47 protein-coding genes, 2 tRNA genes and 1 pseudogene (1 of these 50 running past the window's edge) are annotated in these 57,671 nt (G+C 73.0%); 37 read left to right on the top strand and 13 right to left on the bottom strand.

The window, feature by feature from the left end; all coding sequences use genetic code 11:
• The 6 genes in view from HPT28_RS15720 to HPT28_RS15695 are tightly spaced (at most 57 nt apart) and all read left to right on the top strand, a layout consistent with a single transcriptional unit that may run on beyond the window.
• Positions 1-1,378 carry the 3' portion of a type I polyketide synthase gene (locus tag HPT28_RS15720; protein ID WP_219091709.1) on the top strand. Its footprint begins 3,905 nt before the window's first position, so the window shows 1,378 of its 5,283 coding nt (coding positions 3,906-5,283); its start codon lies off the left edge, out of view; it ends in the stop codon at positions 1,376-1,378.
• Positions 1,375-4,857, top strand: coding sequence for a bifunctional LLM class flavin-dependent oxidoreductase/SDR family oxidoreductase (locus HPT28_RS15715; protein ID WP_219091708.1), 3,483 nt, complete (start codon positions 1,375-1,377; stop codon positions 4,855-4,857). Before HPT28_RS15720 ends, HPT28_RS15715 begins: the two co-directional genes overlap by 4 nt.
• 17 nt (positions 4,858-4,874) lie before the next feature.
• Positions 4,875-8,354 carry a non-ribosomal peptide synthetase gene (locus HPT28_RS15710; RefSeq protein ID WP_219091707.1) on the top strand — a complete coding sequence of 1,160 codons (3,480 nt, stop codon included), beginning with the start codon at positions 4,875-4,877 and terminating at the stop codon, positions 8,352-8,354.
• Complete coding sequence (locus tag HPT28_RS15705; RefSeq protein WP_219091706.1) at positions 8,351-13,654, top strand: MupA/Atu3671 family FMN-dependent luciferase-like monooxygenase; 5,304 nt, start codon at positions 8,351-8,353, stop codon at positions 13,652-13,654. Before HPT28_RS15710 ends, HPT28_RS15705 begins: the two co-directional genes overlap by 4 nt.
• A gap of 18 nt (positions 13,655-13,672) precedes the next feature.
• Entirely contained in the window at positions 13,673-14,479 is an 807-nt protein-coding gene (locus HPT28_RS15700) for a class I SAM-dependent methyltransferase (protein WP_219091705.1), read from the top strand.
• Between the two features lie 57 nt (positions 14,480-14,536).
• A complete protein-coding gene (locus HPT28_RS15695) occupies positions 14,537-16,753 on the top strand; it encodes an MMPL family transporter (RefSeq protein WP_219091704.1) in 2,217 nt (738 codons plus the stop codon).
• A gap of 133 nt (positions 16,754-16,886) precedes the next feature.
• Here HPT28_RS15695 and HPT28_RS15690 read toward each other — a convergent pair whose 3' ends face one another.
• Positions 16,887-18,233 carry a nicotinate phosphoribosyltransferase gene (locus HPT28_RS15690; RefSeq protein ID WP_219091703.1) on the bottom strand — a complete coding sequence of 449 codons (1,347 nt, stop codon included), beginning with the start codon at positions 18,231-18,233 and terminating at the stop codon, positions 16,887-16,889.
• A 128-nt stretch (positions 18,234-18,361) separates the two neighbouring features.
• Between HPT28_RS15690 and clpS the strand changes: the two genes are divergently transcribed.
• The 8 genes and pseudogenes from clpS to HPT28_RS15655 all read left to right on the top strand — a co-directional run bounded on the left by clpS (position 18,362) and on the right by HPT28_RS15655 (position 24,554).
• Positions 18,362-18,670, top strand: coding sequence for an ATP-dependent Clp protease adapter ClpS (gene clpS, locus HPT28_RS15685; RefSeq protein WP_219091702.1), 309 nt, complete (start codon positions 18,362-18,364; stop codon positions 18,668-18,670).
• Positions 18,670-19,263 carry a DUF2017 domain-containing protein gene (locus HPT28_RS15680; protein WP_219091701.1) on the top strand — a complete coding sequence of 198 codons (594 nt, stop codon included), beginning with the start codon at positions 18,670-18,672 and terminating at the stop codon, positions 19,261-19,263. Before clpS ends, HPT28_RS15680 begins: the two co-directional genes overlap by 1 nt.
• Before the next feature lie 406 nt (positions 19,264-19,669).
• The gene (locus tag HPT28_RS15675; protein ID WP_219091700.1) at positions 19,670-21,250 is read left to right on the top strand and encodes a sodium:alanine symporter family protein; all 1,581 of its coding nucleotides are present in this window, start codon (positions 19,670-19,672) and stop codon (positions 21,248-21,250) included.
• Between the two features lie 342 nt (positions 21,251-21,592).
• Positions 21,593-22,015, top strand: a pseudogene (locus HPT28_RS15670) (Mov34/MPN/PAD-1 family protein); the annotation flags it as partial.
• Positions 22,016-22,179: 164 nt separating this feature from the next.
• The gene (locus tag HPT28_RS27755) at positions 22,180-22,275 is read left to right on the top strand and encodes a putative leader peptide (RefSeq protein WP_374226972.1); all 96 of its coding nucleotides are present in this window, start codon (positions 22,180-22,182) and stop codon (positions 22,273-22,275) included.
• An 86-nt stretch (positions 22,276-22,361) separates the two neighbouring features.
• Positions 22,362-22,640 carry a MoaD/ThiS family protein gene (locus tag HPT28_RS15665; RefSeq protein WP_219091699.1) on the top strand — a complete coding sequence of 93 codons (279 nt, stop codon included), beginning with the start codon at positions 22,362-22,364 and terminating at the stop codon, positions 22,638-22,640.
• Positions 22,640-23,590: a PLP-dependent cysteine synthase family protein gene (locus HPT28_RS15660; RefSeq protein ID WP_219091698.1), complete on the top strand. Its 951-nt coding sequence runs from the start codon at positions 22,640-22,642 to the stop codon at positions 23,588-23,590. The genes HPT28_RS15665 and HPT28_RS15660 overlap by 1 nt, the downstream gene beginning before the upstream one ends.
• A gap of 208 nt (positions 23,591-23,798) precedes the next feature.
• On the top strand, positions 23,799-24,554 hold the full coding sequence (locus HPT28_RS15655) for an MBL fold metallo-hydrolase (protein WP_219091697.1): 756 nt from the start codon (positions 23,799-23,801) through the stop codon (positions 24,552-24,554).
• A 51-nt stretch (positions 24,555-24,605) separates the two neighbouring features.
• Here the strand turns inward: HPT28_RS15655 and HPT28_RS15650 are convergent, their stop codons facing one another.
• Positions 24,606-25,850 carry a PTS transporter subunit EIIC gene (locus HPT28_RS15650; RefSeq protein WP_219091696.1) on the bottom strand — a complete coding sequence of 415 codons (1,245 nt, stop codon included), beginning with the start codon at positions 25,848-25,850 and terminating at the stop codon, positions 24,606-24,608.
• Between the two features lie 202 nt (positions 25,851-26,052).
• Here HPT28_RS15650 and HPT28_RS15645 point away from each other — a divergent pair, with 202 nt between their 5' ends.
• The 4 genes from HPT28_RS15645 to rdgB all read left to right on the top strand — a co-directional run bounded on the left by HPT28_RS15645 (position 26,053) and on the right by rdgB (position 28,215).
• Positions 26,053-26,286, top strand: coding sequence for a glucose PTS transporter subunit EIIB (locus HPT28_RS15645; protein WP_219091695.1), 234 nt, complete (start codon positions 26,053-26,055; stop codon positions 26,284-26,286).
• Positions 26,287-26,357: 71 nt separating this feature from the next.
• A complete protein-coding gene (rph, locus tag HPT28_RS15640) occupies positions 26,358-27,086 on the top strand; it encodes a ribonuclease PH (RefSeq protein ID WP_219091694.1) in 729 nt (242 codons plus the stop codon).
• A gap of 124 nt (positions 27,087-27,210) precedes the next feature.
• Positions 27,211-27,585, top strand: a complete 375-nt coding sequence (locus HPT28_RS15635; protein WP_219091693.1) for a hypothetical protein — start codon at positions 27,211-27,213, stop codon at positions 27,583-27,585.
• A 6-nt stretch (positions 27,586-27,591) separates the two neighbouring features.
• Complete coding sequence (gene rdgB / locus HPT28_RS15630; RefSeq protein WP_219091692.1) at positions 27,592-28,215, top strand: RdgB/HAM1 family non-canonical purine NTP pyrophosphatase; 624 nt, start codon at positions 27,592-27,594, stop codon at positions 28,213-28,215.
• Positions 28,216-28,273: 58 nt separating this feature from the next.
• On the opposite strand, the gene HPT28_RS15625 is transcribed toward rdgB, so the two are convergent.
• From HPT28_RS15625 to bcp, 4 genes are all read right to left on the bottom strand, one after another.
• Positions 28,274-28,349 (bottom strand) — tRNA-Leu (locus HPT28_RS15625).
• 22 nt (positions 28,350-28,371) lie between these two features.
• Positions 28,372-28,998 carry an HNH endonuclease signature motif containing protein gene (locus HPT28_RS27750; protein WP_374226971.1) on the bottom strand — a complete coding sequence of 209 codons (627 nt, stop codon included), beginning with the start codon at positions 28,996-28,998 and terminating at the stop codon, positions 28,372-28,374.
• Between the two features lie 23 nt (positions 28,999-29,021).
• Complete coding sequence (locus tag HPT28_RS15615; RefSeq protein ID WP_219091690.1) at positions 29,022-29,684, bottom strand: HNH endonuclease; 663 nt, start codon at positions 29,682-29,684, stop codon at positions 29,022-29,024.
• 119 nt (positions 29,685-29,803) lie between these two features.
• On the bottom strand, positions 29,804-30,280 hold the full coding sequence (gene bcp / locus HPT28_RS15610) for a thioredoxin-dependent thiol peroxidase (RefSeq protein ID WP_219091689.1): 477 nt from the start codon (positions 30,278-30,280) through the stop codon (positions 29,804-29,806).
• Positions 30,281-30,416: 136 nt separating this feature from the next.
• Here bcp and HPT28_RS15605 point away from each other — a divergent pair, with 136 nt between their 5' ends.
• From HPT28_RS15605 to HPT28_RS15595, 3 genes are all read left to right on the top strand, one after another.
• Complete coding sequence (locus HPT28_RS15605; protein WP_219091688.1) at positions 30,417-30,734, top strand: DUF3618 domain-containing protein; 318 nt, start codon at positions 30,417-30,419, stop codon at positions 30,732-30,734.
• A gap of 74 nt (positions 30,735-30,808) precedes the next feature.
• The gene (locus HPT28_RS15600) at positions 30,809-31,111 is read left to right on the top strand and encodes a co-chaperone GroES (protein ID WP_219091724.1); all 303 of its coding nucleotides are present in this window, start codon (positions 30,809-30,811) and stop codon (positions 31,109-31,111) included.
• A 141-nt stretch (positions 31,112-31,252) separates the two neighbouring features.
• Positions 31,253-31,573: a multidrug efflux SMR transporter gene (locus tag HPT28_RS15595; RefSeq protein WP_219091687.1), complete on the top strand. Its 321-nt coding sequence runs from the start codon at positions 31,253-31,255 to the stop codon at positions 31,571-31,573.
• Here the strand turns inward: HPT28_RS15595 and HPT28_RS15590 are convergent.
• A complete protein-coding gene (locus tag HPT28_RS15590; RefSeq protein WP_257578688.1) occupies positions 31,551-34,076 on the bottom strand; it encodes a transglycosylase domain-containing protein in 2,526 nt (841 codons plus the stop codon). The genes HPT28_RS15595 and HPT28_RS15590 overlap by 23 nt on opposite strands.
• A gap of 216 nt (positions 34,077-34,292) precedes the next feature.
• Here HPT28_RS15590 and HPT28_RS15585 point away from each other — a divergent pair, with 216 nt between their 5' ends.
• The 14 genes from HPT28_RS15585 (at position 34,293) to HPT28_RS15520 (ending at position 48,437) form a co-directional block, all read left to right on the top strand.
• Positions 34,293-35,651: a DUF445 domain-containing protein gene (locus HPT28_RS15585; protein WP_219091686.1), complete on the top strand. Its 1,359-nt coding sequence runs from the start codon at positions 34,293-34,295 to the stop codon at positions 35,649-35,651.
• A gap of 152 nt (positions 35,652-35,803) precedes the next feature.
• Positions 35,804-36,661, top strand: coding sequence for a fumarylacetoacetate hydrolase family protein (locus HPT28_RS15580; protein ID WP_219091685.1), 858 nt, complete (start codon positions 35,804-35,806; stop codon positions 36,659-36,661).
• Positions 36,662-36,785: 124 nt separating this feature from the next.
• Positions 36,786-37,538, top strand: coding sequence for a GntR family transcriptional regulator (locus tag HPT28_RS15575; protein WP_308119288.1), 753 nt, complete (start codon positions 36,786-36,788; stop codon positions 37,536-37,538).
• A gap of 151 nt (positions 37,539-37,689) precedes the next feature.
• Positions 37,690-38,808, top strand: a complete 1,119-nt coding sequence (locus HPT28_RS15570) for a TIGR03364 family FAD-dependent oxidoreductase (RefSeq protein ID WP_219091683.1) — start codon at positions 37,690-37,692, stop codon at positions 38,806-38,808.
• Positions 38,809-38,813: 5 nt separating this feature from the next.
• Complete coding sequence (locus HPT28_RS15565; protein ID WP_374226973.1) at positions 38,814-39,497, top strand: phosphonatase-like hydrolase; 684 nt, start codon at positions 38,814-38,816, stop codon at positions 39,495-39,497.
• Between the two features lies 1 nt (position 39,498).
• A complete protein-coding gene (locus HPT28_RS15560) occupies positions 39,499-40,560 on the top strand; it encodes an ABC transporter ATP-binding protein (protein ID WP_219091682.1) in 1,062 nt (353 codons plus the stop codon).
• The gene (locus tag HPT28_RS15555) at positions 40,550-41,476 is read left to right on the top strand and encodes a 2-aminoethylphosphonate ABC transporter permease subunit (protein ID WP_219091681.1); all 927 of its coding nucleotides are present in this window, start codon (positions 40,550-40,552) and stop codon (positions 41,474-41,476) included. Before HPT28_RS15560 ends, HPT28_RS15555 begins: the two co-directional genes overlap by 11 nt.
• The gene (locus HPT28_RS15550; protein ID WP_219091680.1) at positions 41,463-42,260 is read left to right on the top strand and encodes an ABC transporter permease; all 798 of its coding nucleotides are present in this window, start codon (positions 41,463-41,465) and stop codon (positions 42,258-42,260) included. Before HPT28_RS15555 ends, HPT28_RS15550 begins: the two co-directional genes overlap by 14 nt.
• Positions 42,261-42,317: 57 nt before the next feature.
• On the top strand, positions 42,318-43,361 hold the full coding sequence (locus HPT28_RS15545; RefSeq protein WP_219091679.1) for a 2-aminoethylphosphonate ABC transporter substrate-binding protein: 1,044 nt from the start codon (positions 42,318-42,320) through the stop codon (positions 43,359-43,361).
• A 38-nt stretch (positions 43,362-43,399) separates the two neighbouring features.
• On the top strand, positions 43,400-44,950 hold the full coding sequence (locus HPT28_RS15540; protein ID WP_219091678.1) for an alkaline phosphatase family protein: 1,551 nt from the start codon (positions 43,400-43,402) through the stop codon (positions 44,948-44,950).
• Between the two features lie 163 nt (positions 44,951-45,113).
• Positions 45,114-45,893 carry an HAD-IIA family hydrolase gene (locus tag HPT28_RS15535; RefSeq protein ID WP_219091677.1) on the top strand — a complete coding sequence of 260 codons (780 nt, stop codon included), beginning with the start codon at positions 45,114-45,116 and terminating at the stop codon, positions 45,891-45,893.
• Between the two features lie 120 nt (positions 45,894-46,013).
• Positions 46,014-46,631, top strand: coding sequence for a hypothetical protein (locus HPT28_RS15530; protein WP_219091676.1), 618 nt, complete (start codon positions 46,014-46,016; stop codon positions 46,629-46,631).
• A gap of 4 nt (positions 46,632-46,635) precedes the next feature.
• Complete coding sequence (locus tag HPT28_RS15525; protein ID WP_219091675.1) at positions 46,636-47,310, top strand: class F sortase; 675 nt, start codon at positions 46,636-46,638, stop codon at positions 47,308-47,310.
• A 77-nt stretch (positions 47,311-47,387) separates the two neighbouring features.
• Entirely contained in the window at positions 47,388-48,437 is a 1,050-nt protein-coding gene (locus tag HPT28_RS15520) for a glycoside hydrolase family 6 protein (RefSeq protein ID WP_219091674.1), read from the top strand.
• 51 nt (positions 48,438-48,488) lie between these two features.
• Here the strand turns inward: HPT28_RS15520 and HPT28_RS15515 are convergent, their stop codons facing one another.
• From HPT28_RS15515 to HPT28_RS15505, 3 genes are all read right to left on the bottom strand, one after another.
• Positions 48,489-50,444, bottom strand: a complete 1,956-nt coding sequence (locus HPT28_RS15515; RefSeq protein ID WP_219091673.1) for a galactose oxidase-like domain-containing protein — start codon at positions 50,442-50,444, stop codon at positions 48,489-48,491.
• A gap of 82 nt (positions 50,445-50,526) precedes the next feature.
• A complete protein-coding gene (locus HPT28_RS15510) occupies positions 50,527-52,566 on the bottom strand; it encodes a glycosyltransferase family 2 protein (RefSeq protein ID WP_219091672.1) in 2,040 nt (679 codons plus the stop codon).
• Between the two features lie 437 nt (positions 52,567-53,003).
• A complete protein-coding gene (locus HPT28_RS15505; RefSeq protein WP_219091671.1) occupies positions 53,004-53,219 on the bottom strand; it encodes a hypothetical protein in 216 nt (71 codons plus the stop codon).
• 339 nt (positions 53,220-53,558) lie between these two features.
• Here HPT28_RS15505 and HPT28_RS27640 point away from each other — a divergent pair, with 339 nt between their 5' ends.
• Together HPT28_RS27640 and HPT28_RS15495 are read left to right on the top strand one after the other, a co-directional pair.
• Entirely contained in the window at positions 53,559-53,912 is a 354-nt protein-coding gene (locus HPT28_RS27640) for an SRPBCC family protein (RefSeq protein WP_219091670.1), read from the top strand.
• Positions 53,909-55,180 (top strand): acyltransferase domain-containing protein, encoded by a 1,272-nt coding sequence (locus tag HPT28_RS15495; protein ID WP_219091669.1) that lies wholly within the window; start codon positions 53,909-53,911, stop codon positions 55,178-55,180. Before HPT28_RS27640 ends, HPT28_RS15495 begins: the two co-directional genes overlap by 4 nt.
• A gap of 95 nt (positions 55,181-55,275) precedes the next feature.
• Here the strand turns inward: HPT28_RS15495 and HPT28_RS15490 are convergent.
• The 3 genes from HPT28_RS15490 to HPT28_RS15480 all read right to left on the bottom strand — a co-directional run.
• Positions 55,276-55,349 (bottom strand) — tRNA-Lys (locus HPT28_RS15490).
• A gap of 91 nt (positions 55,350-55,440) precedes the next feature.
• Positions 55,441-56,199: an IclR family transcriptional regulator gene (locus HPT28_RS15485; RefSeq protein WP_219091722.1), complete on the bottom strand. Its 759-nt coding sequence runs from the start codon at positions 56,197-56,199 to the stop codon at positions 55,441-55,443.
• A gap of 185 nt (positions 56,200-56,384) precedes the next feature.
• On the bottom strand, positions 56,385-57,671 hold a 1,287-nt coding region (locus HPT28_RS15480), incomplete at its 5' end, for an MFS transporter (RefSeq protein ID WP_257578685.1).

The following is a 57,671-nucleotide window of genomic DNA, read 5'->3' as shown; positions in this document are numbered from 1 at the left end:
GGGCGTGGAGCCCACCTACCTCTTCGGACACAGCGTGGGCGAGTACGTCGCCGCCTGCCTGGCCGGCGTCTTCGAGTTGCCGGACGCGCTGACACTGCTGGGCACCCGCGCCCGGCTGATGCAGCAACTCCCCTCCGGCGGTGCCATGCTGGCCGTCCGCACCGGGGAGGCCCCCGCCCGGGAGGCGATCGCTCCGTTCGCGGACCGGGTCGCGGTCGCGGCCGTCAACGGCCCCGAGGAGGTGGTCCTGTCCGGAGCCGCCGAGCAGCTCGCGGCCATCGCCGCGAACCTGCGCGAACAGGGCGTGCTCTCCAAGGAGATCCGCACCTCGCACGGCTTCCACTCGCCGCTGATGGACCCGGTTCTGGAGGCCTTCGCCGAGGCCGCCGGGCGGGTGCGGATGAGCCCGCCCAGCCGGCCCCTGGTCTCCTCGGTGACCGGTCAGCTCGCCGGGCCGCGCATGGCGACTCCCGAGTACTGGGTCGACCAGCTGCGCCGCGAGGTCCGCTACGCCGACGGCGTCGCCACCCTCGTGCGCGAGGGCTGCGTCCTGGGCGTCGAGCTCGGCCCGGACGCCGTCCTCGCCCCGCTCGCCCGCCGCCTGGCCAGGTCCGAGGGCGGCAGCGGCCCGTGGGTCTCCTCGCTGCGGGCCGGACGCGGCGAGGGCCGGGCCCTGTCCGAGGCTCTGGCCGCCGCCTGGGCCGCCGGAGCGCCCGTGGACTGGACGCGGCTGCCCGCCGACCGCCCGGGCCGCCGGTGCGCCCTGCCCACCTACCCGTTCCAGCGGCGCCGGTTCTGGCTGCCCGACGAGCTGCCCGCACCGTCCGCCGCGCCGGGAGCCGCGCCGTCCGCCGTGCCGCGGGCCGCGGAGGACGACGGCGGGGGAGCACCACGCCACCGGCTTCTGGGAAGCAGGCTGCCGCAGCTCGCCACCGAGCCCGAACACAACGTCTGGCAGCGCACGCTGGCCCGCGAGCAGGTCGCCGTCCTGGACGACCACCGCATCCAGGGCCAGGTCGTCGCCCCCGGTACGTCCTACGTCGAGATGGCCCTGGCCGCGGCCCGGGAGTTCGCCCCGGACGTGGCCTACGCGCTGCGCGACGTGCGGTACCACAGCGTCCTGGCCGTGCCCGCGGACGGCGGCCGCGTCGTCCAGGTGGGGCTGCGCGGACGCCCGGGCGAGCCGCTGGCCTTCAGCGTCCACAGCCGCGGCGAGGCCGACACCTCGGGCTGGACGCAGCACGCCAGCGCCCGACTCGTCCGCCTCGACCCGCCCGGCGCGACGGGCACGGCCGACGCCTCCGGCACGGCCTCGGACGGGACGCCGGCGCACGCCGTGGCAGGGAAGGCCGCAAGCAACGGGGAGGGCACCTCATGAAATTCAGCCTCATGTTCTTCGCCAGTGACGAGAACTCCCTGAGTGGGAGCGAGCGTTACGACCTGCTCGTCCGCAGCGCGCGGTACGGCGACGAGCACGACTTCCTCAACATCTGGGTTCCCGAACGGCACTTCACCCGTCTCGGCTCGCTGTACCCCAACCCGGCGGTGCTGCACGCCGCGCTGGCCCGGGAGACCAGCCGCATCGGCCTGCGGGCGGGCAGCGTCGTGCTGCCCCTGCACAACCCGCTGCGCGTCGCCGAGGAGTGGGCGGTCGTCGACAACCTCTCCGGCGGCCGGGCCGGGCTTTCCCTGGCCACGGGCTGGAACCCGGACGACTTCGCCCTCTTCCCCGACCGCTACAGCGAGCGCGCCGCCCACCTCGACGAGGCGTTGCCCACGCTGCGCGCCCTGTGGCGCGGTGAGCCCACCTCCGCCACCAGCGGAACCGGCGCCCCGATCCGCATCCGCAGCTACCCGCGCCCCGTCCAGCCGGAGCTGCCGCTGTGGCTGACGGCGGCCAGCTCCCCGGCCAGCTTCGCCAAGGCGGGCTCGGTCGGCGCCAACCTGCTCACGCACCTGCTCGACCAGGGCGTCGACGGACTCGCCGAGAACATCGCCCGGTACCGCAAGGCGCGGGCCGACGCCGGCTTCGACCCGGCCGAGGGCCAGGTCACCGTCATGCTCCACAGCTTCGTCGGCGAGGACCACGAGGCCACCGTCGAGCTCGCCCGCGACCCGTACTGCCGGTACCTCAAGGGCAACATGGGGCTGCTCAAGGGCCTCGCCCGCAGCCGTGGCCGGGACGCCGACACGGATGTGGACGCGCTGCCGGAGGAGGAGCTCTCGGAGTTCGTGGGCTTCCTCTACGACCGCTTCGCCGCCTCCCGCTCGCTGATCGGCTCCCCCGGGACGTGTCTGCCCCTGGTGCGGCGGCTGGCGGCCGTCGGCGTCGACGAGGTCGCCTGCCTGCTGGACTTCGGGCCGCCCGCCGACCAGGTGCTGGACGGCCTCCCGCAGCTGAACCGGCTGCGCGAACTCGCCGAGGCGGACCCGGAGGTGCGCGACCCGGGCACGGCGGACCGGAGCCCACAGGCCGCGTTCCCCGTGCCGTCCGTGGAGCCGGGGCCGCGCTGGGCGGACGACCCCGAGGTCATCCGGGCCCGGTGCGCCACCGAGGTGGACGCCGGGAAGTTCTTCACCGACGTCGAGGCGGCGGGCGCCGCCTACGGGCCGCGGATGCGCTGCCTGGAGACCCTGTGGGTGGGTGAGGACGAGGTCCTCGGTCGGCTGCGGCTCCCGCCCGGCGGGGAGGGCGACGGCTACGAGTTCCACCCTGCCCTGCTGGACAACGCGTTCCTGCTGCTCGGCGTGCTGGCCCCCGGAGCCCTGGACGGCACGGGCGCGCTCAACCTGCCGGTGGGCGTCGGCACCCTGGAGGTGCACCGCAAGCCCGAGGGCACCGTGTACTCCCACGTCGTCCGCACCCGCGCCGCCGAGGCCACCGACGAACTCGTCGCCGACGTCCGGGTGTTCGACGAGGCTGGGGTGCTGGTGCGGGCGCACGGCCTGCGCATGCGGGTGGTGGACGACGCGTCCGGCTCCGGTGATCCGGGCGCCGAGCTGTGCTACCGCACCGACTGGACCGAGGTCGCCGCACCCGAGGCCGACCCCGCTGCCGGTCCCGGACGCTGGCTCGTCTTCGCCGACGCGGCGGGCGCCGGGGAGGCGCTCGCGGCGGAGCTGACCGCCGCCGGGCACCGCACCGAACTCGTTCACGCCGAGGGCGAACCCGACCCCGTCCGGGTGCGCCGCGCGCTCTACCGGGCCGTCGCCGCCGAACGGCTCAGCGGCGTCGCCATGTTCTGGCCGATGGACGCGCCCGACGACGCCGACGCCGCCACCGAGGACGTCACCGCGGCCCAGCGGGGCTGCGGTGAGGCCGCCCTGGCCCTGATCCGCAGCTGCCTCGAGCTGGACGACCCGACCCGGGCCGGGCGGCTGTGGTTCCTCACGCGAGGCGCCCAGCCCGCCGCCGGATCTCCGGTCACCGCCTCCGGCGTGCACCAGGCCCCCGTCTGGGGCATGGGCCGCGTCCTCGCGGCCGAACAGCCCGAGGTGTGGGGCGGCGTCATCGACTACGCCCCGGCCGGGACCGGGACCGAACCGTCGGACGGCGGCGGCGCGCCGGACGGCGGCGCGGCCGTCCTCGTGGCGGCGGCCCTCGTCTCCGGTGGCGAGGCCGGAGCCGACGCCGGGGACCGGGGCGCCTTCGAGGACCAACTCGCCGTGCGCGGCGGCAGGCTGTTCGGCCCGCGCCTGGTCCGTGACGAGCGGCTGGCCCGCCCCGCGGACCCGTCGCCCCGCCTCGACCCCGCCGGCACCTACCTCGTCACCGGCGGCCTCGGCGACCTCGGCCTGGCCCTGGCCCGGCACCTCGTGCGCCGCGGCGCCCGGTTCCTGGCCCTGACCGGCCGGAGCGGCGTGCGCACCGAGGAGCAGCGGGCCGCGGTCGAGGAGCTGACGGCCCTGGGGGCCCGGGTCCACGTCGCCCGCGCCGACATCGCCTCCGCCGCCGAGGTGGCCGCCCTGCGCGACGGGCTCACCGAGGCCGGCCTCCCGCCCGTGGCCGGCGTCCTGCACCTGGCCGGTGTGGTGAGCGGCGCGATGCTGGCCGACCTGGAGACCGAACGGCTCCGCGAGGTGGCCGCGCCCAAGATCGCCGGAAGCTGGAACCTGCACCGCGTCTTCGACGACGCCCGGATGTTCCTCATGGTCTCCGCCTTGCCCGCCGTGTTCGGGCCGGTCGGCGTCGGCGCCGCCAACTACGCGGCCGCCAACGCCTTCGTCGACGCCCTCGCCCACCACCGCCGCGCCAGCGGCCGGGCGGGCGTCGGGCTCGGCTACGGCCCGTGGAACGAGATCGGCCTGGCCGTCCGTGAGGACGGGCTCGACCAGCTCTCGCGCATGGGCGTGGGCAGCATGAGCCCCGCCGAGGGGCTGACGGTCCTCGACCGGGTGCTGCACGTCGACCCGCAGCAGGTCACCGTCGCCCGGCTCGCCTGGCCGGACGTCTTCGGAGCCGTCCCCACCGCCCGGGTCACCCGGCAGTTCGCGGGCTTCCTCGACGAGTCCGGCGACACCGGCTCGCCCGAGCTGCTGCGTCGCTACGCCGAGGCCGGCCCCGCGGCGCGGGCGGCCCTCGTCGGCGACTACCTGACGGAGCGGCTGGCCGCCGTCCTGCGCGGCGACGCCGCCGACATCGACCGCCAGCAGCCCGTCAACGAGATGGGCATGGACTCGCTGATGTCGCTCGACCTGCGCAACCGCGTCAAGGCGGACCTCGGCGTCGTCGTCCCGATGGTGCGGCTCCTGCAGGGCACGAGCGTGGAGGAGCTGACCGCCTTCGTGCTGGAACTCCTCGCCGGCGCGGTGGACGCGACGGACGAGGCCGAGGAACGAGAGGAGTTCACGCTGTGAACGGGGGAGAGGACACGATGAGCCACCCGAACGATACGACGACGGTCGACGGCGCCGCGCTCGCCGCCCTGCTCGACGAACTGGCCGCCGCCCGCGTACGCTTGAGCCTCGACGGCGAGGAGCTGCGGGTCTCCGCCGCGAAGGGCGCCCTCACACCCGCGCTGCGGGACCGGCTGCGGGAGCACAAGCCCGGCCTCCTCGCCCACCTGCGCGCCGAGGCCGCGGCCGACGCCCCCATCCGGCCGCTGCCCCGCGACGGCCGGGCCTTCCCGCTCTCCGCCGGGCAGGAGGCGCTGTGGCTCCTCGACCACGTCGAGGGCCACCAGCCGACCTACGTGCTCAGCGGCGGCGTCCGGCTGACCGGGCCCCTGCGCACCGAGTTGCTGCTGGAGTGCCTGAACCACATGGCGGGCCGGCACGAGGCCCTGCGCACCGCCTTCCGGGCCGGTCCCGACGGCACACCCGAGCAGCTCGTGCTGCCCGAGGGCCCGCTGCCCGTCCAGCGGGTGGACCTCACCCACCTGCCCGAGGGGGAGCGCGACGCCGCCTGGGAGGAGCTGGCCCGCACCTGCGCCCGCGAGCCCTTCGACCTCGCCGAGGGGCGGCTCCTGCGCGCCGTCCTGGCCACCACCGGACCGCGGGAGGCCCGGCTGGCCATCGCCGTGCACCACATCGCCGCCGACGCCTCCGCGCTCTCGGTGTTCTTCCGGGAGCTGTTCCGGCTCTACGAGGCCGAGGCCGAGCCCACCAGCCTGCCGCCGCTGTCCGTGCACCACGTCGACGTCGCCGAGTGGCAGCGCCGTTCCCTCTCGCCCGCCACGGCCCACCGGCAGCTCGCCTACTGGCGCGAGCGGCTCTCCGGCGCCGCCCCGCTGCTCGACCTCCCCGGCGACCGGAGCCGCCCGGCCCGCCAGTCCTACCGCGGCGCGGTGGTCCCCTTCACCTTGGACGCCGAGGCCACGACGCGGCTCGGCGAGGTCGCGGCGGCGGCCCGCGTCACCCCCTACGTCCTGCTGATCACCTGCTGGGCGGCGGTCCTGGCCCGGCACGCGGCCGTCGAGGACATCGTCGTCGGCACCCCGGTGAGTAACCGGGAGCGCCCCGAGGCCGCGTCCGTCGTCGGCTTCTCCGTCGGCACCCTCCCGCTGCGCGTCGACCTGTCCGGCGACCCGAGCTTCACCGGGCTGCTCCAGCAGGTGCAGAGCACGTTCCTGGAGGGCTTCGAGAACCGCGGCGTGCCCTTCCAGCAGGTCGTGGCGGCGCTGAGCCCGGACCGCTCGCTCAGCCACGCCCCCGTCTTCCAGAACATGCTGACGTACTACGAGTCGCCGTTCCGGGAGCTGCGGACCGGCGAACTCACCGCCGTGCGCGAGGACGTGCACAACGGCACGGCCAAGTTCGACCTCACGCTCTTCGCCGAGGACCAGGGCGACCGCCTCGTCTGCTCCCTGGAGTACGCGGAGGACCTCTTCGACGCCGCGACCGCCGAGCGACTCGCCGAGTCCTTCCGGACGTTCACCGACGCGGCCCTGTCGGACCCCGGCCGCCCGGTCTCCACGCTCCCGCTCCTCGGTGCCGAGCGCCGCGAGGAGGTCCTGCGCGCCGGGACCGGCGCGGCCCGCCCGGTGGACCTCGACCGCCCCGTGCACCGGTACGTCACCGAGCAGGCCGCGCGCAGGCCGGAGGCCACCGCGCTCGTCCACGGCGACCAGGCGCTGACCTACGCCGAGCTGGACGCCGAGAGCGACCGGCTCGCCGCGCTGCTGCGCCGCCACGAGGTCACCCGGGGCACGCTCGTCGGGCTCTACGCCCGGCGCTCGGTGCGGCAGATCGTCGCCATGCTGGCCGTCCTCAAGGCGGGCGGCGCCTTCCTGCCCCTCGACCCGGACCACCCCGTCGAACGCACGGCGGAGATGCTCGACGAGGCCCGCTGCCCGCTGGTGCTCGCCGACACCGAGCTCGCGGTACCGGCCACGGCCCGCCTGCTGCGGCTCGACACCCTGCCCACGGAGGCCGAGGCCGACGCCGCCGCCGTCGAGGCCGACGCCGCCGGGGCCCCTGGCGGCCCGGAGCCGCAGGCGCAGACCACCACCGACCGCGACGACCTCATGTACGTCATCTACACCTCGGGCTCCACCGGCCGCCCCAAGGGCATCGCCATGCGCCACGGCGCCCTCGCCAACCTGCTGGCCTGGCAGACCGCCACGTTCCCCTTCGCGGAGGACGACCGCGTCCTGCAGTTCAGCCCGCTGCACTTCGACGTGTGCATGCAGGAGGCCTTCGGAGCCTGGGCGGCCGGGGCGACTCTCGTCCTCGTCGACCAGGACACGCGCCGCGACGCCCTGCGCCTGCTGCCGTTCCTCCACGAACAGGGCGTCACCCGGCTGTTCCTGCCCTTCGTGGCCCTCCAGCAGCTCGCCGAGGTCGCCGAGGCCCGCGGCCTGTGGCCCGTGTCCCTGCGCGACGTCTTCACCGCGGGGGAGCAGCTCCACGTCACCGGGGAGCTGCGCGCCTTCTTCCGCCACACCGGGGCGCGGCTGCACAACCAGTACGGCCCCTCCGAGGCGCACGTCATCACCTCGCACACCCTCACCGGCGGCCCGGACACCTGGGAGGCCCTGCCGCCCATCGGGCGCCCCGTCGACAACACGCGCATCCAGCTCCTGGACCGGCACGACGTCCCCGTGCCCCAGGGCGTCGCCGGTGAGGTCTGCGTCGCGGGCGACTGCCTCGCGCTCGGCTACCTGCACCGGGACGACCTCACCGCCGAGCGCTTCGTCGACGACCCCAACCGGCCCGGGGAGCGGATGTACCGCACCGGGGACCTCGCCCGCCACCGCGCCGACGGCACGCTGGAGTACCTCGGCCGCATCGACCACCAGGTCAAGGTGCGCGGCTACCGCGTCGAACTCGGCGAGATCGAGGCCGCCCTGCTCGCCCACCCGGGTGTCCGCGAAACCGTCGTGGAGACCCGTGGCGCCGGGGCCGGCCAGGCGCTCGTCGCCTGGTTCGTCCCCGCCGACGCCGAGGGGGCCGCCGGTCCCGCGGTGGCGGAGCTGCGGCAGCACTGCGCCGAGCGGCTGCCGGAGTACATGGTGCCCACGGTCCTCGTCCGGCTCGACGCCCTGCCGCTCACCGCCGCCGGCAAGGTAGCGCGCAGGGAACTGCCCGTTCCGGCCGCCCAGGAGCGGGCCGGACGGGAGCCCGGAACGCCGACCGAGAAGTCCGTGGCCGCCGTCTTCGCCGAGGTCCTCGGCCTCCCACAGGTCACGGCCGAGGACAACTTCTTCCACCTCGGCGGCCATTCGCTGGCCGTCACGCGGGCCGCGCTGCGGCTCAGCCAGGAGCACGGCGTGGACCTCACCGTGCAGGTCCTCTTCGCCGACCCGACCGTCGCCGGGGTCGCCCGCAACCTGGACACGCTCCTGTGGGCCGCCGCCGGGCCCGCACCCGCCGACACGAACCACGACGAGGACCGGGAAGAGGGAGAGCTGTGAGCGCCCACATCGAACTCCTCGCGGAGCTGCGCGGCCGCGACATCAACCTCTGGGAGGACGAGGGGCGGCTGCGGTTCAGCGCACCGCCGGGCGCCCTCGACGACGCGCTGCGCGAACGGATCAAGGAGCACCGGCCCGCCCTCGTCGAGCTGCTGCGGTCGGTGCGCGGCGGCCGCGCGGGCGAGCGCCCGCCGGTCCGGCCCACCGACCGCACCGGGGACCGGCTGCCGCTGTCCCACGGCCAGCGGCGCATGTGGGTCATGGCCCAGATGCTCCCGGAGAGCGGCGCCGCCGCCTACAACCTCTCCGGCCGGGTGACGCTGAACGGGACCGTGGACACCGGGACCGCCGCCGCCCTGCGCCGGGCCGTGACCGAACTGGTCCGGCGGCACGAGGCCCTGCGCACCGTGGTGCGCGTCGAGGGCGAGCAGCCCACGGCCGCGGTGGTGCCGCCCGCCGAGGTGCCGCTGCCCGAGCGGCACCTCGCCCCGGGCGAGACCGTCGACGAGCTGGCCCGCGAGGAGGCGTCCCGCCCCTTCGACCTGGGCGCCGCGCCGCTGCTGCGCACCACCCTCGTCCACGAGGGCCCCGGACGTGCCCACCTGCTGTTGTCGGTGCACCACATCGCCGCCGACGCCTGGTCGCTGGGCATCCTCTTCCGGGAGCTGTTCGCGCTCTACGACGTCTACGCCGGGGGCGGCACGGAGGCCGGGCTGCCCGAACTGGGTGTCCAGTACGCCGACTACGCGGCCTGGCAGCACGAGCACCTCACCGAGGAGAGCCTCGCCGAGGACATCGCCCACTGGCGGCGGCAGCTCGACGGCCTCCCCGCCCTGCTGGACCTGCCCTCCGACCGGCCCCGGGCGGCCGCCCAGTCCTACCGCGGCGCCGCCGTGCCCTACACCCTGCCACGCGAACTCCTCGACCGCGTCGAGGCGTTGGCGCGCGCCCACGGCTGCACGACGTACATGGTCCTGCTCGCCGCCTGGTCGGTGGTCCTGGCCCGGCTGTCGGGCAGCACCGACGTCCCGGTGGGCACACCGGTGGCCGGCCGGCCGCGTCCCGAGGTGGAGCCCCTGATCGGCTTCTTCGTCAACACCCTCGTCATGCGCGTGGACGCCGCGGGCGACCCGACCTTCGAGGAGCTGCTGGAGCGGGTGCGGACCACGTCGCTGGCCGCCTTCGACCACCAGGACCTGCCCTTCGAGCAGCTCGTGGACCTCCAGCAGCCGGAGCGCACGCTCAGCTACAGCCCGTTGTTCCAGCACATGTTCATCCTCCAGAACGCCAACGCCGAGACGTTCCGGCTGCCGGGCCTGGAGTGCGAGCTGCGCGAGGTCCACACCGGCACCGCCAAGTTCGACACGACGCTCATCGCCGAGGAGGGCCCCGAGGGGCTGCACGGCTCGCTGGAGTACGCCACCGACCTGTTCGACGCCGCCACCGCCGAGCGCTATGTCGGCCACTGGCGCGCCGTGCTGGAGCACGCCGTCGCCGAGCCCGGCACCCCGCTCGCCCGGCTCGCCCTCCTGAGCGCCGAGGAGCGCCGGCAGCTCCTCACCGACTGGAACGCCACCGAGGGGGAGATCCCCGAGGCCACCGTGCACGAGCTCGTCGAACGCCAGGCGGCGGCCACCCCGGAGGCCCCCGCCGTGGTGCAGGGCGACACCCTCCTCAGCTACGCCGAACTGGACGCCGAGGCCGAGCGGCTGGCCGCGCGGCTGCGGGCGCACGGCGCGGGCCCCGGCGTCCTGGTGGGCCTGTGCCTGCCGCGCACGCCCGCCCTCGTCACCGCGCTGCTCGCGGTGCTCAAGTCCGGCGCGGCCTACCTCCCGCTGGACCCGGCGGCGCCTCCCGAGCGCAACGACTACATCCTCCAGGACGCCGGTGCGCCGCTCCTGCTCACCGTCTCCGCCCTCCGCTCGACGCTGCGCCGCCCCGAGTCCACCCGGCTCGTGTGCCTGGACGAGCCCGAGGACACCGGGGCTTCGGCCCCGAACGCGGCCCCCGCCGCCACGCCCTCGGACCTCGCCTACACCATCTACACCTCCGGTTCGACCGGCCGTCCCAAGGGCGTGATGGTCGAGCACCGCAACGTCGTCAACTTCTTCGCCGCCATGACCCGGGAGTTCGCGGAGGAGGGCGTCGGCACCTGGCTCGGCGTCACCACGGCCTCCTTCGACATCTCGGTGCTCGAACTGCTGTGGACCCTCACCCAGGGGTCGAGCGTCGTCGTCCAGCCGGACGCCGCCCGGCTGCCCGACCGCACGCCCGGCGGCACGGCCAGCCTCAGCCTGTTCTACTTCGCCAGCGCCTCCGCGACCGAGGGCCGGTCGGCCGCCGGCGGCTACCGGCTGCTGACGGAGGGCGCCCGGTTCGCCGACGCCCACGGCTTCGAGGCGGTGTGGACCCCCGAGCGGCACTTCCACGCCTTCGGCGGCATCTATCCCAACCCCTCGGTGGTCAGCGCCGCGCTCGCCGCCGTCACCGAGCGCGTCGCCATCCGCGCGGGCAGCGTCGTCCTGCCGCTGCACAACCCGCTGCGCGTGGTGGAGGAGTGGTCGGTCGTCGACAACCTCTCCGGCGGCCGGGTGGGCCTGTCCGTCGCCTCCGGCTGGCAGGCCGACGACTTCGTCCTCGCCCCCGACCACTACGCCGACCGCAAGCAGGTCATGCTCGACGGGATCGAGACGATCCGCTCGCTGTGGGCCGGAGGCGCCGTCGAACTGCCCAACGGCTACGGGAAGCCGACCAGCGTGCGGCCCCTCCCGCGGCCCGTCCAGCCCGAACTGCCGCTGTGGGTGACGGCCGCCGGGAGCCCGGAGACGTTCCGCGCCGCCGGTGAGTCCGGCACCAACGTCCTCACCCACCTCCTCGGCCAGGACCTCGACCAGCTCGCCGAGAAGATCGACGTCTACCGCGCGGCCCGCGCGGCGGCCGGACACGAGGGCCCCGGCCAGGTGACGCTCATGGTCCACACCTACGTGGGCCGCGACGCCGACACCGTCCGGGAGACCGTCCGCGGACCCTTCCGCGACTACCTGGCCTCCTCGCTCGGGCTCATCGGCAACCTCGCCCGCACCATGGGGCTCGGCGACGACCTCGACGCACTCTCCGAGGAGGACCTGAACGCCCTTCTCGACCACGCCTTCGACCGCTTCTACGACACCGCCGCCCTCTTCGGCACCAGCGAGCAGGTCACCCGGCGGCTGGACGCCATCGCGGACACCGGCGTCGACGAGATCGCCTGCCTCATCGACTTCGGCCTCGACGACGACGCCGTCCTCGACTCGCTGCCGCTGCTCGCCGAGGCCCGCGAACTGCACGCGCGGCGCGAGGCGGACAGCGCATCCGGAGACCACTCGGTGCCCGCGCTCATCGAGCGCCACGGCGTCACCCACCTCCAGTGCACGCCCTCCCAGGCGGCCATGGTCCTCGCCGAACCCGGCGGGCCCGAGGCGCTCGGACGGCTGAGGCTGCTGCTGCTCGGCGGCGAGGAGCTGCCCGCGACACTGGCCGCCCGGCTCACCGAACTCACCGACGCCCGCGTCCAGAACATGTACGGGCCCACCGAGACCACCATCTGGTCCAGCACCCACCGGGTGGACCCGGACGGCTCCGCGTACATCGGGCGGCCCGTCCTCAACACCGCGCTGTACGTCCTGGACGCCGCGGGCGAGCCGGTGCCGGTCGGCGTTCCCGGGGAGCTGTACATCGCCGGGGACGGCGTCACCCGCGGCTACCTGGACCGGCCCGAGCTGACCGAGGAGCGCTTCGTCCCCGACCCGTTCAGGGCCGTCGGGGGCCGCATGTACCGCACCGGCGACCTGGTGCGCTACCGGCCCGACGGCACCCTGGAGTTCATCGGCCGCACCGACCACCAGGTCAAGGTCCGCGGCTACCGCGTCGAACTGGGCGAGATCGAGGCGGCCCTCCAGTCCCACCCGGACGTCGCCGAGGCCGCCGCCACCGTCCACGGAACCGGGGTCGACCGCCGCATCGCCGGCTACGTCGTCGCCCGCCCCGGGGCAGGGCTCTCCGTCCCGGCCGTACGCGCCCACATCGCCGACCGGCTGCCCGCCTACATGCTCCCGGCCGCGCTGCTGGAGCTGGCCGAACTCCCGCACACCCCCAACGGCAAGGTGGACCGCCGCGCCCTGCCCGAGCCCGCGGGCGGCACCCGGGCGGCCGAGCACACGGCACCGCGCGGCCTGACCGAGATGCGGCTGGCGGTGCTGTGGGAGGAGGTGCTCGGCGAGCGGTCGCTCGGCGTGCACGACGACTTCTTCCGGCTCGGCGGCAACTCGGTGCTCGCCGTGATGCTGCTGGCCGAGGTCGAGCGCCGGTTCGGCCGCCGGCTCCCGCTGGCCACCCTGTTCCAGGGGCCGACGATCGCGGCGATGGCCGAGACGCTCGACCGGGGCACGGAGGCGGTCCGGGAACGGCTCGTCACCCTGCGGCCGGGCGGGGAGGTCCCGCTGTTCCTCCTGCCGGGCGCCGGCGGCAACCTCGTCTACTTCCACGAGCTGGTCGGCCGTCTCCCCGAGCGGTTCTCCCCGTACGGGCTGCAGCCGCTGTTCACCGACTCCGTCTCCACCGACACCCTCGTGCCCGATCTGGCCGACCAGTACCTGGACCTGGTGCTCGACGTGCAGCCCGAGGGCCCGTACCACTTCGTCGGCCACTCCTTCGGCGGGCACGTGGCCATGGAGCTCGCCGCCCGGCTGCGGGAGCGCGGCAAGGAGGTGGGGCTCGTCGGCCTGCTGGACACCGCGGCCCCGCTGCCCGAGCGGCAGCGGCACTTCGCGACCTGGGAGCGCGCGGACTGGCTGGAGTCGCTCGTCAGCGTCTTCGGCCGGATCTTCCAGCGCGACCTGACCGTCGACCGTGCCGAGGTCGCCGCGCTGGACGAGGCGGGTCAGCACGCCTACCTGCGCGAGCTGCTCGCCGAACACGGCGTTCTGCCGCCCGAGTTCGACGACGCGTTCCAGCTGCGCGGCTTCATCCAGGCCTACATCGCCGACCAGCTCAGCCGCTACGTTCCCGAGCGGCCCTACGAGGGGACGCTCACCCTCTTCCGCGCCGCCGACCTGCACCCCGACAACGTGCCCCCCGAGGTCATCGCCTGGACGCTGGACGACCCGGCGCGCGGCTGGGGCCGCTTCACCAGCAACCCCGTCGAGGTGCACGAGACCCCCGGCGACCACCTGACCATGCTCGCCGCCCCGCACGTCGAGCAGCTCGCCAAGCTGCTCGACGCCGTCGTCGGCGGCCCCGCGAACACCCCCAACGGAAACTGAGAGAAGAGGGATCACGACATGCAGCCTCAGGTACTGGACCTCCTCGCCTGCCCGGTGTGCTCGGGCGAGATCAAGCAGAGCTCCGGGCGCAGGCTGGAGTGCGCCTCCTGCGGCCGGGCCTCCCTCGTCCACGAGGAGTTCGCCGACCTCGTGCAGGAGGCCGGCAAGCCCGACCCGGCCGCCCCCACGACCGCCCAGCAGCTCATGGAGAGCAAGGCGTTCGTGCGGCTGTACGAGGTGGCCATGCGGCCGTTCTTCGCCCGCCTCTTCGCCGGCTTCGGCAGCCACGTCCCCAGCTACCGGGAGGAGTTCGACGTCTACCGCTCCTGGCTGAAGCTGGAGGAGTCGCGCAAGGGCGCCTGGCTCGACCTCTCCTGCGGCGCCGGCTGGTTCACCGACCAGCTCGCCGCCGAGCTCCCGGACGCCACGATCGTCGGCCTGGACATCTCCGTGGCCATGCTGAAGAAGGCCTACGAGGAGACCGTCGGCCGCCGCAACGTGGAGTTCGTCCGTGGCGACGTGCGCGGCCTGCCCTTCAAGGACGAGTCCTTCGACGGCGTCAACAACCCGGGGTCGCTGCACCTGTACGCGGACCCGGAGGCGGCCTACCGCGAGGTGTACCGGCTGCTGAAGCCCGGCGGCGTCTACACGGCCAGCACCTTCGCCCTCAACGACCGCGTCAGCAGCCGGCTCGGCGTGCGCCTCACCGGCATCCGCCGCACCGATCTGCGCACGCTGCCGGAACACCTGGAAAAGGTAGGGTTCACGGACTACCGGCTGGTCAAGTTCGGGTCGGCGTTCGTCTTCGCGGTCACCAAGCCCTGAGGTTCCGCCGCCCGTCCCCCGACCGAAACCCCTCGCTGATTCGGTGGTCACACCCTCATGAACCTCTTCCTCAGGATCTCCTCACGCCCCAGGCTGTTGCTCTTAGTCACCACGCTGTTGCTGGCGGGAGCCGTCGTCGTCGGCGGGCAGCTCACCGACCGGCTCCAGCTGGGCGGCACGGAGGACCCGGCCGCGGAGTCGAGCCGGGCCGCCGAGGTGATGAACGACAAGTTCCCGGCCAGCCGCCCCAACCTGGTGCTGCTGGTGGACAGCCCGGACGGCAGTTCGGTGGACGACCCGGAGGTCGCGCGACAGGGCACGCGACTGGCCGAGCGGCTCGCCGGCGAGGAGGGCATCACCGGCGTCGTCGGCTACTGGCAGACGAAGGACCCGGCGCTGCGCGCGGAGAACGGTGAACACGCCCTCGTCATCGCCCACATCAAGGGCGACGAGACGGCGGCGGGTGAGGTCTTCGAGCGGATCGAGGACGACTACCGCGGTGAGATCGGCGAGCTGGAGGTGAGCCTCGGAGGCACCGTCGCCGTCCGCAACGAGTCCCAGACGCAGACGGCCGAGGACCTGGTGAAGGCGGAGATCATCGCCCTCCCCGTCGTCCTGCTGATCCTGCTGGTCGCCTTCGGCAGCGTCGTCGCCGCCCTGCTGCCGCTGGCCATCGGCATCGTCGCGATCATGGGCACGAGCGCCGTGCTGACCGGCATCACCGAGTTCACGGACGTCTCCGTCTTCGCGCAGAACCTCACCACCGCGCTCGGCTTCGGCCTGGCGATCGACTACGCGCTGCTCATCGTGCGCCGCTTCCGCGAGGAGCTGAAGAAGGACCCGGAGCCCGCCCGGGCCCTGGCCGCCACCCTGCGCACCGCCGGCCGCACGGTCCTCTTCTCGGCCTTCGTCGTGGCGGTCTCGCTCTCCGCCATGCTCATCTTCCCGATGTACTTCCTGCGTTCCTTCGCGTACGCGGGGATCTCGGTCGTCGCCCTCGCGGCACTGGCGGCCCTCACCGTGCTGCCCGCGCTGCTGCTCCTGCTCGGGCACCGGGTCGACTCCTGGCGCCTCGTCCGGGGCGACCGGGCGGCCCGCGAGGCGGCGGCCGAGCGGCGCTGGCGCGCCGTCGCGGGCGGCGCGATGCGCCGGGGCCCCGTGGTGACCGTCGGTATCACCGCCCTCCTCGTCGTGCTCGGACTCCCCTTCCTCGGCGCGGAGTTCGGCACCGTCGACGACCGCCAGCTCGGGAAGGGCTCCGAGCCGCGCGCGGTCCACGACACCATCCGGGACGTCTTCCCCGGCAGCCCGACGGCCGGCATCGACGTCCTCGCCGACCGGGCCCCGGCCGGGGGCGTGGCCGCCTTCGCGGCCGAGCTGTCCACGCTGGACCACGTGGGGCGGGTGGACAGCCCCACCGGCAGCTACCGCGAGGGCGAACGGGTGCGGCCACCCACGCAGCTGAGCGCCGCCCGCGCCGTGGACGGCGTCAGCTATCTGACGGTGTGGCCGGACGGCACGGTCGAGGCCATCTCGGCCGAGAGCCAGCAGATGGTGCGGGAGGTGCGGGACGTCGAGACGTCCTTCCCGGTCAGCGTCGGCGGGCAGGCCGCGATGCTCGTCGACAGCAAGGACGTCATCGGCGAACTGCTGCCGTGGGCACTGCTGTTCATCCTCGTGGTGACGCTGCTCATGGTCTATGTGATGACCGGCTCGTTCGTCCTGCCCCTCCAGGCCGTCGTGCTCAACGCGCTCAGCCTGACGGCCATGTTCGGTGCCTCGGTGTGGGTCTTCCAGGACGGCAACCTCAGCGGCGCCCTCGGCTTCACGGCCACCGGGTTCATCGAGACCTCGCTGCCGGTGCTCATGTTCTGCATGACCTTCGGGCTCTCGATGGACTACAGCCTCTTCGTGCTGTCGCGGATCAAGGAGAACCACGACCGCACCGGGGACCACCGCGCGGCCGTGGCCGCCGGCATCGCCCAGACCGGCGGCGTCATCACCGCGGCGGCGGTCATCCTCGCCATCGTGATGGTGGCCATCGGCACCTCCGAGATCACCATCACGAAGATGCTGGGCCTCGGAGTGGCCCTGGCCGTGCTCGTCGACGCCACACTCGTGCGCTGCCTGCTCGTCCCGGCGCTGATGTCCGTCTTCGGCAAGGCCACCTGGTGGGCCCCGGCCCCGCTGCGCGGCTTCCGCGGGATCAGCGAGGAGGGCCGCGGGAACGAGCCCGAGGCCGACCCGGAGCCGAAGGTCCTGGTACGCGAGTAGGCCCAGCCGCGCTGGGGAGGTCTGCGCCGAAGGCGCAGGACCGGCGAGCGCAGCCCCCGTCCCCGGGAAGGGCTCGGCCGAGAGGCTCCCCGGCCGCGCGTCCCCGCGCCCCGACGGGGCGCGGGGCGCCGCGTCAGGCGGCCGGGGGCAGCAGGTACTCGGTGGGCAGCACCGGGTCGCCCGGCGAGAGCTGCGTCGCCGACAGCGGCAGCCCGGCCCGGGCCCGCCGGTGCCGCTCCCTCGGGACGTCCAGCGGCTCCCGGGCGAGGATCTTCCCGCCGCGCACCAGCTCGACGCGCAGCTCGTGCCCGGCCAGCTCCGGCGGCACCGCCCCGGTGCCGAGCACCTCGGCCTCGGCGACCCCCTCGGCGTCCGGCCGGCGCGCCGCCCACTTGGCACCGGCGACCGACAGCTTGCCGCCCAGCGACCTCTTGGCCACGGGACGCAGCGGGGCGTCCGGCCCCTCTCCGTCCGCGCGGGCGACCAGCTTGTAGACCATCGAGCTCGTCGGGTGGCCGCTCCCGGTCACCAGCCGGGTGCCCACGCCGTAGGCGTCCACCGGCGCCGCGGCGAGCGAGGCGATGGCGTACTCGTCGAGGTCGGAGGTGACGATGATGCGGGTGTCCCGGGCGCCCAGCTCGTCGAGCTGGCGGCGCACCCGGTGCCCGAGCATCAGCAGGTCGCCCGAGTCGATCCGCACGGCGCCCAGCTCGGGCCCGGCGACTTCCACGGCCGCCCGGACGGCGGTGCCGACGTCGTAGGTGTCCACGAGCAGGGTGGTGCCGCGCCCCATGGACTCGACCTGGGCGACGAAGGCGTCCCGCTCGGTGTCGTGCAGCAGGGTGAAGGCGTGGGCGCTGGTGCCCACGGTGGGAATGCCGTAGCGGAAGCCCGCCGCCAGGTCGGACGTCGAGGAGAACCCGCCGACGTACGCGGCCCGCGCGGCGGCGACGGCCGACAGCTCGTGGGTGCGGCGGGCCCCCATCTCGATCAGCGGCCGGCCGCCGGCCGCGACGGCCATCCGGGAGGCGGCGGCGGCCACGGCCGAGTCGTGGTTGAGGATCGAGAGGATCACCGTCTCCAGCAGCACGCACTCGGCGAAGGTGCCCTCCACCTGGAGCACCGGCGAGCCCGGGAAGTACACCTCGCCCTCCGGATAGCCGCGGATGTCGCCCTGGAAGCGGTAGTCGGCGAGCCAGCGCAGCGTCGGTTCGTCCACCACGCGGCGCTCGCGCAGGAAGTCCAGCACGCCCTCCTCGAAGCGGAAGTTCTCTACGGCGTCCAGGACCCGCCCGGTCCCCGCGACGACGCCGTAGCGGCGGCCCTCCGGGAGTCGGCGGGTGAAGACCTCGAACACGCAGCGGCGGTGCGCCGTGCCGTGGCGCAGCGCCGCCTGCAGCATGGTCAGTTCGTAGTGGTCGGTGAACAGCGCCGTCGAGGGCACGGCGACGGGCAGACCCAGCTCTCCAGCAACGTCCATGACAGCGATGCTACTCCATATCTCGTCAGAGTGACGATATTGGTCGGGCGCGCGTTCGAGGCGTCGTGGGTGACGCGCCGCCCCGATGGCGCGGGCCGTTTGCGCACCCACCCGGGGGCGGTGGCAGCATGGAACCCGTGACCGTACCCGTGGAGATCGAACGGACCGAGGCGAGCGAGGCCGCCGAGGCGGTACCCGAGCCCGACGTCCCCTGGGTGACGGTCGTGCACAACGACCCGGTCAACCTCATGAGCTACGTGACCTACGTGTTCCAGGCCTACTTCGGCTATCCCAAGGACAAGGCGCACCGGCTCATGCTCGACGTCCACCACAAGGGCCGCGCGATCGTCTCCAGCGGTACCCGTGAGGAAATGGAGCGCGACGTGCAGGCGATGCACGGCTACGGCCTGTGGGCGACCCTCCAGCAGGAGCGCTGATGGCGGCGCAGTTCGAACCGTCGTCCAGCGTGCCCGGCGGCGCCTCGATCGGCCTGGACGAGCTGGAGGTCTCCATCCTGCGCAGTCTCGCCGTCCAGCTGCTGGAACTCATCGGGCCCGGGGACGAGCCGGAGGCGGGCGACGACCCGCTCGCGGAGCTCTTCGCGGACGGCCCCAGCGAACCGCCCAGCGACCCGGCGCTCGCCCGGCTCTTTCCGGACGCCTACACCGGCCCGGGGGAGCGGCAGGACCGCGCGGCCCGCGAGGCGGGCGCCGAGTTCCGTCGCTTCACCGAGAACGAGCTGCGCGACCGCAAGCGCGCGGACAGCCTGGCCGTCGTCCACACCCTGGACACGCTGCGGCCGGCCGAGGGCTCCGGAGCGGCGGTGCTCACGCTGAGCCCCGAGGAGTCGCGCCAGTGGCTGGGCGCGCTCAACGACCTGCGGCTGACGATCGGCACCCGGCTGGAGGTCGAGGACGACGCCGAGGACCTCTACCGGCTGTCCGACGACGACCCGCGCAAGCCGCTCGTCATGGCCTATCTCTGGCTGGGGGCCCTGCAGGAGTCCCTGGTCGCCACGCTCGTCCCGTGAGCCGGTCCCGCTCCGCCGCCAACCCGGTTGCCGCGTCGGCGGGTTGACCACGCCCCGGGGCCGTCTGCGCCCCGGCGACCGGCGGAGATCACGAAAAGTAACGATCTTGGGTCGATAATCGGTGTTCCGATCGTCACTCTGTGAATCGGATGACCGGAATATCCGGCTTCATCCCGACTGTGACCCGGCCGTTATGTGGTCGTGTGATCCATGCCACATGACTTCCGTCGCTCTGCGTGGTAGGAACAGCCAATCCGATTTTTGCGCGGGGCTAACGCCTGAGTGAATTTCGGTGGAGACTGCGTGGCGACCCCCTTGCGTGCACGCTGTCTCCCTGGGTCCCCAGCACCGGTAACCCCGCCGGTGACCCCCCACAACCGTCCGCCGCACTAGGCAGAGGTCTTCCATGGCAACCAGCGAAACCACGTGGACCGATTCGGTCGACGAGGCCGTGAACGGCGTCTTCGAACCCGTCGCCGACTTCCTCGGCGACATCGTCTTCTACACGGTCAACATCTTCGGAGCCGATTTCCCGCTCATCGTCGGCTGGCTCGTCGTCGCCGGTCTCGTGTTCTCAACGTACTTCGGGCTCGCGCAGTTCCGGCACCTGAAGGTCGCCTACCGGCTGGTGCGCGGCAAGTACGACCAGAAGGACGCCCCCGGCGAGGTCAACCACTTCCAGGCGCTGACCTCGGCCGTCTCGGGCACGGTCGGCCTCGGCAACATCGCGGGTGTCGCCATCGCGATCTCCATCGGTGGTCCCGGCGCCACCTTCTGGATGATCCTGTGCGGCCTCCTGGGTATGGCCACCAAGTTCGTCGAGTGCACGCTCGGCGTGAAGTACCGGGAGTTCAACGCGGACGGCACCGTCAACGGCGGTCCCATGCTCTACCTGCGCAAGGGACTCGCGGAGCTGGGCAAGCCGGTGCTGGGCAAGGTGCTGGCCTTCGGTGCCGCCTTCAGCCTGCTGTTCTTCACCTTCTTCGGCGGCAACCTCTTCCAGATCAACCAGTCGCTGGAGCAGGTCGTCTCCGTCACCGGTGGTGACGACAGCGTCTTCGCGACCAGCGGCGGCGCGCTCTTCTACGGCGTGGTCATCGCCGGTCTGGTGGCCCTCGTCCTCATCGGCGGCATGCGCAGCATCGGCGCCGTCACCAGCCGACTGGTGCCCTCGATGGCCATCCTCTACGTGATCGCCTGTCTGCTGGTCATCGGCTTCAACATCACCGAGGTGCCCAACGCCCTCGGCACCATCGTCACCGAGGCCTTCAACCCCGAGGGTGTCGCCGGCGGTGTGATCGGCGCCCTGATCATCGGCTTCAAGCGGGCCGCCTTCTCCAACGAGGCGGGCATCGGCTCCGCCCCCATCGCCCACTCCGCGGTGAAGACGAAGCGCCCCGCCACCGAGGGCCTCGTCGCCATGCTGGAGCCGTTCATCGACACGGTCGTCATCTGCACCATGACCGCGCTGACCATCATCATCGCGGGCGGCCCGGCCTACCAGAAGGTCCGCGAGGACGCCATCGCCGGCAACGAGGTCGACGGCAGCACGAGCGCCGGTATCTCCATCACCTCGGACGCCTTCGACACCGCGCTGCCCTGGTTCCCCTACGTGCTGACCGTGGCCGTGGTCCTCTTCGCCTTCTCCACGGTGATCACCTGGGGCTACTACGGCCTCAAGTGCTGGGGCTACCTGTTCGGCCACAGCAAGACCGGTGACCTCGTCTACAAGATCCTGTTCTCGATCATCATCGTCTCCGGTGCGCTGCTCGGCCTGGGCACGCTGGTCTCGCTGGCCGACTCCACCCTGTTCATGGCCGCCCTCTTCAACATCCTGGGCCTCTACCTGCTCGGCCCGATCGTGAAGCGGGAGCTGAAGAAGGTCCTCAACTACGTCCGCCGCCGCGACGCGGGCGAGTCGGAGGAGGAGATCGAGGCCGCGGAGCTGGCCGAGGAGGCCGCTTCCGCCTCCGTCCAGAAGAGCTGACGTCCCCGGGGGCCCAGCCCCCCGGTTCGGCCTTTCGCCCTTGCGCGGGCGGGTGCCCCCTGTGTCCGGTGAAATCCGGGCAGGGGGCACTCGCCTTTTCCGGTCCGGCCCGCTGTTCCGGCGGGTGAAAAATTGCCTGTAGTGACCATCGATAAGTGTCCGAGGTGGATGGCCGCCGGGGAATCCGGCTTTCCAGGCGATGGCGACCGGAAAACATCCCGTATGCGTCCCGGCGAACCGGGATGATGTGCTCCGGTGTTCGGTGTCCGTGGAAACGCCCCTTCGTCCCGAGCGTCGAACAGCTCTCGGACGGCGCCGGACCCGCTGCGTATCCTCGTCCCCATGCTGACCATCACCCGAACGCTGCACGACCAGATCGTGGCCCACGCCCGGCAGGACCACCCGGACGAGGCGTGCGGCGTCATCGCCGGCCCGGTGGGGCAGGGGCGCCCCGAGCGGTTCATCCCCATGCTCAACGCCGCCCGCTCGCCCACGTTCTACGAGTTCGACTCCACGGACCTGCTGAAGCTCTACCGGGACATGGACGACCGCGACGAGGAGCCCGTGGTCATCTACCACTCCCACACCGCCACCGAGGCCTACCCCTCGCGCACGGACATCAGCTACGCGAACGAGCCCGGCGCGCACTACGTCCTCGTCTCCACCGCCGAGTGCGGTAACGAGGAGGGTCCCTTCTCCTTCCGCTCGTTCCGCATCGTGGACGGCGAGGTGAGCGAGGAGGAGGTCCAGATCGTCGACGCCTACGCCCCCGCGCCCCAGGCACCCGCGACGACGCCGGGGGAAACACCGTCCGGGACATCGGCCGGCGGATCGGCCGCCGCGGCCGAGGCCGAGCGATCTGAGACGCCAACGTCCGCATCATGAAACGCCGGTCCGATCGCGGGTCCGGGAATCGCTACGATGTGCCCATGGTTATCCACGACGTGAACACCAAGGCCCCGGGCTGCCTGCTCGTCGCGCGCCTGCACGTCGACCTGTGCCGCCTCTCCAGCGCCATGTGTTGAGGCCGTCGGCCGCGCCCCGCGCCGCCGACGCGACACCTCCGTACGCCCTCGCGCACCAGCCTTTCCCACCGACCAGGAGCACACCCATGGCCATCGAGGTCCGCATCCCGACCATCCTCCGCACCTACACCGACGGCCAGAAGGCCGTCGAGGGCGCCGGCGCCACCCTCGCCGAGCTCTTCCAGGACCTGGAGACCCGGCACAGCGGCATCCAGGAGCGGCTCGTGGACGGCGGCGAGCTGCGCCGCTTCGTGAACGTCTACCTCAACGACGAGGACGTCCGCTTCCTCGACGGCATCAACACCAAGCTCGGCGACGGGGACAGCGTCACCATCCTCCCCGCCGTCGCCGGAGGCATGCGCTGATGCGCTACGACGCGCCGCTGGCCGCGGTCGGCAACACCCCCCTGGTGCGGCTGCCGCGGCTCTCGCCGTCCGAGGACGTCCGGATCTGGGCCAAGCTGGAGGACCGCAACCCGACCGGCTCGGTCAAGGACCGCCCCGCCCTGCACATGATCGAGCAGGCGGAGAAGGACGGCCGCCTCACACCGGGCTGCACCATCCTGGAACCCACCTCGGGCAACACCGGCATCTCGCTGGCCATGGCCGCCAAGCTCAAGGGCTACCGCATCGTGTGCGTCATGCCCGAGAACACCAGCGAGGAGCGCCGCGAGCTGCTCGCCATGTGGGGCGCCGAGATCATCTCCTCGCCGGCCGCCGGCGGCTCCAACACCGCGGTGCGCGTCGCCAAGGAGCTGGCCGCCGAGCACCCCGACTGGGTGATGCTCTACCAGTACGGCAACCCGGACAACGCGGGCGCGCACTACGCCACCACCGGCCCGGAGATCCTCGCGGACCTGCCGTCCATCACGCACTTCGTCGCCGGGCTGGGCACCACCGGCACCCTCATGGGCGCGGGGCGCTACCTGCGGGAGCACAAGCCGGACGTCCAGATCGTCGCCGCCGAGCCGCGCTACGACGACCTGGTCTACGGCCTGCGCAACCTGGACGAGGGCTTCGTGCCCGAGCTGTACGACGCCTCCGTCCTCACGTCCCGGTTCTCGGTGGGCTCCGAGGACGCCGTCACCCGCACCCGCGAGCTGCTCGCCCAGGAGGGAATCTTCGCCGGAGTCTCCACGGGGGCGGCGCTGCACGCGGCCATCGGCGTGGGCCGCAAGGCGCTGCGGTCCGGGGAGCCCGCGGACATCGTCTTCATCGTGGCGGACGGCGGCTGGAAGTACCTGTCCACCGGCATCTACACCGCCTCCTCCACGGAGGAGGCCGTCGCCCGGCTCCACGGGCAGCTCTGGGCCTGACGGACAGCCTCCGGGCCCCTGCCCGAGCGCGCCGCGCCCGTCCGGACAGGGACCCCGGGGCCGTCCGAACCCTCTCGCACTCCCGGCGGGGGCCGTCCCTCGCGCTGGTGATTCCGCCCACACCGTGGCGTTCCTGAGGAGCGAGCGCAGCCGGTGCCCCTTACGCTCGGAGACTCCCCTACCGGGCTGCGCGGAGGTTCCCACCCCTATGAAGCTCACCGTCGTCGGCTGCTCGGGTTCGTTCCCGTCCGCGGAGTCGGCCTGTTCGAGCTACCTCGTCGAGGCCGACGGCTACCGACTGCTGCTCGACATGGGCAACGGGGCCCTGGGCGAACTGCAGCGCCACTGCGGGCTCTACGACCTCGACGCGATCGTCCTGAGCCATCTGCACGCCGACCACTGCATCGACATGTGCGCCTACTTCGTCGTGCGCTACTTCCGCTTCGAGGGCGGGCGCTGCGCGGCGCTCCCGGTCTACGGCCCGGCCGGCACGGAGGAGCGGCTGACCACCGCCCACGCCGACACCCCCTCCGAGACGGCGATGCGCGAGGTCTTCGACTTCCGGACCCTGACCGACGGCGCCGTCCTCGACCTCGGCCCGTTCCGCGTCCGCACCGCCCTCGTGGACCACCCCGTCGAGGCGTACGGGTTCCGCGTCGAGCACGGTGACTCGGTCCTGACGTACTCGGGCGACACCGGGGAGACCCCCGTGCTGGAGGAGCTGGCGCGGGGCGCCGACCTCTTCCTGTGCGAGGCCTCGTTCACGCACGGCAAAGAGGACATCCCCGGGCTGCACCTCAACGGCCGCGAGGCCGGGGAGACGGCCAAGCGCGCCGGGGTCTCCCGGCTCGTCCTGACCCATGTGCCGCCGTGGACGGACGCCCAGGTGAACCTGCGGGACGCGAAGGCCGTCTTCGACGGCCCCGTGGAGCTGGCCCACCCCGGCGCCGTCTACACGTTCTGACGCCGCCGCCTCCGTCGGCCCGACCGCGGCGGCCCGCTGCCCGCGGGTTCCCTACCGCAGGTTCTCCCGTTCCATCGCGGCGATCTCCTCGTCCGACTCGCGGCCCGGCGTCTTGAGGTCGAACCGCAGGATCACCACGCGGAAGAGCACGTAGTAGACCACCGCGAAGCAGAGGCCCACGGGGATGAGCAGCCAGGGCTTCGTGGCCTCGCCGTAGTTCAGCACGTAGTCGAAGAGCCCGGCGGAGAACGTGAAGCCCTCCCGGATGCCCAGCGCCCACGTCACCGCCATCGAGACGCCCGTCAGCAGGGCGTGGATGCCGTAGAGCACGGGCGCCAGGTAGACGAAGGAGAACTCGATGGGCTCCGTGACCCCGGTGACGAACGAGGTCAGCGCGAGCGAGAGCATCATGCCGGTGACGGCCTTGCGGCGCTCGGGGCGGGCGCAGTGCGCGATCGCCAGAGCGGCGGCGGGCAGGGCGAACATCATGATCGGGTAGAAGCCCGTCATGAACATCCCCGCGTCCGGGTCGCCGGCCAGGAAGCGGAAGAAGTCGCCGTTGACGGTCTCGCCCTCCTCGTCCGTGTACTCCCCGAACTGGTACCAGGCGAAGGTGTTGATGAGCATGTGCATCCCGAACGGGATGAGCAGCCGGTTCAGCACCCCGAAGACGCCCGACCCCCACGCCCCGAGGTCCGACAGGCTCTCGGCCGTGCTGTCCAGCGCGTTGCCGACCGGCGCCCAGCAGTACCCGAAGCCCACGGCCAGCACGAGGGCGAGGAGGGACATCACGACGGGGACGAAGCGACGGCCGCTGAAGAAGCCGAGCCAGTCCGGCAGCCGGGTGCGGTGGTAGCGCTCCCACACCTTGGCGGTGACGACGCCGAGCACGACGCCGCCGAGCACCCCCGGGCTGACCGGCTCCCCGGTGACGGGGTCGGTGAAGGCGCTCTCCAGGGTGTTGACGAAGACGAGGTAGGCGACGACGGCGGCGAAGGCCGTCGAACCGTCCGCCTTGCGGGCGAAGCCGATCGCGACGCCGACGCAGAACAGGATCGCGATGTTGTCGATGACGCCCGCCCCCGCCCCGCTGAACACGGCCGCCAGCCGGTCCCAGCCGAGCCCCTCGTCGCCGAGGACGTCCGGCTGGCCCAGCCGCAGGACGAGCCCGGCGGCGGGCAGGGCCGCCACCGGAAGCTGGAGGCTGCGCCCGAGCTTCTGCAGTGACCGCAGCGTCGCCTGCCGCCAGGTGCGGCGTGGCCTGTCGTCCCGCGCGGTGTCGGCTTCGGAACCCATCGGCGCTCTCCCGGTTCGACCTGCGGGCGATGGGCGCGGCCCCATCGCACTGCCGTGCGGGTGCGGTGCCCGCGCCCGCGAAGCCCGCTGAACGCCATCATTCGCGACAACTCGCCCCAACGCGCGTGAGAATGGGCCAACTGTGCGTTAATGTGTCAATCTGACGGCTGATGACACCCGGTAGAGACTCAGGAGAGAGCCCATGGCCAGCAAGGCTGAGAAGATCGTCGCCGGGCTCGGTGGCATCGAGAACATCGAAGAGGTCGAGGGCTGCATCACCCGCCTGCGCACCGAGGTCCTCGACTCCTCACAGGTGAACGAGACCGCCCTCAAGGCCGCCGGAGCCCACGGCGTCGTCAAGATGGGCACCGCCGTCCAGGTCGTCATCGGCACCGACGCCGACCCGATCGCCGCGGAGATCGAGGACATGATGTAGACGCGCCCCGCCCGCACCGGCCCGTTCCCCCTGCGGAACGGGCCTTCCGCTTTCCCTACTAGGCTCGGGGCATGTCACGCATCGACGGCCGCAGCGCCGAACAGCTCCGCCCCGTCACCATTCAGCGGCACTGGAGCAAGCACGCCGAGGGCTCCGTGCTCGTCTCCTTCGGCGACACCAAGGTCTTCTGCACCGCCAGCGTCACCGAGGGCGTCCCCCGCTGGCGCCGGGGCAGCGGCGAGGGCTGGGTCACCGCCGAGTACGCGATGCTCCCGCGCGCCACCAACACCCGCGGCGACCGCGAGGCCGTCCGCGGCAAGATCGGCGGGCGCACCCACGAGATCTCCCGGCTCATCGGTCGCTCACTGCGCTCCGTCGTCGACTTCAAGGCGCTCGGCGAGAACACCATCGTCCTCGACTGCGACGTCCTCCAGGCCGACGGCGGCACCCGCACCGCCGCCATCACCGGCGCCTACGTCGCCCTCGCCGACGCCGTCTCCTGGTGCCAGGAGCGCAAGCTCATCCGCGCCAAGGCCCAGCCCCTGACCGGAACCGTCGCCGCCATCAGCGTCGGCATCGTCGACGGCGCCCCCCTCGCCGACCTCTGCTACGAGGAGGACGTCCGCGCCGAGACCGACATGAACGTCGTCTGCACCGGCGACGGGCGCTTCGTCGAGGTCCAGGGCACCGCCGAAGGCGAGCCCTTCGCCCGCGACGAGCTCAACGCCCTCCTCGACCTCGCCGTCGCGGGCTGCGCCCAGCTCGACGGCGCCCAGCGCCAGGCCCTCGCCGCCCGGTAACGAGGGCAACCAGCACGCCCCCGAGGGCGTCTCAGCCGGTACCGGACCGTACCCTTTGCCGGGGCTTTACCTCCCCGAGCGGTCCGGCCGGACCGGCTTCCCAGCGAGCGAAAGAGGACCCGACGTGCGTCGTACCCTGCTCACCGTCGCCGCCGCCGCACTCGCGGCCACCGCACTCATCGGCTGCGGCGCCGTGGAGAAGGCCATCAGCTGCGCCACCACCGCGGCCGCCATCGCGGAGAGCGTGAACGACCTCCAGGACGCCGTCTCCAACGCCGGCGAGGACCCGGTCGCCGCCGCCGAGGCCCTCGACCGCATCGACGACGACCTCGACCAGATAGCCGACAGCAGTGGCGACACCGACGTGACCGCAGCCGTCGACGACATGCGCAAGGCCGTCGACAACGTCCGCACCTCCCTCGACGACGGCCAGGTGCCCGACGTCAGCCCCGTCGGCGACGCCGCGAACGAACTGACCTCCGTCTGCACCCCGAACTGAGCCCCCATGACTGACACTTCGCCCGCCAAGCCCCGTCTCGTCCTGGCCACCCGCAACGCCCACAAGGTCACCGAGCTCCGCGCCATCCTCGGCGCGGCCGGCCTCAACGCCGACCTCACCGGCGCCGACGCCTACCCCGACATCCCCGACGTCAGGGAGACCGGCGTCACCTTCGCCGAGAACGCCCTGCTCAAGGCACACACGCTCGCCCGGGAGACCGGTCTCCCGGCCGTCGCCGACGACTCCGGGCTGTGTGTCGACGTCCTCGGCGGCGCGCCCGGCATCTTCTCCGCGCGGTGGGCCGGCCGCCACGGCGACGACAAGGCCAACCTCGACCTGCTGCTCGCCCAGCTCGCCGACATCGACGACGCCCACCGCGGTGCCCACTTCGCCTGCGCCGCGGCCCTCGCCCTGCCCGACGGCACCGAGCGCGTGGTCGAGGGGCGGCTGCGCGGCACCCTGCGCCACACCCCGGTCGGCGCGGGCGGCTTCGGCTACGACCCGATCCTCCAGCCGGACGGGGAGACGCGCACCTGCGCGGAACTGGCGCCGGAGGAGAAGAACGCCATCAGTCACCGCGGCCGAGCCTTCCGTGCCCTGGCCCCGGCCATCCGCGAACTGCTCGGGTGAGGCGAACGGGAAGAGCCCGCTACCTTGGAAAGCAAGGCAGCGGGCTCTTCTCATCAGGTACGCCCGGTGGGATTCGAACCCACAACCACTAGCACCTAAAGCTAGCCTCTCTAAGCCAGTTGGAGTACGGGCGCATAGGCAGCCTCCACCATACCGTCAGCCTCCCGGGCCACGGCACCATGTCCTGGTTACGGCGTGACAGTTTGGACACAGCAGACGCAGGTTCTCTCGGCGGTCGTCCAACCAGTCGCCATTGATGTGATCCACTTCCAGCGTCATGGGCCGACCTCGCCACCGTGGCCCCGAGCCACACGTGGCGCACCGTTCGGCCACGCCGAGCTGCCTCAGCGCGCGTCGTAGAACGGCCGTGCTGGTTCGACGCCGTGCCGTGCGCTTCACGAGAACCTCAGCTGGCCCCTTCGCTCGCGGGCTCGACTTTCCACGCTGGTGCCCCTGGCCCGTGAAGTGGTTGATGTCCACCGAGGCTTCCTGCGTCCAGCGCCGGAAGGCGGCTCGCTGGCTACTGCTGTCCGGGCGTTCCAGCCTTCGGAGTGCTTCGGAGACGGAGCGGGAGGCGGCTGCGGCAGCCTGCAACTCGGACACAGAAGGAGCTGCTCTGCTGACCGCCCGGCGGCGAGGCGTTGTGCGGAAGTGTGAAGTGTCGATACCGAAGTGCGCGTATCGTTTCCTGAGGTGGGCGCGGAGCTGGGGATAGGGGCGCTCGCAGAGAAGTGCGACAACCTCGTCAAGGCTCTGGCAGCTCCGCGCGGCGTCCGCCAGCATCTCCCGCGTGTATCGGGTCCGGGTCATCCCATCGCCCCCGAGCGTTTGCTGCGGCCCTTGGCCCGCCCTCGGTAGCTGTCCGTCGTGGAGTGACAATTAGGGAACAGCAGACGCAGGTTCTCCACGCGGTTGTTTCGCCAGTTTCCGTCGACGTGATCGACCTCAAGCGTGAGGCGTGACCCCATCCAGCGTGGAGGCAGGCCGCAGAGGGCGCACCTCTCGGGGACCCCGCGCTCCTTCAGGCAGCATCGAAGGCGCGCGGGGGAAGTCCGGCGAGCCTGTGGGTCAGTGATCTCGACGAGCACGTCCGCACTCGACAGTCGCCGCCTCTTGCTCCGGCCATGTTCGGGTGGCCGCGCGCGGAAGTGCGACGTGTCGAGCCCGAACGCTGCGATCCTTCGGCTGATGTATGTGTGATTCCCGCCCACCACGTCCAGGTCGAGGCGCCGGAGCACGTCGTTGACACTCCTCGACGCGGCCACGGCCTCAGCCAGCACCGCCTTCGTCCACCGCACGCCCTCGCGCTCGAAGTGCGACGTGTCGATGCCCATGGCCTTCATGCGCTGATGCACGTAGCGCCGGGTGCTGCTCCTCGGGTCCACGCCGAGCGTCACCAGTGCGGCGCTCAGTGTGCGGGAGTGTGCGGCCGCCTCGCTGAGACGCTCATGGGTGTACGCAGTCGCCATCGGAACCGCTCCTTCGTCAGCTGCTCGGTGAAGGGGCGGTGCCGTGATGTCGCCCCCGTTCGACTCAACGAACGCGTGAGCGATCGGTTACGCCGAACGGGGGCGCCGGTGTGCGGGGGTCAGGCGGCGGCGATGCCGAGGTCGCGCATGAGCTTGGCCACGTGGCCGGTCGCCCGCACGTTGTAGAAGGCGTGCTCCACCGCGCCCTTCTCGTCGACGACGATCGTGGAGCGGATCACGCCGGTCACGGTCTTGCCGTACATCTGCTTCTCGCCGAAGGCGCCGTAGGCAGCCAGGGTCTCCTTGGAGGGGTCGCCGACGAGCGTGACCTTGAGGTCCTCCTTCTCGCGGAACGTGGCCAGCTTCTCCGGCTTGTCCGGCGAGACGCCGACGACCTCGTACCCGGCGTCGGCCAGGACCTGCAGGTTGTCGGTGAAGTCGCAGGCCTGCTTGGTGCACCCCGGGGTGAGGGCGGCGGGGTAGAAGTAGACGACGACCTTGCGGCCCGCGAAGTCGGCGAGGGAGATCTCCTTGCCGTCGGCGTCCGGGAGGGCGAAGGCGGGGGCGGTGTCGCCGGGCTGCAGGCGCTCGCTCATGGGTGCTCCTTGTCGTGATGCGTACCGCCGAGGGTAACCGCGCCGGAAACCGGGGTGGGGTGGGGCGCCGGTCCGGGGGAGCTGACAGACTGTCCACTAGCTTGGACCCCTTATGACGGCCGACGGAGGAGTTGCGGTGCCGGACAGGACCCCCGCGCAGATCGAGGCGGACATCGTCCGTCGACGGGAGCAGTTGGCCGCGACGCTGGACGAGCTCGCGGTGCGGGTGCATCCGAAGACGATCGCCGACGACGCGAAGGCGGCCGCGGCCGCCGCCGTGGACCGTACGGCGGGGCGTGCCTATCTGGCCGCGAACCGGGCGGTCGGCGCGGTGCGTGACCAGCTGGTGACGGAGGAGGGCGCGCCGCGGCTGGAGCGGGTGGTGCCGCTGGCGCTGGTGACCGTGGCGGTGGTCGGGCTGTACGTCCGCTCCTCGCGACGTCGGCACCGCTGACCAGGCCCGGGCGGGCCCTGAGATACGGTCGGCCCGTGAGTTCGCATACGACCGACGACAAGCTGCCCATCCGGATGCTGCACGACCGGGTGCTGGTCCGTACCGACATCCCCGAGGGGGAGCGCCGTTCCTCCGGCGGGATCGTGATTCCGGCGACGGCGGCGGTGGGCCGGCGTCTGGCGTGGGCGGAGGTCGTGGCCGTCGGCCAGAACGTGCGGACGGTCGAGCCCGGTGACCGGGTGCTCTTCGACCCGGAGGAGCGGGCCGAGGTGGAGGTCCGGGGCGTCGCCTACGTGCTGATGCGCGAGCGGGATCTGCACGCCGTCGCCGCCGAGCGGCTGGCCGGGTCCGAGGACTCCACCGGACTGTATCTCTGATCTGTCCGTGTTGCCGTCTTCTGGGTACTCTGTCCTGAGTCCGACGAGACGCGCCGTACCGGGCCGCCCCTCCCCGCGGGTGAGGGGCGAAGGCAAAGACGACGCACCTGTCAGTGATCACTCACGGAAGGTGTGCACGTCATGGCGTGGGTTCTGTTGGTCGTCGCCGGTCTGCTCGAGGTCGGCTGGGCGGTCGGGCTTCCCTACACCGAGGGCTTCACGCGGCTGTGGCCGAGCGTCCTGACCGTGCTCGGCTTCGCGGCCAGCATGCTGCTGCTCGCCCAGGCGGCGCGGACGCTCCCGATCGGTACGGCCTACGGCGTCTGGGTCGGCATCGGTGCCGCCGGTGCGGCGATCCTGGGCATGGCCGTCCTGCACGAGCCGGTGACGGCCGCCCGGATCTTCTTCATCTCGCTGCTGCTGGTGGCCGTGGTCGGCCTCAAGGCGACGTCCGGCCACTGAACCGCTCCTTGGGCGCTTTCTCCCCGGCCGCGCCGTCCGTGGCCGTCTCGTCCGGTGCCGGTGCCGGTGCCGGTGCCAGTGCCGGTGTCGGTGCTGGTGCCGGTTCGCCGCGGTCGCGGGGTGCGGGCTCGCGCGGGCCGGTCGGCTTCCCGTCGGCCTCGTGCCCGTCCCGGTGCCCGTCCCCGGAGCCGGGGGCGTCCTGGTGCGCCCCGGTTCCGGTGTCGCCCGAGCCGTCGCTGTCGCCCGAGCCGTCGGAGCCGCCCTGGCCGCCCGCCTCGGTGGGGGCGGGGGCCGCGGGCTCCTCGCCGTCCTCGCCGTCCTCGCCGTCTTCCTCGGGCTCCTCGCCGTCGCTGGGGACGGGGGAGGGCTCGGGGACGTCGGGGGAGAGGTCGAAGGCGAGGACCGGCTCGCCGGCGAGGGCGTCCCCGGTGTACTGGCCCCAGATCCGGGCCGGGAAGCCGCTGCCGCTGATCTTCGCCAGTCCGGCCGCGCCGTGCAGGGCCTTCTGGGCGCCGGTCTCCGGGTCCTGGCCCATGATCGCGACGACGGTGGCGAGGTTCGGCGTGTAGCCGGCGAACCAGGCCGCCCGGTCCTTCTCGGCGGTGCCCGTCTTGCCCGCGGCGGGGCGGCCCGCGCTCTGGGCGGCCGTGCCGGTCCCGCCCTCGACGACTCCCTTGAGCAGTGCGGTGGCGGCGTCGGCGGCGACCCGGGGCATGACCCGCACGGGCTTGGACTCCGGGACCACGACCTCCTCCTTGCCCCGGGTCACCTCGGCCACCAGCCGGTAGTCGACGCGTTCGCCGTGGTTGGCGAGGGTGGCGTAGGCCTGGGCGAGGTGCAGGGTGCTGGGCGTGGCGGTGCCGAGGGAGATGGACGCTCCGGCGTCGGCGAGAGCCGGGGTGTCCTGCGGGATGCCGGCGCCGACGAGGGTCTCTCGGACCTTCTCCGGGCCGACGTCGACGCCCATCTGGGCGAAGACGGCGTTGACGGACTTGTCCATGGCCTCGCTGACCGGGATGTCGCCGTGCGAGTGGTCGCCCTCGTTCTGCGGGTTGTAGCCGATGCGCCGTCCGTCGTCGACGACCTCGCGCTTGCTCGTGCCGTCGTAGACGGTGCTGGGGCCGATCGGATCGCCGTCCTGCGTCTCGGCGCCCTCCGCGACGGCCGTGGCGTACACGAACGGCTTGAACGTGGAGGCGGCCTGGTAGTCGGTGCGGGTGGCGTTGTTCGTGTACTGCTCGGTGAAGCTCACCCCGCCGTACATGGCGACGACGTCCCCGGTCTGGGGGTCGATGGAGGTGCCGCCCGCCCGTACGTAGCCGTCGACCTCCCGCTCCTCGCTGAGCTGCGGGTAGAGCTGTTCCTCCACGGCCGCGACGAAGGCCTCCTGCTTGTCCCGGTCGAGGGTGGTGGTGATCCGGAAGCCGCCGCCCGCGAGCCGTGACTCGCTCACGATGCCCTCCTCGTCCAGATGTGTGCGTACGGCTTCGAGCAGGTAGCCGCGCTGCCCGGACAGTGACATGGGCGGCTCGATCGGCTGTGGCGTGGGGAACTCCAGATCCCGCCGGTCCGCGGGGTCCAGCCAGCCCTCCTTGACCATGCCGTCGAGCACGTAGTTCCAGCGGGCCACGGCCCGGTCCCTGTTGTCGGGGTTGGCGACGACGTCGTAGCGGCTGGGGGAGTTGACCACGGCGGCGAGGTAGGCGCCCTCGGCGACGGTCAGCTCGCGGGCCGGCTTGTCGTAGTAGGCGCGCGCGGCGGCCTGGATGCCGTAGGCGTTGCGGCCGAAGTAGCTGGTGTTGAGGTAGCCGGCGAGGATCTCGTTCTTGCCGACCTCCTGGTCCAGCTTCATCGCGATGACGAACTCCTCCAGCTTGCGGGTGATGGTCCGTTCCTGGGAGAGGTAGTAGTTCTTGACGTACTGCTGGGTGATGGTGGAGCCGGACTGTTTGCCCTCGCCTCGCAGCATGTTCCAGCCGGCGCGGATCATGGCCTCGGGGTCGACGCCCGACTCGTTGTAGAAGTCGCGGTCCTCGGCGGCGAGTACGGCGTGCTGGGTGTGCCGGGGGACCTGGGCGAGCGTGATGTTCTCCCGGTCGACGTCGCCGTCCTTGGCGAGGAGCGAGCCGTCCGCGTACAGGTAGACGTTGCTCTGGGCGGTGGCCGCCTGGTTGGGCTCGGGGATCGGCACGAGCAGGTAGCCGAGGACGAGGGCGCCCGCGAGGAGGACGACGCCGAGCAGGAACGCGCCGACGAGGAGCCGCACGGCCAGGGCGAGACGCCGCCGGGCACGCCGGGCGCGGCGGCCGGGTCCGCCCGGGGCCGGGGCCTCGGGCTCGTCCGGCTCCCCTGGCCCGGGGCCTTCGCCCGCACCCTCCGGCACTCGCCGCACCCGGCGCGGCCGCCGCTCGTCGGGGCCGCCGGCGGGCTCCGGGGGGCCGGAGGGGGGTGGGGTGTCGGGGCCGGGGGTCGCGTCGTCGCCGCGGGTCGGCTCGTCACTCATCTGTCCGCAGACTCCTCGTCCGGCGTCGGGTCACGGGCGGGGCCGCGACGGTGGAGTTTCATCCCCATAACACTCAAACACGGCAAAACGCCCAGAGGGTCGTCGAACACTCCAGCAACCCGGGGAACGGGTGCGCCGGACGGGTCATGTGGGTCGCGCTCCCGTTGGGAGACGATCACCCCGCACAATCGACCCAGTCGCGGAACGGGTGGAGACATGGCGAGTACGGAACGGGATGCGAACACGGGGTCGGCGGCGGGGCCGGGCGCGGTGGGCGGGGGGCGCGGGCGGGGTCCCGGCCTGGCCCGCGATCTGGGGGCCTTCACGGCCGCCGACGTGGAGAAGCAGCGCGGCGTGCGGCGGATGAAGGCCATCGCGACGGCGGCACTGGTGCTGGCGGCGGTGGTGTACGGGCTGGCGACGTGGGCGGAGCACGCCGGCGCGGGCGCGTGGGCCGGGTACGTCGCGGCGGCGGCCGAGGCGGGCATGGTCGGCGCGCTGGCCGACTGGTTCGCCGTCACGGCGCTGTTCAAGCGGCCCATGGGGCTGCCCATCCCGCACACGGCCATCATCCGCACCAAGAAGGACCAGCTCGGGCGGAACCTGGGCGACTTCGTGGGGGACAACTTCCTCTCCGACGACGTGGTCCGCTCCCGGCTGCGGGCCGTGGGGATCGGCTTCCGGCTCGGGGGGTGGCTGGCCGACCCGGAGCACGCGGACCGGGTGACGGCCGAGCTGGCCACCGCCGTGCGCGGGGCCTTGACGGTGCTGCGGGACACGGACGTGCAGGCGGTGATAGGGGAGGCCATCAACCGCCGGGCCGACGCCCAGGAGGTCGCGCCGGGCCTCGGCCGCATGTTGCAGCGCATCGTCGACGACCAGGGGCACCGGCGGGTGCTGGACCTGGTGTGCGGGCGGGCGCACGACTGGCTGCTGCGGCACCGGGAGAGCGTGATGGAGGCGGTGGCCGGGGGTGCCCCCGGCTGGACCCCGCGCTTCGTGGACCACAAGATCGGGGAGCGCGTCTACAAGGAGCTGCTGCGGTTCGCCGCCGACATGCGGGACATGCCCGACCACCCGGCCCGGGTCGCCGTCGACCGCTTCCTCGGCGACTTCGCCCGCGAGCTGCAGGACGATCCGGCGACCCGGGAGCGGGTGGAGCGGCTGAAGTCGGAGCTGCTGGCCCGGGACGAGGTGCAGGAGCTGATCGCTTCGGCGTGGTCCTCGGTGCGGGCGATGATCGTCGCGGCGGCGGAGGACGAACGCAGCGAGCTGCGGCTGCGGGTGCGCGCCTCCCTTCTCTCCCTGGGCGGCAGGCTGGCCTCGGACGGACGGCTGCAGGGCAAGGTGGACGACTGGGTCGAGGGGGCCGCCGCCCATGTGGTGACGACGTACCGTCACGAGATCACCTCGCTGATCACCGAGACCGTGGCGGGCTGGGACGCGGACCAGACGGCCCGCAAGATCGAGGCGAACATCGGCCGGGATCTCCAGTTCATCCGGATCAACGGCACCGTGGTCGGGTCGTTGGCGGGGCTGGCGATCCACGCGGCGACCCGGATCTTCGGCGGCTGAGTGCCCCGACCGGCGGGCCGGTCCGGCGTTTCGGAAGTTACGGTCCAGTACGTGGATGGTGGTTGCGCGCTTGTGACGGATTCTTGGAGGATCATCCGATTCCTCTGATGGCCGTCCCCATCGTGACCCCTCACCACTGAAGGAGTGTGCCTGTGAAGCTGCTGCGTGTCGGGCCCGCGGGGGCGGAGCGTCCGGCGGCCCTCGACGGGGCCGGTCTCCTGCGTGACCTGTCCGGGCTCGTCCCCGACGTCGATGGCGCCCTGCTCGCGGACGACGCCGCGCTCGCCCGGATCCGGGAGGCGCTGGCCGCCCGCGAGCTGCCCGAACTCGACCCGGCCGGGCTGCGCGTCGGGGCGCCGGTGGCCGGCATCGGCAAGATCGTCTGCATCGGCCTCAACTACCGCGACCATGCCGAGGAGACGGGGCAGCCCATCCCCGAGGAGCCGCTGGTCTTCATGAAGGCCCCCGACACCGTCGTCGGGCCGCGGGACACGGTGCTCGTGCCGCGCGGCGCGCGGAAGCTGGACTGGGAGGTCGAGCTGGCCGTCGTCATCGGCCGCACGGCGCGCTACCTGGACAGCGCCGAGCAGGCGCGGGCCGCCATCGCGGGGTACACGATCACCCACGACGTCTCGGAGCGCGCGTTCATGCTGGAGCGCGGCGGCCAGTGGGACAAGGGCAAGAACTGTGAGACGTTCAACCCGATGGGCCCCTACCTCGTGACGTCCGACGAGGTCCCCGACCCGCAGGCGCTCGGCCTGCGGACCTGGGTGAACGGCGAGCTGAGGCAGGACGGCAGTACCGCCGACCAGATCTTCCCCGTGCTGGAGGTCGTGCGCTACCTGAGCCAGTTCATGGTGCTGCGGCCCGGCGACGTCATCAACACGGGCACCCCCGCCGGGGTCGCGAACGGGCAGCCGGAGCCGAAGCCGTTCCTGCGCGCCGGGGACGTGGTGGAGCTTCAGGTGGACGGCCTGGGCCGGCAGCGCGCCGAGCTGAAACCCGCGTAGCCGGCGCGGCTGTCCGTGGTTCACGGTGGCCCGACCGGTGTTTGGGCCGCCGGTCGGGCCTGCGAGGATGCACCGGGTGAGTCCTTCCTCCGGTTCTCCCGGCTCCCCGGCCGCGTCGTCGCACATCCCCGCCATCCCGCGGGACAGCACCGCCCCGGTCCGCGCGGGCGTGCCCGAGCACGGCCGGGTGCCGAAGTACTACGCCGTGAAGACGGCCGTGGCCGCGCTGCTCGACGAACTCGGCACCGGCGCCGCGCTGCCCACCGAACGCGATCTCGCGGAGCGGTTCGGGGCGGCCCGGGAGACGGTGCGTCAGGCCCTGCGGGAGCTTCTCCTGGAAGGCCGGGTCCGGCGCCAGGGGCGTGGCACGGTCGTCGCCGGGCCGAAGCTGGCGCAGCCGCTCTCGCTGGCCAGCTACACCGAGGGGGTCCGGCGTCAGGGGATGCGGCCGGGGCGCACGCTCATCGGTCTGGACGCGCACCCGTGCCCGCCCATGCTCGCCGGTGAGCTGGGTGTCGAGCCCGGTGCGCGGGTGTGGCACATGGAGCGGGTGCTGCTGGCGGACGACGAGCGGGTCGGCCTGGAGAGCACCTATGTCGCCGTGGAGCGACTCCCCCACCTGGACAGCGAGTTCGACCCCGACTCCTCCTTCTACGGTTATCTGCGCGAGCGGGGCGTCGCCTTCGGGGACGGTGACGAGCGGCTGGAGACGGTGCTCGCCACCCCGCGCGAGGCGCTGCTGATCGGCACCCCTCCCGCCCTGCCCATGCTGCTGCTCCACCGGCTCTCGCGGGACGCCGAGGGGCGCCCGCTGGAGCGGGTGCGCTCGCTCTACCGGGGTGACCGCTTCAGCTTCACCGCCCGCCTGGAGCGCTGAGCCCGAGCCGCCCGGCCGTCGCCACGCCCGTTCCCCCACCGCTCGATCATCACGGAAAGATAACGGGTCTGGTCCAAACTTGTGGGGCGGTTCACCCTTCCGTCGCCCTTCGGAGCCTTCCAGTCCACCCACCCCCGCGAACGTGTGGGCCATGCGAGTCATCGTCGTAGGAGCCGGGGTGCTGGGCACCATGCACGCCTGGCAGGCAGTGGAACGGGGCCACGAGGTGGTCCACATCGAGCGCGAGGAGCAGGCCAGGGGGGCCTCCGTGCGCAACTTCGGCCTGGTCTGGGTCTCCGGCCGGTCGGCCGGTCCGGAGCTGGACACGGCCTTGCGGGCGCGTGAACTCTGGGAGGGCCTCGGCGCCCGGGTGCCCGCGCTCGGCTTCCGGACCGGCGGTTCGCTGACCGTCGTCCGCACCGAGGCGGAGCTGGCGGTCGCCGAGGCCGCCGCGGCCCGCACGGACGCCGGGGCCCGCGGCTTCGAGCTGCTGACGGCCGCCGAGGCCCGCGCCCTGAACCCGGCGCTGCGTGGCGACTTCACGGCCGCCCTGTGGTGCCGCCGGGACGCGTCCGTCGAACCCCGCACCGCGCAGCGGGCGTTGCGGGAAGCCCTGTGCGCCTCGGGCCGCTACACCTTCCTCGGCGGGCGCGAGGTCCGCGACGTCACCGACCGGTCCGTGCGGGACGACCACGGCGCCACCCACACCGGCGACTGCGTGGTGCTGTGCACCGGTGCCTGGCTCGGCGGCCTCGTCCGCGAGCTCGTCTCCGACGCCCCCGTGCGCCGCGTGCGGCTGCAGATGATGCAGACCGCGCCGCTGGGGGAGGAGCTCACCACCTCCGTAGCCGACGCGGACAGCTTCCGCTACTACCCGGCCTACGGCGGCGCCGCGCTCGACGCCCTCAACTCCGGCCAGCCGCAGCCGCCCGTGGCCGCCGAGCACGCCATGCAGCTCCTCATGGTGCAGCGGGCCGACGGCGGCCTGACGATCGGCGACACCCACGCCTACGCGACGCCGTTCGACTTCGACACCGTCGAAGACCCCTACGAGCACCTGGCCGAGGTCGCCGAGCGGCTGCTCGGCCGCCCGCTGCCCCCGGTCCGGCGCCGCTGGGCGGGCGTGTACGCGCAGTGCGTCGAGCCCGGCCGGGTGGTCCTCCGTCACCGGGTGGACGAGGCCACCGTGCTGGTCACGGGGCCCGGCGGCCGCGGCATGACGTGCTCGCCCGCCATCGCCGAGACGACCGCCGACGAGCTGGGCTGGTGAGCGGCGTGACCCACTCCGGCACCACCGCCCACCCCGTCCCCCTCGTCGTGCTCGACATGGCCGGGACCACGGTGGCCGACGACGGGCTGGTCGAGCGGGCCTTCGCCGCCGCCCTGCCCGGCCACGACGCCCGGCAGCTCGACCACGTCCGCGCCACCATGGGCGCATCCAAGATCGCCGTGTTCCGGCAGCTGTGCGACGGCGACGAGGAGCGGGCCCACCAGGCCAACACGGCCTTCGAGCGCGCCTACGCCGAGCTGGTCGCCGCCGGGCACTGCGCTCCGCTGCCCGGCGCCGAGGACACCGTGCGCCGACTCCGCGCCGAGGGCCGCACGGTGGTGCTCACCACCGGCTTCGCCCGCGACACCCAGGACCGGATCCTGGCCGCGCTGGGCTGGCAGCGGCTCGCCGACCTCACCCTGTGCCCCGCCGACGCGGGCCGCGGCCGCCCCCACCCCGACCTCGTCCTCACCGCGCTCCTGCGCACCCGCGCGGCCGACGACGTCCGCCATGTCGCCGTCTGCGGAGACACCGCCTCCGACATCACCTGCGGGCGGCGGGCCGGGGCGGGCGTGGTGGCCGGGGTCCTCACCGGAGCCCACGACGCGCCGACCCTGCGCGCCGCCGGCGCCACCCACGTGCTGCGCACCGTCGCCGAACTCCCCGAACTGCTGCGGCGGGAGGCCTGACATGGGCATCCGCTTCGAGGACGTCACCGTCGCCTACGACGGCACCGTCGTACTCGACCGGCTGACGCTCACCGTCGAACCCGGCGAGGTCATGGCCCTGCTCGGCCCCTCCGGCTCCGGCAAGACGACGGCGCTGCGGGCCGTCGCCGGGTTCGTGACCCCGCGCTCGGGCCGGGTGTGGCTCGGCGACCGCGACGTCACCCGCCTCCCGCCCCACCGGCGCGGCGTCGGCATGGTCGTCCAGCAGTACGCGCTCTTTCCGCACCTGCGGGTCGAGCAGAACGTCGCCTTCGGACTGAAGGCCCAGCGGGTACCGCGGGCGCAGATCCGGACCCGGGTCGCCGCGGCCCTGGAGATGACGGGCATGGCCTCCTACGCCCGCCGCTACCCGCGCGAACTCTCCGGAGGGCAGCAGCAGCGTGTCGCCATCGCCCGGGCGCTGGCCATCCGGCCCGGCGTGCTGCTGCTCGACGAACCGCTGTCCGCCCTCGACGCCCAGCTCCGCTCGGGCATGCTCACCGAACTCGCCCGGCTGCACCGCGAACTGCCCGACGTCTCCATCCTGTACGTCACCCATGATCAGGGCGAGGCGCTGACCCTCGCCGACCGCATCGCCGTCATGAAGGACGCCCGGCTCCGCGACGTCGGCACACCCGGGCAGCTCTACCGCGCTCCCCGCACCGAGTTCACCGCCTCCTTCGTCGGCGGCGCCAACCTGCTGCCCGTCACCGTCACCGGGCACGCGGCCCGGTTCGCCGGCACCGAGCTGCGCCTGGCGGCCCCGGGCACCGACGGTCCCGCCACCCTCTGCGTGCGCCCCCACCTCCTCACCCTCGGCGGGGAGGCCGCCCAGGGCTCGGGCAACACTCTGCGCGGCCGGGTCACCGGGCTCCAGTGGCGCGGGGCGACGCACCGCGTCACGGTCACCGTGGCGGGGCACGAACTCACCGCCGAAACGCCCGAACTGCGGGAGCCGCCCGCCCTCGGAGCCGAGGCCGTCCTGCGCTTCGCACCCGAGGACGCGGTGCTCGTCCCCGCTCCCGGAGGCCACGATGAGCGCTGACGTCACCGCCCGCCCCAGCGCCCCGCCGGGCGGGCCCGCGCGGCCGGCCCCGCCGACGGCCGGGGCCACCGCCGTCCCGGCCGAGCGGCTCCGCGCGGCGCCCGCCTGGGTGTTCGCCCTGCCGCCGCTCGCCGTCCTCACGCTGATCCTGCTCTACCCGCTGGCGCTCGTCCTGCGCGAGTCCGTGACCGAGGAGGACGGCGGCGGGTTCACCCTCGCCGCCTACGCCGACGTCCTCGGCTCGGCCGTCTTCCAGGACGCGCTGCTGACGACCGTCCTCATCGCCGTCGGCGCCACGGCGGGCTGCCTCGTCCTCGGCTTCCTGCTGGCCCTGATCGTCGCCTTCGTGCCGTTCCCCGGCAGCCGTGCCGTCACGCGGTTCATCGACGTCTTCCTCTCCTTCCCGTCCTTCCTCATCACCCTCGCCCTGCTCTTCGTCTACGGCGGCACGGGCCTGGCCAACGGTCTCGTCACCGACCTGACCGGCGCCGAACGCGGCCCCGTGGACTTCCTGACCACCCCCTGGGGTGTCCTGCTGGCGGAGATCACCTACTTCACCCCCTTCGTCATGCGGCCCCTGCTCGCCGCGTTCTCCGGGCTGGACACCGCGCAGCTGGAGGTGGCCTCCTCCCTCGGTGCCCGGGCCCCGCGCATCGTGCGGCAGGTGATCCTGCCCGAGGCCCTGCCCGCCCTCGCCGCCGGCGGCAGCCTCGTCCTCGTCCTGTGCCTGAACGAGTTCGGCATCGTCCTGTTCACCGGGGCCAAGGACGTCGTCACGCTGCCGATGCTCGTCTACACCACGGCGATCCTGGAGTCCGACTACGTCACCGCCTGCGTCGTCGCCACCGTCAACATCGCGCTCTCCGTCGGTCTCTACACGCTGTACCGGGGGGTGAGCCGCCGTGCTGGTGCATAGCCGCGCCGGACGCGCCGCCGCCTGGGCGGTGTTCCTCGTCCTGTTCCTGCCGCTGTTCGCGCTGCCGCTCGTGGTGATCCTCGCCGCCTCCCTCGCCACGAGCTGGAGCGGCACCCTGCCCTCGGGGCCCACCACCGAGCACTACGCCGCCGCTCTCCGGGGCGACGCGCTCGACGCGCTCACCACCTCGCTGCTCACCGCGGCCGCGGCGAGCGCCCTCGCCCTCACCCTGGGCACCTGGGCCGCCCTGTCCGCCACCGCGCTGGGCCGCCGCGGCCGCCGGGTGCTGGACGCCCTGTTCATGCTGCCGGTCGCCGTCCCCACCGTCGTCGTCGGCCTGGCCGTACTCGTTGCCTACAGCACCCCGCCGCTCCTGCTCAACGGCACGCCCAGCATCGTCGTCATCGCGCACACCGTGCTGGTCACGGCGTTCGCCTACCAGTCCGTCACCGCCGCCGAGGCCCGCCTCGACCCGGCCCTCGCCCAGGCCGCCGCCGGCCTCGGCGCCCGCCCGGGGTACGTCCTGTGGCGGATCAGGCTGCCCCTGCTCCTGCCCTCGCTCGGGGCCGCGGCCGGGCTGTGCTTCGCCCTCTCCATGGGCGAGCTGAGCGCCACCGTGATGCTCTACCCGCCGCACTGGACCCCGTTGCCCGTGCGCGTCTTCGCCGCCACCGACCGCGGCGCCCTGATGGCCGGTTCAGCCCTGGCCGTCGTCCTGATGGCCACCACCCTGCTCGTGCTGCTCGCCGTCTCCCGGGTGCGCACGCGGGCCTCGTATCGCTGAACACAACGTCCACCACCACGCCCGCCCGAGCACCCCCGCTCCGCACGAAGGAAAGCCATGTCCCGCACGAGAATCATCACGCTCGCCACCGCCGTCTCGCTGGCCGCCGCCGGGCTCACCGGCTGTGGCACCGGCTCGGACGCCGACACCGTCACCGTCTACAGCGCCGACGGCCTGCGCGGCGAGAACGGCGACGGCTGGTACGACCGCCAGTTCAAAGCCTTCGAGGAGGAGACCGGTATCCAGGTCGAGTACGTCGAGGGCGGCTCCGGCGAGGTCGTGCAGCGCGCCGCCAAGGAGAAGTCCAACACCCAGGCCGACGTGCTCGTCACCCTGCCGCCGTTCATCCAGCAGGCCGACGCCAAGGGACTGCTGGAGCCCTACCGGCCCAGAGGCTCCGAGCACGTGGACGTCAAGGACCCGGACGGTGCCTGGACCTCGCTGGTGAACAACTACTTCGCCTTCATCTACAACAAGAAGGAGCTCGCGTCCCCGCCGAAGACGTGGGACGACCTCCTCGACCCGAGGTTCGAGGGCCGGCTCCAGTACTCCACGCCCGGGGTCGCCGGCGACGGCACGGCCGTCCTCATCAAGGCCATGCACGACTTCGGCGGCCAGGAGCCCGCGATGGAGTACCTCGGCAGGCTCCAGAAGAACAACGTCGGTCCCTCCTCGTCCACCGGGGCCCTCGCCCCCAAGACGAACAAGGGCGAACTGCTCGTCGCCAACGGGGACGTGCAGATGAACTACGCCCAGGCCAAGACCATGCCCAACCTCGCCATCTGGTTCCCCGCCATGACCGAGGACGCGAAGCCGACGACCTTCCCCCTCCCCTACGCGGCCGGTCTGGTGAAGAACGCACCGCAGAGCGAGAACGGCAAGAAGCTCCTCGACTTCCTGCTCAGCAGGAAGGCCCAGGAGGAGGCCAGCAGCGTCGGCGGCGGCTTCGCCGCCCGCACGGACGTCGAGGCCACCGACCCCGACGCGAAGACGCTGGCCGGACTGATCGAGGGCGTCGAACTCTTCCAGCCCGACTGGGCAGACGTCGAGAAGAACCTCGACACCTACGTCGAGGCCTGGAAGGAGGCCACCCGCGGCTGACGCTCACGCAGCACCCATCCCACCCCAGGAGGACACCCGTGCACCGCTCAGTCACCGCTGTCACCGTCGCCCTCGCGGCGGCGGCCACCCTCGCCGCCACCGCCACCGCCACCACCACCGCCGGGCCGCGGACCGGGGCGGACACCGGGCAGCGGGCCGCCGGTTCCGCGGCCGACCCCGTCGACAAGGTCCTGGTCATCGGCCTCGACGGACTGAACCTCGACCGCGTCGCCGACGCCGACGCGCCCCACCTCAAGCGCCTGATGCGCGCGGGCATGACGGCCCCCAGTCCGCTCTACGCCCGGCCCATGGCCGCCACCTCCTCCGGGCCCGGCTGGTCCACGGTCGCCACCGGCGTCTGGCCCGACCGCCACGGCGTCCGGGACAACTCCTTCCAGGGCAAGCGCTTCGACACCCACCCCGACTTCCTCACCCGCATCGAGCAGGCTCGCCCCGAGCTCGAGACCTACGCCGCCGCCGACTGGGAACCCCTCACCTCCACCGACCAGAACGGCCCCGTCTTCGGCCCGGCCGTCGACACCCGCCTCTCCCTCAAGGGCGACCGCGACGGCTACGCCGGGGAGGACCCGAAGATCGCGGCCCACGCCGTCGAACAGCTCAGGGACGGCGACCCGGACGCGTCCTACGTGTACTTCGGCGAGATCGACATCGCCGGGCACCGGCACGGCGCCGCGAGCGGCGCGTACCGGGAGGCCATCGCCCACAGCGACGCGCTCGTCGGCAGGCTCCTGGACGCCGTCGACGCCCGCCCGACGCGGAGCGGCGAGAACTGGAAGATCCTGGTCGCCACCGACCACGGCCACACCGACTCCGGGGGCCACGGCGGCTCCTCACCCGCCGAGCGGCAGACGTTCGTCATCGCCACCGGGGCGGGCATACCCGCTGGTTCCGTCCGGCACGACGTCCGGCTGGTCGACGTCGCCGCCACCGCGCTGGACCATGTCGGCGTCCCCGCCGCCGGACTGGACGGCCGGCCCCTGGACAGCCAGGACGGCGACGCCTTCGACACCCTCCGCCCCGGCCTGCGCACCCGCGCCGACGAGGGGCACATCCCCGCCGACGTCCAGGGCTGGACTCCGACCGCGCCCGAGGGCTGGGAGGTCGACAACTCCCGGATGGGAGAGGGCGGCACGACCGAGTGGCACGGCTGGACGTTTTCCACCGACGCGTTCTGGAGCCGAACCCACCGGGACCAGTGGCGCGAGCTGAACGTCCGCTCCCGTGACGTGTTCGCCGTGGCGGACTCCGACGAGTGGGACGACACCCCGCACACCGGCGCGTTCGACTCCACCCTCATCACCCCGGCCTGGGAGGTGGAGGGCGGCACCACGCGGGAACTGCGTTTCACCACGCACCTGCGCCACGAGTCGGGCCAGCGGGCCGAGGTCCTGGTCTCCTTCGACGGCGGTACCCCGCGACTCCTGCGCGCCTACGACAGGGACACCGTCGCCTCGCCGCAGGCCCTGCCGGTCAAGGTCCCCCAGGGCGCCGAGACCGTCCGATTCCACTTCCGCTACCGCGGGGACAACAACTGGTACTGGACGCTCGACGCCGTCCACCTCGCCTGACCCGGTCCCGGCCCCGGCCCCGGCGCACGCCGGGGCCGGGACGCGAGGTGCGCCTCGCCCGGTGGCCCCGAAGGCCCGGGGGCGTCTCAGGGGCTGGCACGGTGAAAGGCCGACGGGTCCGAACACATAGGCTGGAGGTCCGCACCGCACGGCAGGAGCAAACGTGGCAGAGCGCAAGCCCATCGAGTCATGGCTCACCGACATGGACGGCGTCCTCATCCACGAGGGCGTGCCCATCCCCGGCGCCGACGCCTTCATCAAGCGGCTCACCGACTCGGGCAAGCCGTTCCTCGTCCTGACGAACAACTCGATGCAGACGCCGCGCGACCTCCACGCCCGACTGTCCCGCATGGGCCTGCACGTGCCGGTGGAGAACATCTGGACCTCGGCGCTGGCCACCGCGAAGTTCCTGGACGACCAGCGGCCGGGCGGCACCGCGTACGTCATCGGCGAGGCGGGGCTGACGACCGCCCTGCACGACGTGGGCTACGTCCTCACCGACACCCGTCCCGACTACGTCGTCCTGGGCGAGACCCGCACGTACTCGTTCGAGGCCCTCACGAAGGCGATCCGCCTCATCGACGGCGGCGCCCGCTTCATCGCCACCAACCCCGACGAGACCGGACCCTCGGCCGAGGGTCCGCTGCCGGCGACGGGTTCGGTGGCCGCGCTCATCACCAAGGCCACCGGGCGCGAACCCTACTTCGTCGGCAAGCCCAACCCCCTGATGATGCGTGCCGGGCTCAACGCCATCGGCGCGCACTCGGAGAGCAGCGCGATGGTCGGTGACCGGATGGACACCGACGTGCTGGCCGGCCTGGAGGCGGGCATGGAGACGTTCCTGGTGCTCACCGGGCTGACCCGGAGCGAGGACGTCGAGCGCTACCCGTTCCGCCCGTCCACGGTCGCGAACTCCATCGCCGACCTGATCGAGCGCGTCTGACGGAACGCCGCCGCCGGCACCCGTTCGGCGGCGGCCCGCGTGCGGGCACGGCCGCGTCCGGGGATCTTCGAAGGGCATCGACCCCGGAGGTTCCCCATGAGTTCCGCATGCCCCGCCAGGGTGACGTTCCGTACGGCGCTGCTGCCGCTGGGCGCCGCCGCGCTCGCCGTCTGCGGAGCCGCCCCCGCGTCGGCCGCCCCGGCCGATCCGGTCGACCCGGAGTACGCCGGGTCCGTCGTCGTCACCCCGGCGAAGGTGCGCGCCGGAGGTGAGGTGGACCTGCGGGTGGCCGCCTGTGACGGGGACAAGGGGCTGGCCCGCTCCCGGGCGTTCGTGGAGACGGCGACGCTCAAGGAGGCCGCCGACCAGACGCTCACCGGCCGGGCGGACATCCGGCCCGCCGCCGAGCCGGGCCGCTACACGGTCGTCGTCGACTGCTACGACAAGACGGGCGACCTCAAGCGCGGCATCGCCGAGGGCTCGGTGTTCGTCGTCGGCGGCCGACCGCACCCCGAACCCACCCACCACGACGGCCGCCACGACGGGCACGACCGGGACCGGCACCACGGGCAGCCCGTGGCTCCGGTGCGGGCGGGCGGCGGCGGCACGGCCGCCGACGCCGAGGGCCCGACCCCCGCCACCACGCTGGCCCTCGCCGGGGCCGGGGCCGCGGGGCTGGCCGGGTTCGCCATCCTGCGGCGGCGCCGCCTCGCGGCGCGGCGCGGCGCCGACGACTGAGCCCGTGTCCGGTGAGGCGCGGTCCTCGGGCACCGGGCGGCTGATGACGGGCACCGCCTGGGCGGTGCTGCTGCTGGCGCTGTGGCTGTGGGGCAAGGACCTCACCGACGCGGTGCCGCCTCCGGCCGCCGTGCGGGACGTCGCGGCCGGTACCCGGGCGGGGGAGGAGGGCGGTCACCCGCTGCCGCCGACCCGGGCCCCGCTCGCGGACCGGGCGGCGCCGCAGCGGGTGGCCGTCGAGGGCCTGGGCGTGGACGCGGTCGTCGTCCCGCGCGGGCTGGACGAGGACGGGGCGGTGGACCCGCCGCCGTTCCGGGAGGCCGACACGGTCGGCTGGTACGCGGGCGGCCCGGCGCCCGGCGAGGAGGGGGCGGCCCTGCTGGTGGGCCATGTGGACACCGAGACCGACCGGGCCGTCTTCTACGAACTGAGCACCGTGAAGCCCGGAACCACGGTGCTGGTCACCCGGGCGGACGGCACGGTCGCGGAGTTCACCGTCGAGGACGTCGAGGTCGTCCAGCGGGAGGGCTTCGACGCCGAGCGGGTCTACGGGCACCGCCACCCGGGCCGGGCTGAGCTGCGCCTCATCACCTGCGGCGGGACCTTCGACGAGAAGGCCGACGCCTACACGGCGAACGTCGTCGTCTCGGCGTATCTGTCGGGGGTCCGCCCGGGATGAGGGATGGGCGTTCGATCCGGCGGTCGGGTGTGCCACGATGGGCCCGACCGGTTTCAACCGTCTCCAAAGGGGAGTGGATGTACGGCATCGACGCCGGCCGCGGACAGCGCCGCCCGCACAGAGGAACGAAGGCCGCGGCGGCGGCCCTGGCGGCGATGGCGCTGCTGGGCGCCTGCTCGTTTGGCGGCGACGAGAAGGAGGGGGCGGGCCCTCCGAACTCCCGGCCGAGCGTGGGCCAGTCCTCCTCCGGCACCTTCTGGGTCAACCCCGACAGCAAGGCCGCGCAGACGCTGACCCGGGTGCGGGACGAGGGCAGGGCCGACGAGGCCGAGCTCGTCGAGGCGATCGCCGAGCAGCCCGTCGGCCAGTGGATCGGCACGGAGGACCCGGAGGCGGAGACGCGCCGCGTCACCGAGGCCGCGGCCGCGGCCGACCGCACGGCGCTGCTCGTCCTCTACAACATCCCGCACCGCGACTGCGGGCAGTACTCGCAGGGCGGCGCCGCCGACGCGAACGCCTACCGGAACTGGATCGACCGCGTCGTCGCGGGCATCGGCGACCGGGAGGCGTGGGTGGTGCTGGAGCCGGACGCCCTGCCGCACCTCCTCGTGCCCGGCTGCGTGCCCGAGGAGTTCCACGAGGAGCAGTACACGCTGCTGCGCGAGGCCGTGGGCAAGCTCGGCGCGCTGCCGAACACGCGGGTGTACCTGGACGCGGGCAACCCGCGCTGGGTGCGGGACCCGGGCGGCCTGGTGGAGCCCCTGCGCCGCGCGGGCGTCGAGCAGGCCCACGGCTTCTCGCTCAACGTCTCCAACTACCAGACGACGCAATCCAACGCCGAGTACGGCAAGCGGCTGTCGGCGATGATCGACGGCAAGCCCTTCGTCATCGACACCAGCCGCAACGGCAACGGGCCGGTGGCGGGGCACGAGGACGAGGAGGCGTGGTGCAACCCGCCGGGCCGGGCGCTCGGCGAACGGCCCACGACCGAGACGGGCGACGAGCAGATCGACGCCTACCTGTGGATCAAGCGCCCGGGCGAGTCCGACGGGACCTGCAAGGGCGGCCCCCCGGCGGGCGAGTGGCACCACAGCTACGCGCTGGAGCTGGCCCGCAACGCGGGCTGAGCCCGCCTCCCCCGGCGCGTGGCCGGGGGAGGTGCCGCCGGGCAGGCGGTGTCAGCCCTCCTCGCCAGGGCCCAGCACGTGCACCCAGACCGACTCGGACGGGATGCCCTCGGCGTCGACGACGTTGACCATGTAGTACCCCGGGGGCACCAGCGTGGGGTCCTCGGGGACGGTGACCCGGACGCCGTCGTCCGTCCGCTCGAACTCCAACGCCACCGAGCGCTGCTCGACGTTGGTGACGTGGGTGAAGGAGCCCGGCCGGATCAGGCGCGCCTGGGCCACGTCGGCCGCGTCCTTCGTGCGGAACTCGGCGGTGCCGCCCAGCGCGACCGTCTGCGGCTCCCCGCCGTCGTCGACCAGCTCGGGACGCGGTCCCTGGAACAGGTAGGGCGGCTGGTAGATGTCGATCTGCTGCTCGAACTCGCCCGGCTTGGTGTTGGCCGCGTCCGCGAACAGCGAGTCGGAGCCGAACGTCATCACCCGGCCGTCGGGCAGCAGCAGCGCGCCGGAGTGGTAGTTGCGGCCCACCAGCGGATCGGCGACGCGGCGCGAGGAGTTGCTCTCCGGGTCGTAGATCTCGGCGCTCAGCACGTTGCTGTCGCTCAGGCCCCGGTACCCGCCCGACCCGTTGGTCGTCAGCACGGTGTCGTCGGGCAGGATGACGCTGCTCGGGTAGCGGACGGGCGCGTACAGCTCGGGGCCGTCCTCGAAGCGGGGCAGGTCCTTGGTGAGGTCCACGATGCGCGTCTTGTCGGTGACCTTCTCGCTCTCGCCGATGCCGCCGCCGCCGAGCACCATGTACCGCTGGTCCTGGGCGGGCGGCAGCAGGACGGCCATCGCGGTCTCCAGCGCGTCGGGGTCGCTGATGCCCGGGACGACGTCGAACTCGTCCGTCCGCCAGTCCCACAGGCCGGGCGTGCGGCCCTCGTCGGCCGGGCCGTAGCCGGAGCTGGTGCCGGTGTAGAACAGCTCACCGCCCTGGGACAGGAACATCCCCGGGTAGGTGGGGAAGTAGCGCTGGTAGGGGAGGGTCTCCCACTCCTTCGTCTCCGGGTCGTAGATCTCGACCTTCTTCGACACCTCGCCGATGTCGTCCAGGCCGGACACGGACAGGACGCGACCGTCCTCCAGGGTGGTCAGCGTCGGGTACCAGCGGGCGTCCTCCATCGGGTCGACCCGGATGTACTTCTCGGCCACGGGGTCGAACTCGAAGGAGTCGCGGATGCCCTGGAAGTCCTTCTTGTCGAAGGACAGCTTGTTGGCGATGCCGTAGACGTTGTTCTTGTCCTCGCCGGTCAGCCCCGCCACCGTGTACTGCTCGGTGGCGCCGGTGGCGTACTTCTTGCCCTTGTGCTCGGCCTCCACGTACAGCCGGGCCTGGCTGGCGGTGACGGTGACCTCACCGGTGACCGGGTCCGCCTTCTTCTCGGCCCGGGGCACCAGCACGGAGTCCTGGGCGACGAAGACCTTGCCGGAGTCGTTGCCCGTGAACTTGGTGCCCTTGGCCAGCGTCATGGGCTTGTCGGGGTTCTCGTTGCTGACGATCATCAGCCCGCCGGCCTTCTCGACGTCGCCCTCGAGCGTCTCGTACCGCTGGGTGCCGCCGGCGACCAGCAGCTTGCCGTCGGGAAGCTGGCTGTGGCCCGCGCAGAACATGTCGGCGGGGGTCGGGATGTTCTTGAACGTCCCGTTCTCCGGGTCCCACAGGACGCTGCGGAAGGTCTTGGCCGCGAACTGCTCGGCGTCGTTGCCCGATCCGGCGATGAGCAGCACCTTGCCGGTGTGGAGGAGGGCGGCGTGGATGGTGTTGATCCGGTACTCGTCCGGGACGTTCACCGTGTCCCACTTGCCGTTGTCGGCCTTGTAGGACGCCTGGTTGATCTTGTACTCGTGATACTGCTCCGAGCCGTAGCGGATCAGCCAGGGCGCGTTCATCCCGGCGACGGCGAGCAGGGCCGCCGTGGAGATGGCTATCCGCTTGGTGCGGCGGCTCGGACGGTACTTCACGGTTCACGACTCCTGGCTGAACGTGCTGGTGCGTGCGGCGTGCGTGTGGGCGGTGGGGCGTGTGGGCGCGGGGACCGGGCCGTCAGGGGCGCGGCGAGGGACGCCCGGCTGCGGGCAGGCTGATCTGGACGGTCTCGTCGGAGCCCGCGGCGGGCAGGACGGCGGTGGTCGCCGCCTGGTCCACCGGCCCGGGGGGCGCCCCGGGCCCGCGCGGCGCGTCCGGGGCCGCGAGGGTCTCGGGCGCCGTGGGTGCCGCGGATGCGGCCGGGTCGGTGCCCTGCTGACGTCGGCGCTTCAGCTCGGCCCGTACGGTCGAGCGCCAGCCGATGATCGGGGCGGCGGTGATCAGCAGGGCCAGGGCGGCCCAGGTGAGCATCGCGGGGTGGTCGTGGCCGAGGAAGAACGACCCGACCAGCGAGCCGCCGAAGACGGCGATGAAGAAGAGGTGGATGCGGAAGGTGCCGAACAGCGTGTCTGGGCTGGCCGAGTCGCCCTTGGGGGTGACGACGAACTTGCTCTTGCGGCGCAGCACGGCGTCCATGAGCGAGCGGGCGTAGATGGGCGCGGAGAGCGCCGACATCAGCATGCCCGCGAGCCCGCCGGAGCCCTCCGGCTCGTGCGGGGAGACGTTGTGCCGCCGGTTCCAGATGTACAGGCCGACCTGGAGGGCGGAGGCGTTGCCGTAGAGCATCATCCAGACGATCGGGTCGATCTGCACACCGGAGGCGCCCAGGCCCAGGAAGAGGGCGCAGCTCAGCGCGGCGAGAATCCAGTTCAACGCCGAGATCGGGTAGAAAATGATCATCATGGTGTAGTTGAACAGCTTGCCCGGCGGCAGGGAGTACCAGCCCTTCCAGTACTGGCTGAGGATGGTCTCGTAGGTGCCGCGGGACCAGCGGAGCTGCTGGGTGAAGAAGTCCGTCCAGGCGTTGGGGCCCTCGCCGACGGCCAGCACGTCCGGGGTGTACACCGAGCGCCACTTGCGGCCGGTGGCCGGGTTGCGGTGCCGGTGTATCTCGAAACCGGTGGCCATGTCCTCGGTGATCGAGTCGTAGAGGCCGCCGATCTGCTTGATGGCCTTGACGCGCACGGCGTTGCTGGTGCCGACGAACATGGGCGCGCCGTAGCGGTTGCCCGCCCGCTGGATGAGCGCGTGGAAGAGGAACTGCTGGCTCTCGGCGGCCTTGGTGACGAAGTTGTCGTAGTTCCCGTAGACCTGGGGGCCGATGACGAAGCCGACGTCCGGGTCCCGGAAGTAACCGAGCATCCGCTCCAGGTAGTTCGGCAGTGGCACGTGGTCGGTGTCCACGCCGGCGAAGAAGTCGTAGTCGTCGCCGTGCGCGTCCAGCCAGGCGTTGTAGTTGCCGTGCTTGGTCTTCGCGCGGAAGGCGCCCTTGTCCGTGTTCCAGCGGGCGACGCCCTTGCGGCTGAAGTGGTGGACGCCCAGGCGCCGGCAGACGGCCTTCACCTCCGGGTCGTCGCCCTCGTCCAGCAGCCAGACGTGGACCGTGCCGCGGTGCCGGATCCGCACCGCCGCCTCCAGGGTCTTGGTGACCATGGACAGCGGTTCCTTGCCGGGGACGAACGAGGTCAGGAAGGCCACCCGCGTGCCCGACTCGGGCACCACCGGCACCGGGTCCCGGGCCACGAGCGTGGCATGGGAGTTGGAGAGCACGTTGAGGGTGCGGAACAGCTCGATGAGCCCGATGGCGACCAGCATGACGACGTCGAGCGCGAGCACCAGGTCCGAGACCGAGCCCTCGTCGCGCTGGGTCCAGTGCTGGGGCTGCATGAGCCAGACGAACAGGCCGAGGGAGAGCAGCGGGGCCGCGGCCAGCAGCAGCGCCGCCCGGACCCGGTGCGGCTCGTCGGCCAGCAGGCTGCGGTAACGCACCCGGTACGGGGTGTCGCGCGGGGGCTGGGTGAGCGGGCCGGCGAGGCGGCTGTAGTGCTCGTAGTCGTAGCGCGGCGGTGCCTTGCGCGGCCAGCGCAGCCCGCGGCCGAGTGTGCTGATGGCCGTCTCGCCGGTGCGCTGGCTGATCCGTTCGCGCACGACGCGCAGCTTCGTCGTCCGTGACGCGTCGTCATCGGCGTGTGGCGTCGATCCGCCCCGTGCCGTCATGTGTCCATCCCCCCGCACACAGCGTCCTGTGTGCCGTCGTTCGGGTTGTGCCTCCCCCGGTCCCCAAGACAGGGGCAGGGGCGTTCCGGTTCCCGGAACCGCACAAGAACCACACAGACGGACCCCGACCGCGCAGGAGTTCCGGACCAATGACCGAAGGTCAGCTTTTCGAAACCCTCACATGATCGCAAGAGTGTGATGACCTGATTGTGGTGTGATGTGGCGATTGCCCGGACGAACGTGATCAAAGCGATGTGAGACCCGGGCGACACTCCCGGTCCCTGGCCGGCTTCGACGGCCCCTCACCTGGCTCCGCGGCCCCGCGCCCCGCCCCTCGCCTCCCGTTTCCCCCTCGCCCCCGGCCCCGACCGCCCCCGGCCCCGACCGCCGCCGGGCCCGCCCCTCACGGGGACGAGCCCGGTGGCTCCCCACGGGGGTCAGTCGATGCCCCGCCAGATGTGCGGCTCGGCGCAGCCGTCCTCGTCCTCGCCCGCCAACAGGGCCGCGACGCAGGGCGCCTCCTCCACCCCCGCGGACCGTTCCCCCGCGGACCGACCCCCCGTGGGTCGGCCGCCCACGGACCCGGACGTGCTGAGCGGTGCGTGCGCGGACTCCCGCACGGGCCGGCCCATCGTCACGTCGATCACCGTCACTTGCGTCAACTCCCTCGGACGTCGGTCGGGCAGCACGACTCAGTGTGCGCGAGCACCGCGCCCCCCGCGACCGGGCACGCGCGAAAACCCGCAGGTGGCACGCGGTGACGGGCGGCGTGGCCCGGAATGCCGAGTGGCAGGTCCACCCGCTCGGATCGTGCGCGCGGCCGGTCGCGAACCAGCCGAAGCCCGGCAGAACGCCCACCCCCTCGGCGCTCGCGAATCACCCGAACAGGGGACGGGGTTCGAGCCGGGTTCCACCGGCCGCGGAGACGCTGGCCGTCCGAGCGCACGGGACGACGCGAGACCGGGGCCAGCAGGTGCGGAGGGGAGGTCGCCGTGACACGACAGAGTTCCGCCAGTCCGGCCGGCGCGAACGTCGAGCACACCATCGGGATCGACGCCCCTCCCGGCACCGTCTACCGGCTCATCGCCGACATCACCGGCTGGCCGCAGTTCCTCCGGTCCGTCGTCCACGCCGAGGTCGTCGAGGACCGGCTCGTCGGCGGGGAGCGGCGCGAGCAGCTCGTCCAGCTCCGGGCGCTGGCCGGGGACCGCGTGCAGACCTGGACGTCCCGCCGCGTCCTCGACCCCCGGCCCCCCGGTCCAGGGCCCGGCGAGACGCGGGCCCGGCCGAGCGGGCCGGGACGCCGGCCGGCGGGCCCGCCGAGACGACGAGGAGCAGGAAGATGACCAGAACCCCGGTCGGGGCCGCGGGCGCGGCGCCGGACGAGGAACCGGGCGCCGAGGCGTTCTGCGCCTGGCTGCTCGCCCGGCTCACCGACTACCTGGGCCGCCCGGTCGGCGCCGACACCCCGTTCGCGGAGGCCGGGCTCGACTCCGTCGCCGCGCTGAGCCTCTACGGCGACATCGAGGAGGAGTACGGCCCGCTGATCGATCCCACCGACATCCAGCTCTACCCCACCGCCCGGGAGCTGGCCCGCTTCCTCGCGCTGCGTGCCCCGGGGCCCGCGGGCCGCCACACCCGGGTGCGACCCGCCTTCGTCTTCACCGGCCAGGGCAGCCAGCACCCGCACCTCACCTCGGGCCTCTACCTCCACTCGACCGGGTACCGCGGCCATCTGGAGGAGGCCGCGGACGCGCTCGTCCCGTATCTGGGCGGTCGCTCGGTGGCGGAGCTGATCCTCGGCGGCGACCCCGCCGTGCACCGGACGGCCTTCACCCAGCCCGTCCTGTTCGCGGCCGGCTACGCGCTGGCCCGGATGCTGGAGGAGTCCGGCGCCCAGCCCGTCGCCGTCCTGGGGCACGGCGTCGGGGAGTATGCGGCGGCCGTCGTCGCCGGCGCGCTCAGCCTGCCCGACGCCGCCCGGCTGGTCTCGGTGCGCGGCGCCTTCATGCAGTACCTCCCGGTGGGTGGCGGCATGCTCGCGACGGGCGCCACCGCCGAGCAGGCCGCAGAGGCCGCCGCGACCGAGCGGGCGGTGACCGTGGGCGCCCTGAACGCGCACCGGGCCACCGTGCTGTCCGGCGAGCTGGCGGGGCTGGAGCGCGTCGCGGCCCGGTTCGCGGCCGAGCGCGTCGGCTACCGCTTCCTGCGGGTGGCACACGCCTTCCAGTCGCCGCTGATGGCCCCCGTCGTACCGCGCTTCACCGCCGTGGCCCGCAGGCTCCCGCTCGGCCCGCCCCGGCTCCCCTTCTACTCCACGGTGAACGGGGCGCTCCACGAGGGGGCGCTGGACGCGGGGTACTGGGCCGCGCAGATCACGGCGCCCGTCCGGTTCGCGGACGGCGTCCGGCGGCTGGTGGCCGAGCAGCGGCCGACGCACCTGGTCGAGATCGGGCCGCGCCCCGTGCTGCTGCCCTTCATGCGGCGCCTCGGCGGCGCCGAGGGCCCGGCGTGCCTGCCGGTGTGCCGGGGGCCCCGGACCAACGCCGTCGACCTGGCCGGCGTCCTGTCCGCTCTGGAGGCCGGCCCCTTCGCCGGCGCCCTGGCCGCCTGACCGGAGCGAAGCAGGTGAGGCCTCGGCGTGGCGGGGGCCTGGGACCGCTGTGAACGCGTGAGGCCCCCACCGTGGTGGGGGCCTCACGTTCGCTGTGCGCCGCCAGGGACTCGAACCCCGGACCCGCTGATTAAGAGTCAGCTGCTCTAACCAACTGAGCTAGCGGCGCCTGCGTCGCTCATCCTACCGTCCCGGGAGGGGTGCTCCTTACCACCCGGTGGTGGCCTGCGGAGTGCGCCACGCCATCTCGCGGGCCTGTCTCAGATGCACAGGGACAGCAGGACGGGCGCCGCCTGCTCGTTGAGCCTGCGGGCCGCCGACCGCAGCCGGTGGGCCTGCCGGATCGGCAGTGACAGGGCGAGGCAGCCCACGGAGGCGCCCGCCGTCAGGGGCACGGCCGCGCACACGGTGCCGATCGCGTACGCCTGGAGATCCAGCACCGGGACCGTCGGCGGACGGCTGTCCAGCTCGGACAGCAGCGCCCGCTCGTTCGTCGTCGTGCGCGAGGTCAGCCGGATGGTCTTGTGCCGCGAGAGGTGATCGCGACGGCCGTCGTGGTCGAGCTGGGTGAGCAGCGCCTTGCCGACGGCGCTGGCGTGCGCGGCGGCCTTGAAGTCCACCCACTCGGCCACCGGGGGAGTGTTCGCACCGGCCGAGAACTGGGTGATCCGCACCTCGCCGTCCTCGTAGCGGCTGATGTAGACGGCCGCCCCGATGTCGTCCCGCAGCTCCGAGAGCTTGGTGTGGAGCTGCTCGCGCAGGACGCCCTGGTGGTCGCCGGAGGAGCCGAGCCGCCGCAGGGCCTCTCCTGTGACGTAGCCGCCGTCCGGCAGCCGCTCCAGGTATCCCTCGGTGCGCAGCATGGCGAGCAGGCGCGCCAGCTCGGCGGGCGGCATCGCGGCCTGCCGGGCGAGCGCGCGCTCGGCTATGCCGTCCCCGTGCTGGGAGACGGCTTCCAGGAGCCGCAGAGCGCGCTGCACCGCGCGGTAGGACGCGGCGGGTACGGGCTTCGGCATCACCACGGTTGCCCCCTTGGAGGTTGTGACCGCTGGAGCAGTGACCTTCAGCATTCCTCAGGTAGCGTCGTGTCACCTGCGTGGTCTCACGATAGCCTCCAACCCCCCGTCCGGAACCAGTCGTTACCGCGATCGGCATATGCCAGTGACCTGCGGGGCTGTCGGGAAGGGGGGAGATCCGGCCTCCGTCACGTGGCCGAGACCTTTCGGACGACGAGCGACAGCAGGGCCGCGGGCGCGCACAGGGCCCCCACGGCGACCCACACGACGTCGTAGGTGGCGAAGACGTCCCGGGCCACGCCGCCCAGGACCGCGACGAGCGCCGCCCCGACCTGGTGGCCCGTGCTCACCCAGCCGAAGACGATCGCGCTGTCGGCGCCGAAGTGCTCCCGGCACAGCGCGATGACCGGCGGGACGGTGGCCAGGTCGAGCAGCCCGAACAGGACGACGAAGGCCACGATCGGTGCCCCCACGGTGGGGGCGAGCAGCATCGGCAGCAGAAGCAGCAGGACGCCGCGGGCCGCGAAGTACCCGGCCAGCAGCCGCCGGGGGTCGTGGCGGTCGGTGAGCCATCCGGAGGCGAGGGTTCCGCCGATGTTGCAGACGCCGATGCCGGCCAGCAGCGAGGCCGCGACCGTGGTGGGCATGCCGTGGTCGTGGGCCGCGGGCGTGAAGTGCGTCCACAGGATGCCGTTCGTCGAGGCGCCGCAGATGGCGAAGGCCGTGGCCAGGAGCCAGAACGTGCTGGTGCGCGCGGCCTGGCGCAGCACGCGCAGGGTGCGGCGGGCGGCGCCCGGCACCGGCGGCGGCTTGGGGGCGAGGACGGGGGCGCCGTAGGGCGGGAGGCCGACGTCCGCGGGGTGGTCGCGCAGGAGGAGCACGGCGAGCGGGGCGACGGCGAGCGCGGCCAGCGCCACGGTGATCACCGAGGGCCGCCAGCCGTGGTGGTCGGTCAGCCAGGCGAGCCCGGGCAGGAACACGGTCTGGCCGACGACGCTCGCCGAGGCCAGCGCGCCGGTGACCAGGCCCCTGCGGTGGTCGAACCAGCGCAGGGCGACCGTCGCCGCGAAGGCCATGGCCAGGGAGCCGGTGCCCAGGCCGACCAGCAGCCCCCAGTAGAGGGTGAGCTGCCAGGCCGCCGTCATGGTGGGCGTGAGGGCGGCGCCCCCGGCCATGAGGAGCAGGGCGCCGCCCACGACGCGGCGCAGCCCGAAGCGGTCCATCAGCGCGGCGGCGAAGGGTGCCGTCAGCCCGTAGAGGACCATGTTGACGGAGACCGCGAAGCCGATGGAGCCGCGCGACCAGGCGTATTCCTCGTGCAGCGGGTCGACCAGCAGTCCGGGCAGCGCGGAGAGCGCTCCGGTCACCATCACCGCCAGCGCCGCGACGGCCGCGACCCACCAGGCCCGGTGCACGCGGCGGGCGCGGGGCGGGGAGCCGTCCGCGGCGCCGGGCCGCGCGGGCGCGGGCCGGCT

Origin of the sequence: Streptomyces sp. JJ38, from assembly GCF_019303475.1 — a bacterium.
Classification (GTDB): Bacteria; Actinomycetota; Actinomycetes; order Streptomycetales; family Streptomycetaceae; genus Streptomyces.
The sequence above is the reverse complement of the archived record's forward strand: the minus strand, read 5'-3'. Positions and strand labels throughout refer to the sequence as shown.

Bases quoted from the DNA above. Each gene is read 5' to 3' on its own strand.
- HPT28_RS15680 (WP_219091701.1), top strand. From the start codon at position 18,670: ATGGCGGCGCAGTTCGAACCGTCGTCCAGCGTGCCCGGCGGCGCCTCG.
- HPT28_RS15645 (WP_219091695.1), top strand. From the start codon at position 26,053: ATGGCCAGCAAGGCTGAGAAGATCGTCGCCGGGCTCGGTGGCATCGAG.
- HPT28_RS15660 (WP_219091698.1), top strand. From the start codon at position 22,640: ATGCGCTACGACGCGCCGCTGGCCGCGGTCGGCAACACCCCCCTGGTG.
- HPT28_RS15710 (WP_219091707.1), top strand. From the start codon at position 4,875: ATGAGCCACCCGAACGATACGACGACGGTCGACGGCGCCGCGCTCGCC.
- HPT28_RS15545 (WP_219091679.1), top strand. From the start codon at position 42,318: ATGTCCCGCACGAGAATCATCACGCTCGCCACCGCCGTCTCGCTGGCC.
- HPT28_RS15585 (WP_219091686.1), top strand. From the start codon at position 34,293: ATGGCGAGTACGGAACGGGATGCGAACACGGGGTCGGCGGCGGGGCCG.
- HPT28_RS15615 (WP_219091690.1), bottom strand. From the start codon at position 29,684: ATGGCGACTGCGTACACCCATGAGCGTCTCAGCGAGGCGGCCGCACAC.
- HPT28_RS15650 (WP_219091696.1), bottom strand. From the start codon at position 25,850: ATGGGTTCCGAAGCCGACACCGCGCGGGACGACAGGCCACGCCGCACC.
- clpS (WP_219091702.1), top strand. From the start codon at position 18,362: ATGGAACCCGTGACCGTACCCGTGGAGATCGAACGGACCGAGGCGAGC.
- rph (WP_219091694.1), top strand. From the start codon at position 26,358: ATGTCACGCATCGACGGCCGCAGCGCCGAACAGCTCCGCCCCGTCACC.
- HPT28_RS15695 (WP_219091704.1), top strand. From the start codon at position 14,537: ATGAACCTCTTCCTCAGGATCTCCTCACGCCCCAGGCTGTTGCTCTTA.
- HPT28_RS15510 (WP_219091672.1), bottom strand. From the start codon at position 52,566: ATGACGGCACGGGGCGGATCGACGCCACACGCCGATGACGACGCGTCA.
- HPT28_RS15555 (WP_219091681.1), top strand. From the start codon at position 40,550: ATGAGCGCTGACGTCACCGCCCGCCCCAGCGCCCCGCCGGGCGGGCCC.
- HPT28_RS15495 (WP_219091669.1), top strand. From the start codon at position 53,909: ATGACCAGAACCCCGGTCGGGGCCGCGGGCGCGGCGCCGGACGAGGAA.
- HPT28_RS15675 (WP_219091700.1), top strand. From the start codon at position 19,670: ATGGCAACCAGCGAAACCACGTGGACCGATTCGGTCGACGAGGCCGTG.
- HPT28_RS15520 (WP_219091674.1), top strand. From the start codon at position 47,388: ATGTACGGCATCGACGCCGGCCGCGGACAGCGCCGCCCGCACAGAGGA.
- HPT28_RS15700 (WP_219091705.1), top strand. From the start codon at position 13,673: ATGCAGCCTCAGGTACTGGACCTCCTCGCCTGCCCGGTGTGCTCGGGC.
- HPT28_RS15560 (WP_219091682.1), top strand. From the start codon at position 39,499: ATGGGCATCCGCTTCGAGGACGTCACCGTCGCCTACGACGGCACCGTC.
- HPT28_RS27750 (WP_374226971.1), bottom strand. From the start codon at position 28,998: ATGCTGGCGGACGCCGCGCGGAGCTGCCAGAGCCTTGACGAGGTTGTC.
- HPT28_RS15590 (WP_257578688.1), bottom strand. From the start codon at position 34,076: ATGAGTGACGAGCCGACCCGCGGCGACGACGCGACCCCCGGCCCCGAC.
- HPT28_RS15715 (WP_219091708.1), top strand. From the start codon at position 1,375: ATGAAATTCAGCCTCATGTTCTTCGCCAGTGACGAGAACTCCCTGAGT.
- rdgB (WP_219091692.1), top strand. From the start codon at position 27,592: ATGACTGACACTTCGCCCGCCAAGCCCCGTCTCGTCCTGGCCACCCGC.
- HPT28_RS15690 (WP_219091703.1), bottom strand. From the start codon at position 18,233: ATGGACGTTGCTGGAGAGCTGGGTCTGCCCGTCGCCGTGCCCTCGACG.
- HPT28_RS15570 (WP_219091683.1), top strand. From the start codon at position 37,690: ATGCGAGTCATCGTCGTAGGAGCCGGGGTGCTGGGCACCATGCACGCC.
- HPT28_RS15595 (WP_219091687.1), top strand. From the start codon at position 31,253: ATGGCGTGGGTTCTGTTGGTCGTCGCCGGTCTGCTCGAGGTCGGCTGG.
- HPT28_RS15655 (WP_219091697.1), top strand. From the start codon at position 23,799: ATGAAGCTCACCGTCGTCGGCTGCTCGGGTTCGTTCCCGTCCGCGGAG.
- HPT28_RS15600 (WP_219091724.1), top strand. From the start codon at position 30,809: ATGCTGCACGACCGGGTGCTGGTCCGTACCGACATCCCCGAGGGGGAG.
- HPT28_RS15665 (WP_219091699.1), top strand. From the start codon at position 22,362: ATGGCCATCGAGGTCCGCATCCCGACCATCCTCCGCACCTACACCGAC.
- bcp (WP_219091689.1), bottom strand. From the start codon at position 30,280: ATGAGCGAGCGCCTGCAGCCCGGCGACACCGCCCCCGCCTTCGCCCTC.
- HPT28_RS27755 (WP_374226972.1), top strand. From the start codon at position 22,180: ATGGTTATCCACGACGTGAACACCAAGGCCCCGGGCTGCCTGCTCGTC.